Raw genomic sequence first — 47,794 nt, forward strand, 5'->3', positions numbered from 1 at the left:
CGGCGGTGGGCCCGGCCGCCGCCAGTTCCATGCGGTCGAGGCCGGTGAGGTCGGTGACCCGGTGGCGGTGGTGCTCGTCGAGGTCCCAGGCGTCCCACATGACGGGGTGGTCGGGGTGGATCTGGAGGAGGTTGGCCGCCCCGCCCGGGACGAGGGACTCCCGCCCGGCCGTCAGGTCGTACGCCGAGACGAGCAGGCCCCTGCCGTCGATCTCGACCCGCAGCCGGCCGTTGGCCAGTACGTGGCCTCCGCCGGGCCGGTCCTCCGCCGTCACCCGGTCCGCGGCGGGCGCGACGGGGGCCGCCCCGCCGGCGGGGACGCCGTCCCGGGCGTGCGGGGCGGGGTTGAAGACCAGCTCCGTGTCGCCCTCCCCGGCGAGGGCGGTCTGCGCGCGGGCGGTGATCGCGGCGAGGTCGCGGTGGACCCGGGCGTAGGTCTCGCGGGCCTCGCGGTGCACCCAGGCGATGGAGGAGCCGGGCAGGATGTCGTGGAACTGGTGCAGGAGCACCGTCTTCCACAGCTCTTCGAGTTCCTCGTACGGGTACGCGTACACGTGGCCCGGCACCCGGACCGCGGCCGTCGCCGCCCACAGCTCGGCCTCGCGCAGCAGCGACTCGGCGCGCCGGTTGCCCTGCTTGGCCGCGGCCTGGGAGGTGTACGTGCCGCGGTGCAGCTCCAGGTAGAGCTCGCCCACCCAGACGGGGGCGTCCGGGTACTCGGCGGACGCCTTCTCGAAGAAGGCGTCCGGCCGCTCGACCGCCACGCGCGGGGAGCCCTCCAGGTCGCGCAGTCGCCGGGCGCGGGCCAGCATCTCGCGGGTGGGGCCGCCCCCGCCGTCACCCCAGCCGAACGGCACCAGGGAGCGGGAACCCCGGCCCTTCTCGCGGTAGTTGCGGGCGGTGTGCGCCAACTGGGCTCCGCCGAGGTCGGAGTTGTAGGTGTCGACGGGCGGGAAGTGGGTGAAGACCCGCGTGCCGTCGATGCCCTCCCAGCGGAAGGTGTGGTGCGGGAAGGCGTTCGTCCGTGACCAGGAGAGCTTCTGGGTGAGGAACCAGTCGGCGCCGGACAGCCGCACGAGCTGCGGCAGCGCGGCGCTGTAGCCGAAGGAGTCGGGCAGCCACACCTCGCGGGTCTCGATGCCGAACTCGTCCAGGAAGAACCGCTTCCCGTACAGGAACTGACGGACCATCGCCTCGCCGCCGGTCATGTTGGTGTCGGCCTCCACCCACATCCCGCCGACCGGCACGAACCGCCCCTCCGCAACCCGCCGCCGCACCCGCTCGAAGAGGGCCGGGCGGTGCCGCTTGAGCCAGTCGAGCTGCTGGGCCTGTGACATGGCGAAGACGAGCCCCGGAGCCGGAAGGTCCGGGTCGGGGTCGGGGTCGGGGTCCGGGTCCGGGTCTGCGCCGGCGTCCGTAACCGTGTCCGTGTCCGCGTCCATGAGTGCGAGCACGTTGGCCGTGGTGCGGGCCACCTTCCGGACGGTCTCGCGCAGCGGCCACAGCCAGGCGGAGTCGATGTGGGCGTGACCGACGGCGCTGATCCGGTGGGCGGAGGCGTGCGCGGGGGCGGCGAGGACGCCGGCGAGCTCGGCGCGGGCCGCGGCCGCCGTACCGGGCACGTCGGCGAGGTCGAGGGCGTCGAGGGCCCGTTCGGCCGCACGCAGCACCCCGTGGCGCCGGGCCTCGTCCTCGGGCAGTCCGGCCAGCAGCCCCGACAGCACGTCCAGGTCCTGTACGAGCTCCCAGACCCCGGACTCGAAGACCGTGAGGTCCATCCGGCCCCGCCGGTACAGGGGCCGGTCGCTGCTGGTGCGGACGTCGCCCTCGGCGGTCGGGGCGTGGGCGGTGAGCACGGGGTTGGCGGCGGCCTCGACGTACCACTCGACCCGCTCGCCGCCCGCGGCCCGGCCGGTGACCCGCACCCAGTCGTTGAGCGCGCTGAGGCCCTTGACCTCACGGCCGTCGGACGCGTGCACCAGCCCCTCGCACTGGAAGCCGGGCATCGCGCGGTCGAAGCCCAGGTCGAGGACGGCCTCGACGGTACGTCCGGCCCACTCGTCCGGCACGGTGCCGGTGACCCGGAACCAGGTCGTGCCCCACGCCGGGCCCCAGGCCTCCCCCACGGCGCAGGGGACGTACCGGGCGGCCAGGCCCTCGGCGACCGGCACCGGCTCGCCCGGGGCGTCCCAGCGCCCGACCGACAGCGGGACGGCACGGGTGTGGACGGCGGGCCGGAGGCGCTCGGCGAGGACCCGGCGGAGGCGCTGCTCCACGATGCTGCTGTCGTCGTGCACGGCGGCGGCTCCACGGGTCGTCCGGGCGTCCTCGCCCGGGCCCGGGTGCGGCCCAGCGTACGGAGGGGACCCCGGGGAACCCCGCCCCGCCGGCAGGCGTGTCGGCCGGCCCCCGAACACGCCGGCCCACCCCCCGGCGGCGAAACGTCACTTCATGCGGTAGGTGACCTTCTCCGCGAGCTTCCCGTCCTTGAAGCAGAAGCGGTACACCTCGTCGCCGGTGCCCTGGTCCGACACGTACCAGGAGCACTTCGCACCCGCCGGCACGGCCGGGCCGTCCTCCTTCAGCGCGGAGGTCACGAAGCTCTCGCCCGAGGGGAGCGTGCCGCGCACGGTGCTCTCCGCGTCGCCGACCCGGGCGGCCTCGTACACCTTCGGGTCGATCATGTTCTCCTGTACGGCGCCGAACAGCTTGACGGCTCCGAAGGCGAGCACCGCCAGCAGCCCGATGCCGAGCACGCCGGCCACTCCGCACCCGATGAGACAGCCCTTGCGCTGCGCCACGTCCTGTTCCTTCCGGTCATTCCTTCGTACGTTCTCGGACGTTTACGACGTTCGCAGAAGGCAAAGCCGCGTGCTGTATTCCAAAGTCGCCAGTCGGTGCGACGTTCGTCGTTCCTGCTTCGAACCTGCTTCGAACCTGCTTCGCCGTTCGCGTTCCGTCGTTTGCAGCGCATGAATGGGGGCTCAGATGGGTTACGGCGCGAGGACCCGGCGGGTGCGGGCCGCGGCGACCGCCGCGGGCGCGGTGGGAGCGGTCGGGGCACTGCTCGGCGGCTGCTCGGACGGCGGCGGGAGCGGCGCGCAGGGACGGCCCGCAGGAACGTTCACCCCCCGGCCGGTCCCCTCCCCCACCACGGGCGGCTTCGGGGCCGGGCCGCCGCTGGACGCGGCCCGGGTCCCGCGCACGGCCGCGCAGGCGCGGGCGGTGGCGGGGCGGATCATCGCGGATCCGGAACTGTTCGGGCGGGAGGTCCGCCGCGACAGCCCGTACGAGAGCGACCCGGCGGCCTGGCCGGTGCTGGACGGGAGCTGCGTGTGGCGGATCCGGCCGGTGCCGCCGGACGTGCTGGCGAGCGTCACCCGCTACTACCGCATCCCGGCCGGGCCGGGCCGCGCCGGGACCCGGCTGACGGCCACGGTCACCGTGCACCGGACCCCCCGGGACTCGTCCTGGGAGATCGCCCGGGCCATGGAGGAGGTGATGCGCTGTCCCGCCCAGGAGCTGCGGGACGGTGAGCGGCTCGACTCCCTGTTCACCTCCGCGCTGCACCTGTCCGAGCAGAACAACGACTGGGCGCAGGACGCGTTCTCGGAGACCGGCGGCTTCCACGACCGGACCGGCGGCCCGTACCCGTACCTCTGGACCGAGGGGAAGTACGGGCCGGTGACCGTGGCGGTGTCGGTCCGCGGCGGGCGGGGCGTGACGCGCGAGGCGGTGGTCGGCCTGGTGGCGGAGGGGCAGACGTGGATGATGCGCCGGGCACAGCAGGCGATCGGGAGGGCCTCGTGATGGAACCGCTGCTGCCGACGGACCCCTCGCGCATCGGCGGTTACCGGCTGCTGGGCCGGCTGGGCGCGGGTGGCATGGGGGTGGTCTACCTGGGCCGCTCGGACGGCGGCGGGCTCGCCGCGGTGAAGGCGATCCGGGCGGAGTACGCGGAGGAGGCGGACTTCCGGGCCCGCTTCCGGCGGGAGGTGCGGGCCGCCCGGCGGGTGCACAGCCCGTACGTGGTGGCGCTCGCGGACGCCGAGCCGGAGGCGGAATCGCCTTGGCTGGCAACGGAGTTCGTGCCGGGCCTCTCGCTGGCGGAGGCGGTCGGAGAGTACGGTCCGCTGCCGGTGCGGGCGGTACGGGTGCTGGGGCTCGCGCTGGCCCGCGCGCTGGCCGCCGTACACCAGGCGGGCCTGGTGCACCGGGACGTGAAGCCGGCCAACGTGCTGCTGGCGGCCGGTGGGCCCCGGCTGATCGACTTCGGGATCGCGCGGGCCTCCGACACCACCGCGCTGACCTCGACGGACATGGTGGTCGGCACGCCGGGGTTCCTCTCGCCGGAGCAGGCGCAGGGGCGGCGGGCCACGGCGGCGAGCGACGTGTTCGCGCTGGGCTGTCTCCTGGTCTACGCGGCGACCGGGCGGGCGCCGTTCGGCCGGGGCCCGGTGGACGCGCTGCTGTACCGCACCGTGCACGACGAACCGGACGTGGCCTGGCGGGAGTTGGGGGACGCGGAGCTGGCCGGGCTGCTGCGCGTCTGCCTGGCGAAGGACCCGTACGACCGGCCGACACCGGACGCGCTGGCCGCTGCGCTGGCCGAGGGCGACGGCGGGGTGGGGGCGGGCTCAGGGGCCGGGGCCGGGGCCGGGGCTGGAGCGGGGGCGGGAGCGGGGGCGGGCACGGGAGCAGGAGCGGGGGCGGGTGTCCGGCCCGGCGGCGGTGGCGGGGTGACGGGCGGCGGTACGGGAGCGGGCACAGGTACGGGGGCGACGGGCGGGACGGGAGCGGGCGGCGGGACGGGAGCGGCGGGCGGGACGGGGGACGGTACGGCCACGTCCGCGGGTCGCGGCTGGCTGCCGGGTCCCGTCGTCGCCGCGGTCGCGGCGCGGGCCGCGGAGTTCCTCGCCCTGCCGGACATCGCGGCCACGGTGGCGGAGGGGCGGGCCGGTGGGCCCGGGCGCCGGCGGTTCCTGCTGGCCGGTGCCGGGGCGGCGCTCGCGGCGGGCGGCGGCACGGCCGCCTGGCTGGGCCTGCGTCCCGGCCGCGGACCCGCCGGGCCGGCGCCGCGGCGCTGGACGATCGGGGTGCACGCGGACCTCTCGGGCCCCGGTGCCGCCGTCGGGCGGGCCCAGGAGCGGGGGGTCCGGCTGGCGGTGGAGGCGTTCAACTCCCGTCGGGGGCGCCCGTTCACGCTGTCGGTGACGGTCGCCGACGACCGGGGCGAGGGCGCACGGGCGCCGGGCGCCGCCGCCGCGCTGGCCGGCGACCGCGACGTACTCGCGGTGATCGGGCCGACCGGCGACGCCTCCGCGTACACCTCACTGGACCGCTACGGCGCGGCCTCGCTCCCCCTGGTGACCGTCTCCGCGGCGGGTTCCGGCTTCGGGCTCGCCGACCGGCGCGCGCTGCTCCAGGCCTGCCCGGTCGCCGCCGCCCACGCGGAGGCGGTGAACCTGCAGTTCGTGGCCGGGGGCGCGGTCCGGCGGCTCGGCGTGCTCTGCGACCGCTCCGGCGACTCCCCCGCCTGGGAGACCGCCTTCCTCGCCGATCTGTCGGTCGGCTACTACGTGCCGGAGGCCACGGCCCACCCGCGGGTGGTGCCGCGCGGCGAGACGGACTACGCGCCGGTCGTCGGCGACCTGCTCGGCCGGAACCTCGACGGCTTCCTGTACACGGGCGCCCCGCCGGGGGCGGCCCGGGTGGCACGGCTGCTGCGCGCTGCCGGTTTCGCCGGGCCGCGGATCGCCGACTACCCCGCCATGGGGCCCGAGTTCCTCCGGCTGGCCGGCCCGGACGCGGAGGGCTGGCGGTTCTTCGCCCCGTACACCGGGCCCGAGGCGCCCGAGGCCGCACCGGTCGCGGCCGCGCACCGCCGCCGGTACGGGTCGGCGCCCGCGCACTGGACGGCCGAGGCGTACGACGTGACGCTGATGGTCGCCGACCGGCTGGCCCGCCTCGCGGCGGGCGGCGACCGGCCGGGCCGGGCCGAACTCCTGGCCGGCCTCGCGAAGGGCACGTACCGCGGGCTGCTCAAGGAGTACGCCTTCGACGGGGCCGGCCGGATCAGGGGGACGGCCTCGTTCCTGCACCGTGTCGAGGGCGGCCGGATGCGGTACGAGGGGCCCGCGCCGGCCCGACCCCGGGGGCGGCCGGCGCCGGGCGGGGCGGAGCGGCCGGCAGCGGGCGGGGCGGAGCGGCCGGCACCGGGCGGGGCGGAGCGCTCCGCGCCCCGCGGATCGGGGAGGTCCTAGAGCATGCGGCCGCTGCGGGCCGGGGACCCGTCGTCGGTGGGCGGGCACCGGCTGCTCGGGCGGCTCGGCGCCGGGGGCATGGGCACGGTGTACCTGGCCCGGTCGCCCGGCGGGGCACTGGTGGCGCTGAAGGTGATCGCCGCCGGGCACGCGGCGGATCCGGAGTTCCGGCGGCGCTTCCGGCGCGAGGTGGCCGTGGCGCGGGGGCTGCGGGGGCGCTGGCTCGTGCCGGTCGTGGCGGCCGATCCGGAGGCGCGCGAGCCCTGGCTCGCCACGGTGTACGTGCCGGGTCCGTCCCTCGCGGAGGCGGTCGCGGCGTACGGTCCGCTGCCCCCGGCCACCGTACGGGTGCTCGGCGCCCGGCTCGCGGCGGCGCTGGCGGAGGTGCACGCGGCGGGGCTGGTGCACCGGGACGTGAAGCCGGGCAACGTGCTGCTGGCCCCGGACGGGCCCCGGCTGATCGACTTCGGGGTCGCCAGGGGCTTGGACGCGACCGCGCTGACGGCCGCGGGGGCGGTGGTCGGCACACCCGGATACCTCTCCCCCGAACAGGCGCGGGCGGGCGGTCCGGCCGAAGTGGGGCCGCCGGGCGATGTGTTCGCGCTCGGGTGCCTGCTGGTCTTCGCCTCGACGGGTCGGGGGCCGTTCGGCGGTGGGAACCCGGCGGCGGTGGTGTTCCGGACGGTGCACGAGGAGCCCGAACTGGCGGGCGTACCGGCCGCGTTGGTGCCGCTGGTGCGGACGTGCCTGGCCAAGGACCCGGCACTCCGGCCGTCGGCGCGCGAGCTGTGCCGGGCGCTCGGTGGGGAGGAGGACGGGGAGGCGAGCGGGAACGGAGGCGTGGAGCGCCCGGCGATCGGGGGCCGCCCCACGGACGGGGCCCGCCCCACAGACGGGGTCTGCCCGACGGACGGCGCGCACCGGGAAGGCGGGGCGCACCCGGAGAGCGGGGCGCACCCGGCGGACGGCAGGCGCCCGGAGAACGGGGCCCACCCGGAGAGCCGGGCCCACCCGGCGCACGGCGTGCGCCCGGAGGACGGGGCCCACCCGGCGGACGGCACGCGCCCGGACAACGGGGCTCAGCCGGAGAGCGGCGCCCACCCGGAGGACGGCCCGCGCCCGGAAAGCGGGACCCACCCGGAGAACCGCCCGCACCCGGAAAGCGGGACCCACCCGGAGAACGGGGCCCATCCGGCACAGAGCACGCGCCCAGAGGATGGAGCCCACCCAGCACACGGCATGCGCGTGGAAGACGGGGCCGACCCAGCGCACGGCGTCCGCCCGCAGAGCGGGAGGCACTCAACGGACCGGGCACACCCGGAAGACGGCGCCCACACGGCGGACCGGGCACGCCCGATGGCCCGGGTGCGCCCGGTGGACGGGAAGCGTCAAGGGGACGGTCCGCACTCATCGGACGGAGCCCGCCCCGCAGACGGGGCACCCCCCGCGGACACCGCAGCCCCCGCCGGCACTGCACGCCCCACGGACACCGCACACCCGGCGGACACTCCACCCCCCGCAGATACCGCACGCCCCGCGGACACCTCAGCCCCCGCGGACACCGCAGCCCCCGCCGGCACTGCGCGCCCTACGGACACCGCATACCCGGCGGACCGTGCACGCCCCGCAGATGCCGCACGGCCCGCGGACACCGCAGCCCCCGCGGATACCTCACACCCCGCGGACGCGGCGCGCCCCACGGACGCCTCATACCCCACGGGCGCCGGTGCCGGCTGGCTGCCGGCTCCGCTGCCGCAGCTGATCGCGGAACGGGCGGCGGGTGCGCTGGCCCTGCCGGTCCCGGAGCCGACGGCCGCCGGCCGGCCGGTGCGGGGCCGGCCAACCCGGCGGCGGCTGCTGGCGGCCGGCGGGGCGTTCGCGCTGGCCGCCGCGGGGACGGGGGTGTGGCTGGCCACCCGCTCCGGCGGCACCGGGCCCGGCGGCGGGGGCCGTGCGGTGCCGCCCACCCGCACGATCGGCTTCCACGCCGACCTGAGCGGGCCGGGCGCGGAGGCCGGCCTGGCTCAGCGGCGCGGGGCTGAGCTGGCGGTGGAGGCGCACAACTCCCGTACGGACGCGGCCTTCCGCCTGCTGCTGCGGGCCGTGGACGACGCGGGCGAGCGGGCGCGGGCCGCGCGGGCGGCGGCCGAGTTCGCGGCCGACCCCTCGGTGCTGGCGGTGCTCGGCCCGAGCTGGGACGCGGCGGCGGAGGAGGTGGCGGTGCTGTACGACCGGGTCCGGCTGCCGGCGCTGCTGGTGTCGGCGGACGGGCGGGCCGCGGCGGGTACCCGGTCGGTGTTCGCGACGCGGCCGCCCGGCGGGATGCTGGCCGTGCCGCTGGCCCACTACCTGGCCGGCGCCCGGCCCACGTCCCTGACCGCCGTGGTGCGCGACGCGGCGGGCGGCACCCCGGCACGGGAGGTGGCCCGGGCGATCGACGCGGAGGAGCCGGCGAGCAGTGTGGTGATCACCCATCAGATCACGCTGAAAGACACCGACTTCACGCTCACGGCCCGTTCGGTGGTGGCGGGCGGTGCGGCCGGTGTGGTGTACGCGGGCACCTCTCCGGCCCGAGCGGCCCTGCTGGCGAGGGCGCTGGCCCGGGAGGGCTTCCGGGGCCCGCGGGTGGCCCCGCAGTACGCGATGGGGCCGGCCTTCCTGCGCGGGGCCGGGGCGGCCGGTACCGGGTGGGTGTTCGGTGCGCACTTCGCGGATCCGCTGGCGCTGCCGGGGGCGTGGGCCTTCGTACGGGCGCACCGGGCCGCGTACGGGGTGTCCCCGGGGCGCTGGGCGGTGGAGGCCTACGACGCGGTGGGCCTGCTGGCGGCCGCGCTGGCCGGGGTCGGGACGCGGACGTCCGCCGGGGTGCGCGGGGAACTGGCCGGGCGGCTGCTCCGCACGTCCCACCAGGGCGTCGCCGAGCGGCTGGAGTTCGACCCGGCCACCCGGGCCCTGCCGTACCGCCGGGGCTCCTACCTGTACCGGGCGGAGGGCGGCACGTACCGCTTCCTCGGGGCGTACGACCGGGTCCGGGCCTGACGGCGCGACACGGGGGCGGCCGGGCGCGGGGCCGGCTCCGTGTATACAGGGAGCAGGCATCGCATATCGGACGGACCGGGAGGAACCTCATGGCGGAGTTCGACGAGCCCCTGATCGTCGTCGGTGTGGACGGGTCGAGCCACTCGAAGGAGGCGCTGCGCTGGGCCGCGGGCCAGGCGAAGGCGGTCGGCGGGCGGGTGGACGCCGTGATGGCCTGGGAGTGGTCGCGGAACCCGTTCGACCTGGGCGTCCCGGCCACCGACGACGAGGACACCGAACTGCTCACGGCGGAGGAGGCCGCCCGCCGGATGCTGCTGGAGGCGGTCGGGGACGCGCTCGGCCCCGACCCGGGGGTGCCGGTCACCAAGCGCGTGGTGCAGGGACCCCCGGCGCAGGTGCTGGTGGAGGCCTCGGAGAAGGCGTCGCTGATCGCCGTCGGCACGCGCGGCTACGGCGGCTTCAAGGCGGCGGTCCTGGGCTCGGTGAGCCAGCAGGTGGTCCAGTACGCCCGCTGCACCGTCGTCGTGGTCCGCCCGGGCACGGCCGGCTGACACCGGCCGCGGCTCCGGCACGCACGCGCGCCGGGTACCGTCCTCCGGGTGAGCACCCCTCTCGTCGACGACATGCCCGACGGCCTGACCCGGCGCGCCCGCGCCTTCATCGGCAGGCACGGCGTGAGGGGCGCCGCCCGGCCGGTCGAGGACCACCGGCAGTGGTGGCTCGAACGGGACGTCCCCGCGGCGGTGGTCGACCGGATGGCCGCCTTCCAGGCCCGGTGGGGCGGCCTGCTGCTGCCGCCCGTCCCGCAGTACGACGGAGGCCCCCGCCACCTCGATCCGGACTCGCCGGAGCAGGACCCGGCCGGGTGGTGGTTCGAGGCCGGCACGCAACGGACGGCGGTCCCCTACGCGTTCCTCGTCGGCCCGTCCGGCGAGTTCGGCATCCAGGGAGACGAGTGGGCGCCCCTCCACGCCACCGTGGAGGGCTGGGTGGAGTCGCTCGCCCTGGCGCACGACGCGTCCCAGCGGGCGAAGCAGATCACCCGGCTCGTCGGCGACGACGTCGACGGCATCGACGGCATCGACGGCATCGACCTGAGCGGGCACGAGCCGGTGCGGGAGGTCCGGGGCCTGGCGGACACCTGGTGGCGGGGGCCCGACTCGCTGGTGTGCGTGTATTCGGGGGAGGCCACGGCGATGGCCTTCCCCCGCGGCCGAGTCGCGCTGGTCTGCTCCGGCCTCGCCGACCGGGGGCTGCGAGGGGGCGTGGACGGCGATGCCTGAGGCCGCGGAGCCGCGGTCTTCGAGTCGGTCGGCTACGCCGGCGAGTGCGGGGAGTGCGGTGCGGAACTGGAGTGCCTGGGCGTGCAGGCGCTGGTGGACGGCCGGTTGCGGTGGGACGTAGAGTCGCGGTGTGCCGCGTGCGGGTGCGCCGTGGCGGTGTGCGGCGGCGGGGACACGCCGGCCGCGCGCCGGGAGCAGCTGCTCGCCGCGCACGGACCGGCGAGGCTGCGGGTCGCCCTGCCGGTGGCGCGCGTCACGGTCATGCGGGTCCTGCGCGCCGAAGGGGGCCTGGACCTCCCTGGCGCGAAGGCCGCGCTGCACGACGTCCTGACCGGCGCCCACACGGGCACCCTCCCGGAAATGGAACGCCTGGCCCGCGCCCTGAGGACCGCCGGCGTCCCAGCCACCGCCGTCCGCCCCTGAGGCCGGGCTTCGGCAGCCGACCGCCCGGCAGCCGACCGCCCGGCGGCCGGCCGTCGGCGATCGTGGCGGCCTGCCCGCCGGATCCGAAGGCACCCGCCTCCCGGACTCCCCGGTCCGGCACGGCGGATGCGACGTGGATGATGGTTCGGTGACGAAGATCAGCGAGGACCACGTGAAGGTCCACTTCCGTATGGCGACGGACGGGGACGGCTGGCCGCCGGTGGCCGTCGAGAGTCTGTGGGCCGTGGACCTCGGCGACGGTACGGCGCGGCTGGACAACACGCCCTGGTTCGCACGCGGGATCGCCGACGGAGACATCGTCCGGGTTCAGCCGGATGACGACGGTGTTCTCTGGGCTGGGGACACGGTGCAGCCCTCGCAGAACTGCACCATCCGGCTCATCGTGCTGAAGGACGGCGGCTCTGCCGGCGCCCGGCAGAGCGCACTGGACGCCTTCCACCGCCTCGGCGCGACAGGCGAAGGCATCGATCAGTTCCGCATGGTGGCCCTGGATGTCCATCCTCACCACCCCGGGCGCCGCTGAGCGGAGCCGGTGGCGGTCGGCGGCGGGAGCGGGACTCCGGGCGGGCGTTGGTCCGCGGCAGTCGTCAGGCAGCGGTGTGAGGGGTGGTCAGGTCCGACGGGTCCGTGTTGGCGCCGCAGAGGACGACCGCCGTGGGGGTGGTTGTCGGGGGGAGGGCGGGGAGGGCGGCGTACGCGGTGGCAGCGGCGTGTTCCACGGCCAGACGGTGGTCCTCCCAGAGCCGGTGCCGGGCGCGGACGATGGCCTCGTCGGGGACCAGTACCGAGTCGACGTGCGGGTGCCGGGCCGCGTGGAGGGCGTCGAGGGAGACCCGCCGGGCGCCCAGGGCGTCGGCGGCCACCGAGGCCACGGGTACGTCGACCGGGCGGCCGGCCTCCAGGGCGGCGTTCAGGGCGCGGCAGTTCTCGGGTTCGACGACCACGACGCGTACGCCGTGCTCGCGGGCGGCCGTGGCGATGCCGGCGAAGAGGCCGCCGCCGCCCGCGGAGACCACGACGGTGCCGAGCCCCGGCAGCGCCTGCCGGATCTCGTCGAGGAGGGTGCCGGCACCGGCGGCGACCAGCGGGTTGTCGTACGCGTGGCTGACCAGCGCGCCGCTCAGGGCGGCGAACTCCTGGCAGGCGATGGCGGCTTCGCCGTACTCGGAGCCCTCCAGGCGGACGTCGGCGCCGTACGAGCGCAGCTTGTCGACCTTGACGCGCGGCGCGGTCTTCGGGAGGAACACCGTGGCGCGTACGCCGGCCCCGCGGGCCGCCCAGGCGCAGGCGAGGCCCGCGTTGCCGCCGGAGGCGATGGTGACGCCCGCCGCGGGGAGGGTGCCGGCCTCGCGGTGGGCGGAGATGAAGTTGTGGGCGCCGCGTGCCTTGAACGAGCCGGTGTGCTGGAGGTGTTCGAGGGCGAACCAGAGGTCCGGGCCGGCGGGGGCCAGGGCCACGGGCCGGACGTGGCCCGCGATGCGGTCGGCGGCGGAGCGGATCTCGGCGTACGACAGGGCGGTCATCGGCGGTCCTCCTGGTCGGGGGCGGCGGAGGCGGCGGGGGTGGCGGGGGCCGTGACCGTGGGGCGGGCCGCGGCGATGAGCTGGCGCAGGGCGCCGTAGTACACCTCGTGGCCGGTCAGGGCGGGCAGCATCTCGGCCGCGTGACCGGACAGGGCGGGGAAGTCGGCGGGGTCGAGGGCGGCCAGGGCCGCGCGGGAGGCCTCGGTGGCGCCCCGGGGGTCGCGGTGGTCGACGAAGGCGGCGCTGCCGAGGGTCAGCAGGTACATCCGGCGGTACGCGGTCATCGCCTCCGGCGCGGTCATTCCGGCGGCGAGGCCGTCGGCGATGGCCGGCTCGACGAGCCGGGCGAGGAGGTTGCGGCCGAGCCAGGGCCGGGCGCCGCGGAGGACCAGGAGGCCGGGGTGGGCGGTGAGGAGTGCGTACAGGCCGGTGAACCGGAGCTCCGCGGCCTCGGCCCAGGGGGTGCCGGGCGGCACGACGGGGAGGCGGGCGGCGAGGTGGTCGGTGCACAGGTCGAGGAGGCCGGCGAGGTCGGTGCAACGGCGCTGCACGGTGGCGTGCGAGACGTCGAGCCGGTCCGCGAGGGAGCGGAAGCTCAGTGCGGCGGGGCCGTCCTCGTCGAGGATCCGCAGGGCGGCTTCGGCAATGGCCCCCGGGGTGGCCCGGTCGAGTGCGTCGGAACGGCGCGGCATGAGATACACCGTAACATACGCCGTATCGCAGGCGGGGCGGGCCGCGAGCCGCACTCGCCTCCTCCGGGCGGACGGTCCCCCGGGCGGGCGGTCCCCGGGCGGACGGTCCCGGGCGGACGGTCCCCGAGGGGGGTGGTCCCCGGGCGGACGGTCCCCGAGGGGGGGGTGGTCCCCGGGCGGACGGTCCCCGAGGGGGGGTGGTCCCCGGGCGGACGGTCCCCGAGGGGGGTGGTCCCCGGGCGGACGGGCGGGGCGGGTTGCCCCGGGCGGTCGGGGGCGGGTGGTCCCGGGTGGGTCCGGGCGGCCGGCCCCCCGGGGCGGGTGATCCCCCAGGGCGGTGGTCCCCAGGCGGATGAGCGGGGCGGGTGGCCCCCTGGGCGGGTTGCCCCGGGCGGTCGGGGGTGGGTGATCCCCCAGGGCGGGTCCGGGCGGCCGGCCCCCTGGGGCGGGTGATCCCCGGGCGGACGAGCGGGGGCGGCCGGTCCCCCGGGCGGGTGATCCTCGGGCGGACGGGCGGGGGCGGATGGTCCCCGGGCGGGTCCGGGCGGGTGGTCCCCGGGCGGACGGGCGGGGGCGCGCCAGGCGAACTCCGGCGGAGTCCGGGACGCGCGAAGCCGACGTGGCGCGTCTTGAACGGCGCCGGCATGACGGGGCCTTCCGGGGCGCCGGCACGACGGGGCCGGCCGGGGCGCCAGAACGACTCGGTCTGCCGAGACGACGGGACCGGCCGGCCTGGGCCGGCGCGACGGACTGCCGGACCCGCCGGGGACCGGACCGGGCCAGCGGGGGGGGGGGAGGGAGCCCGGCCATCGGGCGCACCGCGAGCCGCTCGGCCGCTCTCTCTCCCACACACAACTCCCCCGCCCCGCGCGCCGGACGGCCGCCCCGAACGAACGCGCCGCGCCTTTCGGGGAGCCGGCCGGGCCGGCCTGCCGCGCGAGCCCTGGCGGCGTACGCGACGGGAGCAGACAGGACGACCCTCGATCGGGGCGTGGGTGACGGACCGACCAGGCGGATCCGACGGACTGCGGGGCCCGCCCACGCGCCGATCGGGCCGACGCAGCTCGGCCGTCCGACGCGCGACGAACCCCTCGGCCGCTCTCCTGGCCACACCTCCCCCGCCCCGCGCACCCGACCAGCCCGGCGCCGTCCGGTGCCGTCTCGTGCGGGGCGGCGTGTTGGGGCGGGGAGCGGGCGCGCGGTGGACGGGGGCCCAGCGGCGCCCTGCACGTGAAGGTCGGGGCTCGACCCCGTGCGGGACGGCGTAGCCGGTGTGGGGGGGCTGGCCAGGGCGGGATGGTGGGGCGGTCGGGGCGCGTCGGGCGAGCAGCGGGAGGTCCGCCGCCGACGCCGGCCCGGCCGCGCCCCGCGCGAGGAGCCCGAGCAGGGTGAGCGCGGACGCCGCGCGCAGCCGGACCGTCCGGGAGGGCCCGAGAGGGCCCGGCCCGTGCTCCGGTTGGGCGAACAGGGGACGGGTGGAGTCGGTGGGACGGGACTTCGCCAGGGCTGGCGCTCGCGGGTGTCCGGTGGGCCGCAGGGCCCGTCACGGGGGCCTGCGGTCAGGCCACTGGGGGCCGGACCGTGGCGGCCCTGGTGGGCGAAGCCTGCCCGGCGGGGCGCGGGCCCGTCACGTGCGCCTGCGGGCGGGCCGGTGGGGGCCCGGACCGTGGACCGGATGGGCTAAGGGGGGCGGGTCGTGGTCGGGGCGGGGGGCTCGTCGGGGCAGGTGACCGGACGGGCGGTGGTGGACCGGACGGGCGGATCTGCGGCCGGGGCCCGGGGGCGCGGCGTTCCGCTCACCGGCTGACGGACCGCCAGGCCGACGGAGCGGCCCGGCACCGTGCCGCCGTACGGCGGCCCCGCCGGATCCACCCGTTGGGACCCTTTCCCCAGCTCATGGGGTTGTATTTCATGATGAAAGTTGACACTTCATTACATGCGCCGCTGGACTGAGGGCACGACGGAACGTCAGCACGCCCTCACTCCAAGGAGTCATCCGTGCCGCACCGCCTGCGCGCGCTGTCCGGCGGCCTCACCGCCGCGGCCCTGCTCAGCCTTCCCCTCGGCGCCAACCCCGCCACGGCGGACGCCCCCGCCCCGGCGGACGCCCCCGCGCCCGTGACCACGATGGCCGGGAAACCGCCCATGGGCTGGAACAACTGGGCGCACTACATGTGTGACATCGACGAGGCGAAGGTCGTCGCGAACGCCGACGCCCTGGTCGCCTCGGGCCTGGCGGACAAGGGCTACGACACGGTCACCGTGGACGACTGCTGGATGGAGAAGTCCCGGGGCCCGGCCGGCGAGCTGGTGGCCGACCCGGTCAAGTTCCCCCACGGCATGGCGTGGCTGGGCGAGTACCTGCACGCCAAGGGGCTGAAGTTCGGCATCTACGAGGACACCGGCTCCCTCACCTGCGAGCGCTACCCCGGCTCCGGCCGGCCCGCGGGCGGCGGCCCCGACCACTTCACCCAGGACATGGCGCTGTTCGCCTCCTGGAAGGTGGACTACATCAAGATGGACGGCTGCAACGTGTGGGTGGCCCCCGGCCAGACCAAGGAGGCCGCCTACCGGGAGGCGTACGAGGCGGTGGCCGAGGCCATCCGCGCCACCGGGCGGCCGATGGTCCTGTCGGCCTCGGCGCCCGCGTACTTCCAGAACGGGGAATGGGGCAGCCCGGCCTGGTTCTCGGTGCTCGGCTGGGTCGGCGGCACCGGGCAGCTGTGGCGCGAGGGCCGCGACATCCAGGTGTACAAGCCGAGCGCGCCGGCCACCTCGCGCTGGAAGTCCGTGCTCGGCAACTACGGCTACAACCGCTGGCTGGCCCGCTACGCGGAGCCCGGCAACTGGAACGACCCCGACTTCCTGATCGCGGGCGCCCCCGGCCTCACCGACGAGGAGGGCCGCAGCCAGGTCGCCCTGTGGGCCATGATGGCGGCGCCGTTCATCCTCTCCTCCGAGGTCTCCGAGCTGACCCCGGCCGGCCTGGCCGCGCTGGGCAACGAGGACCTGATCGACCTGGACCAGGACCCGTTGGGCCGCCAGGCCGGCATCGTCTCCACCGACGGCGCCACGGACGTGCTCGCCCGGCCGCTGGCGGGCGGCGACCGCGCCGTGGCCGTCCTCAACCGCACCGAGTCGGCCCGCCCGGTCACGGTGGACCTCGCCGACATCGGCCTGCCGTCCTGCCGCGTCACCGCCCGGGACCTGTGGACCGGCACCACCTCCACCGCCCGCACCCGGCTGACCGCCACCGTGCCCGCCCACGGCACCGCCGTCTGGCGGCTCACCCCCCGCGGCTGCGACCCGGCCGTCCCGACCGGCCAGATCACCGGCAACGCGATGGCCTGCGCCGACGGCGACCACACCACGGGCGCCGGCACCGTCGCCCTCGCCCCCTGCACGGGCGGCGCCGACCAGCGCTGGGCCCTGCTCCCCGACAACACCCTGCGCCTCGGTGCCCGGTGCCTGACGGCCGCCGACGGCACCACCGTGGCCCTGGCCGCCTGCGCCCCCGGCTCCACCCCGGGCCAGCGGTGGCAGGCGCGCCCCGACGGCACCGTCACGGACGGCGCGTCCGGTGCCTGCCTGGACGCCCCCACCGGCACCGAGACGGGCCCGCTGCGCCTGCGCCCCTGCGGCCACCACCTCGTCAACCAGGCCTGGGCCCTGCCCGTCTGACCCGGAGGAAGCCCCATGAGGCTGACGCGCACCACCCTGGCCGCGGCCCTGCTCTGCCTGCTCGGCAGCGCCTCGGCACCCGCGACGGGCGCCCCCGCGGCGCCCGCGGCCCCCGCGGCCCCCGCCGCACCTGCCGCCCCCGCACCCCTCCCGGCCGCACGGCCCGCCCTGCCGGACGCCGCGCGGCCCGCCGTACGCAGCGCCGCACGGCCCGCCGTACGCAGCGCCGCACGGCCCGCCGTACCGGACGCCCCGGCGGCCACCACCCGGGCCCGCGCCGCCTTCTTCGACGACACCGCGGCCGAGGAGGCCCTGCTGCGGCTGCTGCCCGAACACGCGGGCCAGATCACCCTGTTCCCGGCCGCCCGCAGCGCCGACGGCAAGGACGGCTTCACCGTGTCCGGGCGGGCCGGCCGCATCACGGTCCGGGCCACCAGCCCGGCCACCATGCTCACCGGCGTCGGCTGGTACCTCCAGCACGTCGCCAAGGTCGACATCGGCTGGCCGGGCGACAGCCTCGGCCGGCTCCCGGAGCGGCTGCCGGCCGTCCCGGCCGCCGTGACCCGGACCGCCCTGGTGCCCCACCGCTACGCCCTCAACGACACCGACGACGGGTACTCGGGCGCGTACCGGACCTTCGCCGACCACCAGCGCCAGATCGACCTGCTCGCCCTGCACGGGATCAACGAGGTGTTCGTGCAGGTCGGCGCCGAGTACCCGTACTACAAGGCGCTCCAGCGGTACGGGTACACCGCCGAGGAGCTGCGCGCCTGGATCCCCGGCCCCGCGCACCAGGGCTGGTGGCTGCTGCAGAACCTGAGCGCCTTCGGCGGCCCGGTCACCGAGCGGCTGCTGACCGAACGGGCCGAACTGGGCCGCCGGATCACCGACCGGCTCCGCTCCCTGGGCATGACCCCGGTGCTGCCGGGCTACTTCGGGACGGTCCCGCCCGGCTTCGCCGCCCGCAACCCCGGCGCCAAGGTGGTCCCGCAGGGCGACTGGTCCGGCTTCGACCGGCCGGACTGGCTCGACCCGTCGGGCCCGGTCTTCGCCGAACTGGCCACCGACTACTACGCCGAGCAGCGTGCCGCGTTCGGGGACTCCACGATGTACCGGATGAGCCCGCTGCACGAGGGCGGCTCCGTCGGCGGCGTCGACGTCAAGGCCGGCGCCGCGGCCGTGCAGGCCGCCCTGCACGCCGCGCACCCGGGCGCCCTCTGGGCGGTGCTGGGCTGGCAGGACGATCCCACCAAGGACCTGCTGGCCGGGGTCGACACGTCCCGGCTGCTGATCATCGACGGGCTGTCCGACCGCTACAACAAACTGGACCGCGAGACCCGCTGGGAGAACACCCCCTACGCGCTCGGCACGATCCCCAACTTCGGCGGCCACACCACCATCGGCGCCAACACCGGCGTCTGGCTGACCCGGTTCCGGGAGTGGCGGGAGAAGGCGGGGAGCCGGCTGAGCGGCATCGCCTACCTGCCGGAGGCCACCGGCACCGATCCCGCGGCGTACGACCTCTTCACCGACCTGGCCTGGGAGCCGGGGCCGCTGGACCACGAGCGGTGGTTCGCCGACTACGCCCGGCGCCGCTACGGCGGGGAGGACGCGCAGGCCGCGGCCGCCTGGGAAGCGCTGCGCAAGGGCCCGTACGACATGGCCTCCGGCTACTGGTCGGAGCCCCAGGACAGCCTGTTCACCGCCCGGCCGAGCCTGACGGTGAGCAGTTCCGGCTGGGGCAGCCCGCGGGCCATGCGCTATCCCGCCGCCTCCGTGGAGACCGCGCTCAAGGCGCTGCTGGCGGTGGACCCGAAGCTGCGCGGCTCCTCCGCGTACCACTACGACCTGGTGGACGTGGCGCGGCAGGCGCTGGCCAACCGGTCCCGCGTGCTGCTGCCGCAGATCAAGGCGGCGTACGAGGGGAAGAACCCGGCCCGGTTCCGCGAACTGGTCGGACAGTGGCAGGAGCACGAGCGGATGCTGGCCGCGGTGACCGGCTCCGACCGCAACTTCCTGCTGGGCCCCCGGCTGGCGGCGGCCCGCTCGTGGGGGACGGACCAGGCCGAGAAGGACCGTTACGAGTACGACGTACGCTCCCTGCTCACCACCTGGGGCCCCCACGCGACCAGCGAGGCGGGCTTCCTGCACGACTACGCCAACCGCGAGTGGGCGGGCATGCTGGAGGAGTTCTACGCGGCCCGCTGGAAGGCGTACTTCACGTCGCTGGAGGAGGCACTGGTGTCCGGAGAAGCACCCGAGACCATCGACTGGTTCGCCTTCGAGGACGCGTGGGCGCGCAAGACCACCGCGCACCCCACCGAGCCGAGCGGTGACGCGCACGCCCTGGCCACCGCGATCGCGGAAGCGCTGAACTGACCCGTGGAGGAAAACGGAACCGGGGGCGCCGGGGCGGGCGGCGGACGCGGCCGGCCCGGCCCTCCGCCGTCGCCCGGCCCCGACCCGTCGCCCGGCCCCGACCCGTCACGCGGCCCGGGCCCGTCGCCCCGTGTGCCGCCGTCCGCCGGCCCCCCGCCGTCGGCCGGTCTGCTGGGCGCGGCCGCCGGTCTGGTCGCCGGGGTGTCGGCGCTGGCCGCGGCGGAGCTGGTCTCGGCGTGGGTGCGCCCGCAGTCGGGGCCGGTGACGGCGGTCGGGGGCGCGGTGGTCGACCTCGTGCCCCCGCCGGTCAGGGAGTGGGCCATCCAGGTCTTCGGCACCTCGGACAAGCTGGTGCTGCGGCTCGGCATCCTGCTCCTGCTCGCGCTGTTCGCCGCCGGGGCGGGCGTGGTCGGGGTCCGCGCCGGGCCGCTCTACGGTGCCGTGCTGGCCCTGGCCTTCGGGCTGGTGGGCGCGGTCGCGGCGGCCGGCCGGCCCGACGCCTCGCCGCGGGACGCGCTGCCCTCCGCCGTGGCGGGGGCCGTCGCGGCCGCGGTGCTGTACCTGCTGACGGCCGCGGTGCGCCGGCCGGGGCCGCCGGGCGGGCGCGGGTACGACCGGCGCCGGTTCCTGACGGTGGTCCTGGCGGCCGCCGGCGGTTCCGCGGTCGCCTACCTCGCGGGGCGCCTGTCCGGTGCCTCGGGTGCCGCGGACGCCGCCGCCGACCGCGCCGCCCTGGAGCTGCCGGCGCCGGCCTCCCCCGCGCGGCCGCTGCCGCCCGGGGTCCAGCTGCCGGTGCCCGGGCTCGGCCCCTTCCTCACCCCGAACGCGTCCTTCTACCGGATCGACACGGCCCTGGTGGTGCCCCGGCTCAGCGCGGACCGCTGGACGCTGCGGATCCACGGCGAGGGGGTGACGCGTCCGCTCACGCTGCGGTACGCCGACCTGCTCGCCCGGGAGCTGGTCGAGCGGGACATCACCCTGGCGTGCGTCTCCAACGAGGTGGGCGGCGACCTGGTGGGCAACGCCCGCTGGCTCGGCGTGCGACTGGCGGACGTGCTCCGGGAGGCCGGGGTGCGGGCGCCCTCGCGGGGCGGCCCGGCGGACCAGCTGGTGGCCCGCTCGGTGGACGGCATGACCATCGGGACGCCGGTGGAGACGGTGCTGGACGGCCGGGACGCGCTGCTGGCGATCGGCATGAACGGCGAACCGCTGCCGTTCGCCCACGGCTTCCCGGTGCGGATGGTCGTCCCCGGTCTCTACGGGTACGTGTCGGCCTGCAAGTGGCTGGCGGAGCTGCGGCTCACCACGTTCGCCGCGTACGACGCCTACTGGGTGCGCCGCGCCTGGGCCGCGCGGGCGCCGGTGAAGACCCAGTCCCGGATCGACGTGCCGCGCGGAAGCGCCGCGCTGCGCGCCGGGACCGTGGCGGTGGCCGGGGTGGCGTGGGCCCAGCACCGGGGCATCTCGGCCGTACAGGTACGGGTGGACGGCGGCCCCTGGCAGCAGGCGGTGCTGGCCGCCGAGGACACCGTGGACACCTGGCGGCAGTGGGTGTGGCGGTGGCCCGCCACGCCGGGCCGGCACGTGCTGGAGGTGCGGGCCGTGGACGGCACCGGCGCCGTGCAGACCGGCGAGGAGCAGGGCGTGCTGCCGGACGGGGCGACCGGGTGGCACCGGGTGCGGGTGGAGGTGGCGGGGGCGGACTGAGCGGGGGAACGGGCGGCTGAACGGGCGGCGAGAGGTCCGGGACGGGTGGAGGCGGGGCCGGGCCGGGCGGGCGGGGCATCACTCGGCCGATCCTGGGTAGGCGCGGTGCCTTGTCGAGAATCGAAGGATTCCCATGACCAGGACCACGACCAGGACCAGGACGCCCACCGGGACCGCCCCGCACACGGGGAGCGCGCCACGGGCCGGGGCCGCCCCGCTCGACGGGGCCGCCCCGCGCACCGCGGCCGCGGGTCCGCCCGGGCTTCCCCCACTGCCGGACATGCCCGACCCGCGGACCGTCGGCTGCGCCGAGGCACGCGCCGTCTCCGCGCTGCTCTTCGCCCGCATGCGGCGGGCCGAGGAGGGCACGGCCGAGTACTCCCGGCTCCGCAACACCCTGGTGGAGCTCAACCTCAGCCTCGTCAAGCACGCCGCGCAGCGCTTCCGCAACGCCCGGGAGCCGCTGGACGACATCATCCAGGTGGGCACCATCGGCCTGATCAAGGCCATCAACCGCTTCGACCCGGACCGGGGCGTGGAGTTCGCCTCGTTCGCCATGCCGACGATCATCGGCGAGATCAAGCGGTTCTTCCGGGACACCAGTTGGTCCGTACGGGTCCCCCGCCGCCTCCAGGAGCTGCGCCTGGACCTCGCGAAGACGGGCGACGACCTGGTCCAGGAGCTGGACCGCGAGCCGACCGTGACCGACCTGGCCGGGGCGCTCGGGATCACGGAGGAGGAGGTGGTGGAGGGGCAGGGCGCCTCGAACGGCTTCACCGCCCGCTCCCTCGACATCGCGTTCGACTACGCCGAGAACGGCAACCAGCTCACCCGTGCCCTCGGCGGCGACGACCCGCAGTTCGAGCGGATCGAACTGCTGGAGGCGCTCAAACCGCTGGTCGGCGAGCTGTCCGAGCGGGACCGGCTGATCCTGTCCCTGCGGTACGTCGAGGAGCTCACCCAGTCCGAGATCGGCGAGCGGGTTGGCGTGTCCCAGATGCAGGTGTCCCGGCTGCTGAGCCGGATCCTGCGCACCCTGCGCGCGGGCCTGCTGCCCGAGGCGCCGCCGCTGCGGCGGGGGGTCCGCCGGCCGCAGGCCTAGGGACCGCGGTGCGCCCGGGAACCGCTGTGTGACGGGCTCCCGTCGTGTGACCGGCCGGGGCACTGCCGTGCAGCACTGCCGTGCGTCAGCCCGCCACGTCCTGGTCCGCGGCCGTCAGCCGCACGGTGCTGTCCAGGAGCAGGGCGTGGACCAGGGCGCCCGGGAGGTTGCCGCGCAGTTCGCGCAGCTCGACGTCGTACTCCTGGGCGAACAGCCCCGGCGGGCCGTACGCGGAGCGGGTGCGCTCGAACCAGCGGGCGGCCGCGGCGGGCCGGTTCTCGGCCAGGCAGGCCGTGGTCATCAGGAACCCGCAGGCCAGGGAGGCTCCTTCGGGCCGTCCGGGCCCCGCGCCGTCGGTCCGGAAGCGGTGGACGAAGCCGTCGCGGGCCAGGTCGTGCTGGACCGCCTGCCGGGTCACCGAGAGGGCCGGCTCGGCGGGCGGCAGGCCACCGCGGGCCAGCGGCCGCAGCAGGGCGGCGTCGACGCCCGGGTCCTGGCGGCTGCGCTGCCAGCGGCCCGACCAGTGCAGGCAGGTGCGTTCGGTCTCGTGCAGGATCGTGTCGGCCAGTTCGGACCAGGCGAAGGCCACGTTGCGGGGCGCGATGTCCCGGGCCGCGGCCCGCAGGCCGCTGACGGCGGCCAGCCGGGAGTGCGTCCACCAGGCGGGGTGCAGGTCCCACAGGCCCCCGTCGGGCCGCTGCCAGTTGCCCTCCAGGGCGCTGACGGCGACCTCGGCGGCCCGTTCACCGTCACCGTCGAGGCGGTCGCGGCGGGCCGCGGCGGCCAGCAGTTCGAGCACCTCGCCGAAGGTGTCCAGCTGGAACCTGCCGTCCGGCCGGCCGCCGGTCAGGAAACCGGCGGGGCCGGCGTCGGCGCCCTCGGCGAGCGGCAGTTCGTGCTCGCGGGGCACGGGGCGGCCGTCGACCCGGTAGGCCGCGTGGAGGTCGGGACCGTACTCGAGGACCCGGGCGGCGACGACGCGGACGGCGTCGTCGAGGAGGCGGTGCGGGCCGTGGGCGGCGACGGCGGTGCCGGCGATGCACTGGTCACGGACCCACGCGTAGCGGTGGTCGTGGCCGCCTCCGGCGGCGGCGTGCTCGGGCAGCGGGTTGGCCGCGGCGGCCACCATCGCGCCGGTGCGCGCGGTCAGGCCGGTGAGCACGGCGTACGCGTGCCGGGCGTCGCTGCGGGCCGTGAGGTCGGCGCAGTCGGGCACGGCGGCGGCCCAGAAGCGTTCCGTCTCCCGCCACAGCCGCGCGGCCTCGTCCCCCCGGCCGTTGAGCACGCTGCCGCCGCGCGCGTCGGCGATCTCCAGCACCAGGTCGCGGGTGCCGCCCGGGGGCAGGGCGATCAGTGCGGTGACGGAGTCCGGGACTCCCGGCCGGGTGGCGTCCGCGTTCTCGGGCACGCCCCGGAGCCGGAAGCTCAGGGGACCGCTGCGGCCCACCCAGTGGCCGCGGTCCCGGTGCAGACCGGTCATGGGGTGGGCGCCGAAGCGGGCCCGGATCGAGAGCTCGACGCGGACCACGGCCGGGCCGTTCACGGCGTGGATGCGGCGCAGCAGGACCGCCCGGTGCGGGTCGCCAGGCGCGGCGAGCGCGTCCCGGCACTCGACGACGCCGCCGGCACCGGTCCAGCGGGTGGTGCGGATCAGCGTGCCCTCCTCGTACCAGCCGCACGGCAGGGACCGCACGCCCTCCGGCGACACCGCGAAGTGGCCGCTGCCGCCGGTCAGCTCGGAGAAGACGGCGCCGCTGTGCCAGCGGGGGGCGCACATCCAGACGATGTCGCCGCAGGGGGCGGTCAGGGCGCCGCGCTCGCCGTCGGCGAGCAGCGCGTAGTCGCGCAGGGGGCGCGGGGTGTGGCCGTGCGGGCTCATGACCTGCGGCTACCCGGTCAGGAGGCGCGGAACCGGTGTGCGGGCGTTTACCTGGGCCTGCCGCGGACAGGCGCGGGAGCGTACGGGCGGTGTCGGTCCGGAGGTGAGCCATGGCGGAGGAGCGGCCCGGGAAGGGCGGCGGCCCGGAGCGTGACGAGACCCCGGACGAGCGGGCGGACCGGCGGTGGAACGAGACGCTCCAAGAGGTCCGGGTGGCACAGACGGGCGCCCAGATCCTGTTCGGCTTCCTGTTGAGCGTGGTGTTCACGCCGCGCTACGCCGAGCTGGGGACGTTCGACAAGACGCTGTACGTGGTCACGGTCGCCCTGGGCGCGCTGGCCACGGGGACGATGATCGCGCCGGTGGCCTACCACCGGCTGCTGGCCGGCCACCACCTCAAGCCCCACCTGGTGCGGGACGCGGGGCGGCTGGTGTCGGTGGGGATCGTGCTGCTGGCACTGACCGTCAACCTGTCGGTGCTGCTGCTCCTGCACGTGGCGACCTCGCACTGGATCGCCTGGGTGATCACGGGGATCGTCACGGCCTGGTTCGTCGTCTGCTGGCTGGTGATGCCCGGTCTGCTGCTGGCCCGCAAGGACGGGGAGCGGACGGCGCGGCGGGAGGACGCGGACGGCGGCGACGGCGGGTAGGTCCGTCGCGGCGGTGGCGGGGCGGGCGACGGCAAGGGGGCGGGGGCGGCGGGGCAGGGCGGGGCGGGGGGTCGGCGGGGTACGCGGATCGCACGGCGACGCACGCTGTGCAATTTCACATCTATGCATGACCTGTCACATGTGAAATATTACCTGCGCTCGGGTCGGCCCCGGCCGGCCCGTTCCCCGTCTCCGGGACCAACTCCCGAAAGGACCCCCTACGTTGCGCAGACTGATCGCGGCAGGGGCGGCGATATCCCTGGCGCTGCTCGCCGCTCCCGCGCTGGCCGCCCCGCCGCCGGCCGCCCCGCTCCCGGCCACCGGCACTCCCCCGGCCGAGGGCCCGGGCCGGGCCGACGCCCCGCCGCCCGCCCCGCTGGAGCTCCAGCGGCAGGCCCTGCGCCGGCAGGCGCTGGAGCGCGTGGCGGCCGGGTCCCTGAAGGCCGGCGCCGACGGGCGCCTCCCCCAGACGGTCAAGGTCGGCAAGCGGTACGTCGAACTGGCGCAGCAGCGCAAGGACAAGGTCTTCGTGATCCTGGCCGAGTTCGGCGACCAGGTGGACACCACCACCGAGTTCGAGGGCAAGCCGCGCTTCGGCGGCGAGCCCGGCCCCCGGCACAACGCCATCGAGAAGCCGGCGAAGGCCGACAACCACACCGTGTGGCGCAAGGACTTCGACCGGGCCTACTACCAGCGGCAGTTCTTCTCGGCCGAGCCGGGCGCGGTGAGCCTGCGCAACTACTACCGGCTCCAGTCCTCCGGCCGCTACGACATGGACGGCCACGTCACCGACTGGGTCCGGCTGCCGTGGAACGAGGCCCGCTACGGCACCGACAACTGCTCCGAGCCCGGCCAGTGCCGCACCAACTGGGACATGATCCGGGACGCCACCAACGCCTGGTACCACTCCGAGCGGGCCAAGGGCCGTACGCCCGCCGAGATCAGGGCCGCGCTGGCCGAGTACGACGTGTGGGACCGCTACGACGCCGACCGGGACGGGAACTTCGACGAGCCCGACGGCTACCTCGACCACCTGGTCGTCGTCCACGCGGGCAAGGACCAGACCTGGGGCGGCGGCCGGCAGGGCAAGGACGCCGTGTGGGCGCACCGCTGGTTCGCGTACTGGAACCAGGCCGGCCAGGCCGGACCGGAGGGCAACAAGGCCGGCGGCACGCCCGTCGGCGACTCGGGCCTCTGGGCGGGCGACTACCTCACCGGCGGCGAGAACAGCGGAGCGGGCCTGTTCGCCCACGAGTTCGGCCACGACCTGGGCCTGCCGGACCTGTACAGCTCCGACGGCGACAACAGCGTCAACTACTGGTCGCTGATGTCCGCGGGCTCCTACCTCGGGCGCGGGCGCAACACCACCGGTGACGTCCCGGGCGACCTGGACGCCTGGAGCAAGCTGCAGCTCGGCTGGCTGGACTACACGGAGGCCGACGCGGGCCGCCGGGCGCGCGCCGTGCTCGGCGTCTCCGGCTACCACACCGAGGACCCGCAGGCCCTGCTGGTGCACCTCCCGCCGTCGGTGACCAGGACCGACCTCACCGACCCGTTCGAGGGCGGCAGCGCGTGGTGGAGCGGCACGGGTGACTTCATGGACAACACCCTCTCCCGGAGCATCGCCGTCCCCGCCGAGGGCGCCCGGCTCGACGCCCGCGTCTGGTACGACATCGAGCAGGACTACGACTTCCTGACCGTCGAGGCCTCCACGGACGGCGGCGGCACCTGGGCCGCGCTGCCCGGCACGGCCGGCGGCGCGCCCGTACCGGCCCGCGGGATCTCCGGCACCTCCGGCGGCTGGACCGAACTGTCCGTGCCGCTCGACCGGTTCGCGGGAACCACCGTGCAGCTGCGGCTGCGGGTGACCTCCGACAGCAACACCCACGGCAAGGGCGTCGCCCTCGACGCCGTGACCGTCACCTCGGCCGGCCGTGAGCTGCTGCGCGACGGCGCGGAGCAGGGCGCGAACGGCTGGACCGCGGTCAAGTGGTCGCGCACGCAGGGCCGTACGGGCATCGCCGAGCACCCCCGCGCGTACGTCGTGGAGAACCGCCGGTACACCGGGTACGGCGCGTACCTGAAGACCGGCCCGTACAACTTCGGCTGGGGCTCCGACCCGGTCCGCAAGGACACGGTGGAGTTCTACCCGTACCAGTTGGGCGTGCTGATCTGGCTGTGGGACACCGCGTACAGCGACAACACCACGAAGGCGCACCCGGGTTCGGGGCTGATCCTGCCGGTCGACGCCCGGCCGGAGGCGCTGCGGTACACGGACGGCACCCCGCTGAACGCGCGGGCTCAGACGTTCGACGCGCCGTTCTCGCTGCGCCCGAGCGCGGAGCTGGTGCTGCACCGCAACGGCGTGCCGGTGATCGTCCCGGAGCGTGCGGGCGTGCCGGTCTTCGACGACCGGACGGGCGTGTACTGGAGCCCGGACCTGCCGCAGGTCGGCGTGAAGGTCCCGGACACCGGCACCCGCATCACGGTCCTCAAGGAGGCGCAGAACGGCTTCCGGACCACGGTCCAGGTCAGCCCGTCCCCCTGATCCGGACCCGCGAGGCCGGTCCGTCCTCCTGACGGGACGGACGGACCCCGCCCGGCCCCGAGGAGGGGGCCGGGCGGGGTTTCCGGCGTTCACGGCCGGCTGCCGGCCGTACGGACGGGAGCCGGCCGTGCGGTCAGGTGCGCAGCAGCCGGTCGAAGAAGGACCGGTACTGCCGCAGGGCCAGCCGGAGGTCCTCGGTGGCCACCTCTCCGCCGGCCTGCCACTGGCCTTCCAGCTGCTGCTTGCGGTCCGCGAAGGTGCCGGCGAGGCTCTGCATCACCGTGGCGACGAGGCCGTCCGCCTCGCGCACGGAGGCGCGGGGGTCGTCGACGAAGCCGCCCTGGATCCTGCTCCACTCCTCGCGCCACTCACTGGCCTTCCCGGACGCGAGGAGCGGCTCGCCCTCGGGCTCCCCGCCCGCCGCGCCGTTCCCCGACGCGCGGTCCGCGGCGCCGCCGGTGCCGGCTTCGGCCACGGCGTCGCTCTCCCCGGCGGTGCGTCCCGTCGTGCGGGCGGGGCCGCCGTCGGGGGACGCCGTACCGGGGTCACCGGACTCGCCCGGGTCCCCGGCGCGCTCGGCGCCGGCCAGTTCGGCGTCGCCCGCCCGGTCGGCCCCGGCGAGTTCCGGGTCGCCCGCCCGGTCGGCGCGGGCCAGTTCCGCATCACCGGCGCGGTCGGCGTCGTCGAGTGCCGAGTCGCCGGGGTCCGCCAGGTCGTTCTCCCGCCGTTCGGCGAGGCTCCGGCCGTCGGACGGTCCGGTGCCCTCGGTGGCCTCGCCCGGGTAGAGGGGCTGCCGATCGCCCCGGCCGGCGTCCTGTCCCGCGTCCCGGTCCGGACCGTCCCGGTCCGGGCCCAGGAGGTCCTCGGTGGCCGGGGTCTGCCGCGTCTCGTCGTGTGCCATGTCACTCACCTCGCCGTGCACCGCCGCCCGCGGTGCCGCTGTCCAGCAGGTCGTCGAAGAGGGCCCGGTAGTGGACCATCGCGCCGCGCAGTTCCTCGGTGGTGACGCGGCCGTCACCGTTGCGTTCGTTCACCTCGTGGGCGCGCCGGTAGTGCTCGAGGGTGCTGCCGTGTTCGACCGACAGGTCCTGGAGCTGCTGCCGGTAGCCGTCGGTGGGGTAGCCGCGCTCGTCCATGAGGCGGGTGACCAGCGTGTCGGCCTGGGCCACCGCGCTCTCGGGGTGGTCGACGAAACGCTGCTGCACGCCGCTCCACTCGTCGGCGTACCGGCGCCGCACCTCGGTGGGGAGTTCGCGCAGCTCCAGGTCGTCATGACGCCTCTCGCGCCCGCGCAGCTCCTTTTCGGCGGCCATTCTGCCGCCCTGCTCCGCGACGGCGCGGTCGTACTCCGGGCCGAAGTCCCGCTGCAGCCGGCGACGGCGGGAGAACATCCACAGCGCCGCCAGCACGAGGACCAGGACGACGGCGCAGGCGACGATGATGGCGATGAGTGAGCCGGTCGACATCGGTGCCTCCAGGGGCGTCGGGTCAGCTGTGCAGGCGCTGCTGCCCAGCGACCCGGCCGCCAAACCGGTGCGTTACGTGCCCGGGCGCAGCCGCACCGGCAGGGCCCGGACGCTGTTGCCGACGAAGCTGGCGTGGCGCGCCGCCTCCGCCTCGGGGACCGCGAGGTCGAGGTCGGGGAAGCGGGTGAACAGCGCCCGCAGGGCGATCACGGCCTCCATCCGGGCCAGGGGTGCGCCCAGGCAGTAGTGCGGGCCGTGGCCGAGGGAGATGTGCCGGGTCCCGGTGGTGCGGGTGATGTCGAAGCGGTCGGCGTCGGGGCCGTGGGCGGACCGGTCGCGCCCGGCGGCCGAGTACCCGGCGAGGACGGGGGTGCCCCGCGGGATCACGGTGCCGCCGATCGGAAGGTCCCTCACCGGGTAGCGGAAGGGGAAGTAGCTGACCGGGCTGTCCCAGCGCAGGGTCTCCTCGACGACGTCGGCCCAGTCGGCCTTGCCCTCCTGGACGAGGGCGAGCTGGTCGCGGTGGGTGCAGAGGGCGCGGACGGCGTTGGTGATCAGGTTGAGGGTGGTCTCGTGCCCGGCGATGATCATCAGCAGCAGGGTGCCGATCAGCTCGTGGGCGCCGAGCCGGTCCCCGTCCTCCTCCCGGGCCAGGATCAGGGCGCTGGTGAGGTCCTCGCCGGGCGCCTCGGTACGGGCCTGGGCGACGGCGCCGAGCAGGGCGACCAGCTCCCGGTTGGCGGCGAGGACGTCGGCGGGGGCGATGTCGGTCGAGACGATCCGGTCGGAGAGGTGGTGCAGCCGGTCGTGGTGCTCGGCGTCGACGCCGAGCAGGTCGCCGATCACGCCCATGGGCAGCGGCATGGCGAAGTGGCGGCGCAGGTCGGCGGTGCCGTCGCCGTCGGCCGCGGCGCGGTCGAGGCCGTCGAGCAGCCGGCCGGCCAGCTCCTCGACGCGGGGACGCAGCTCCTCGACGCGGCGGGCGGTGAAGGCCTTGCTGACCAGGGAGCGCAGGCGCCGGTGGTCGGCGTCGTCGGCGGTGGTCATGCCCTGGACGGTGGCGAAGGTCTTCAGCGGCCAGCCGTCGGGTATCTCCCCGGCCTGGAGGGCGGCGAAGTGCCGGGCGTTCTTGGCGACGTCGGGGTGGGCCAGGAACTCCTTGAGCGCCTCGTGCCCGAGCACCGCCATGCCCTCGACGCCGCCGGGGAGCAGGACGGAGGCGACCGGCCCCTCGGCGAGCAGACGCGCGTTGTCGGCGTGCGGGCAGCCGCCGGCGGGGTCCAAGCGGTGCGGAGTGGTCAACGGTTCTCCTCGGGTTCCGGCTGGGCCGACGCCTGGTCAACTATGCTGGCGGACAGGTTAGTTGACGGGGTCGCTTCCGGCTCCAGGCCCTGGGCCAGCGCGGCGGCGAGGGCGGCGACCTGCCCGGGGGAGGTCGCACCGGTGACCCGCACGACGGTCTCCCCGGCCCGCAATTCGACGGCGGTGTCGTCCCCCTGCCCCGGGGAGGCACACCAACGGCGCACGGTCTCGATGGCGGACGGCAGCGCGAGCACCCCGGTGACGGCGAGGGTGAGGACGTCGAGCCCGGTCCCGAGTTGCCCTTCTGCGGCTGCTTCCGCGGGCACCCAGCCGGCGCGGCCCGCGGCCCGGAAGCCGGGGTCCCGGCCGAGGAACTGCCGCAGGGCATCCGGAGCCTGTCCGCCGCCGGGCAGGGTCACGTGGACGACGTGTGCCAAGGGGACCTCCAGTGGGCCTTGTTGGCGACGAGCGGGATACGGGCGCCGTCGTTGCGGACCTGGCGGATGGGTACGGGCTCCACGGCGGCCCGGCAGTGGTCGCGCACGGCGAGGAAGAGGGCGTCGGCGTCGATGAGCGGCCCTCCGCCGGGGATGCCGTCGCGGAGTGCTTCGAGGAGGCGACCGGTGAACGTGGTGTGCCGGGCTCCGACGGGGGCGAGGGAGGGCTCGGTGGCCCCGGAGGAGGCCATCACGTACGTACCGTCGATGGCCACGGCGGAGCCGTAGTCGCCGCCGGACAGCTGCTCCAGTGCGGACCCGCTGTAGCAGCTGTCGATCACCACCAGCCGGGTGAGCGGGCCGACGTCGACGAGGTGGGTGCGGAGTTGGTCGAACTCCCAGTAGCTGTAGGGACGTTGTTCGCGGGATCCGGCCAGGGACAACAGCATCCGCCCGTGGGTGGGGTGGGCGCGGCCGTGCCCGGCGTAGTAGACGAGCAGCGCCCCGCCTGCGGGGGCGATCCCCTCGGCCAACTCCTCCAGTGCGTCGTGGATCTCGGTGTGGGTCCGGGGGTCGCGCAGCACGCGGAGGTGCCCCGGTGGGATGCCGAACTCCGCCGAGGTCAGCAGCTCGGCGAGGTCGTCCAGGTTGTTTCCGACCCCGGGCACGTCCGGCAGGTGGTCGTACGCCCCGACCCCGACGAGCAGCGCCCCGCCGGCCTGCCAGCAGGGGGCCGGCTCGGGTGCCGGAGCTGGCGGAGCAGCGGCCGGACGCCGGGGACCGTAGGGCAACACGGCCCAGCGGCCGTCGTCGTCGAGCCGGTCCACCCGGGCGTCGAGCCATTCGTCGAGGGCCGAGGGGTCGCTTCCAGCCTCCTCCGCGTACCGCGCGACGAGCCAGAGGTACCGCAGCTGTTCGGGGGCGGGCAGCGGCCCGTCCTGCAGGTGCAGCGCATCCAGACCGTTACGCCACATCAGCTTTGGCCCCGGTGGGTCCAGACTCACTCCGGGGCCCCGGGCGGCGCGCATCGCCAGGTCCCACACGACACCGCCGTCCGGTGGGAGCGGGAGCTCTGCGAGCAGCGAGAGGGCGGCACACTGGTCACGTGGTCGCCAGTCGTTGGGATCGTCGTCCCTCCAGAGGCTCTCCAGGAGGTGGACCCAGCCGGAGGCGTGCCCTTCTCGGGCACGCGCGCCGTGCCAGAGGTCGTGCGCCGCGATCACACGCTGGTACAAGGGGCGAAATCGGCGCAGCACGGAGACGCTCAGCGCGCCGGTCCCGCGGTCGCCGCCCTTCAGAGCGACCATCCCGATGACCCCGCCGCCGATCTCCTGCACGAGCGGCGACCCCGCGAGCCCGGGAAACACGAACTCGGGTTTCCGGACCCATCTCGGGACTCCAACGGTGGACGCCAAGGAATACATGTGGGGTGACAGTTGGGGCTGCTCGCCGACGCTCGGGGCGGGGTGGTATCCGAGCATCACGGCGGCGAGCGGTTTTCCGACTACGTGATCCTCCAGCCACACGCAGTCGTGTTCCACGGACGGGTCGAGCAGCTCGAGGAGGGCCATCTCCCGTTCCCAGCCGATGCTCGGTCCCATGCGCCGCAGGAGGCGAACGGGAAGCACGGCACCGTCGAGGAGTGCCGGCGACCGCACGGCGAGCGCGGGCTCCTCGCGTCGGTCGAGGACGGCGCCGACGACGCGGTCCGAAGTGAGCAGCACGCCGGGAGCGATGAAGAAGGCGGTGCCCACCAGCTCGCGTTGGCCGTCGAGGAGCTGCACCGTGGAGCGGGCCACGAGGGCCAACTGGTCGTGCATGGCGTCCATCGCGTCCCCCCGCCCCCGGACGCACGCGGTCCAGGGTCCGCACGGACCGAGGCTAGTTCACGTACGCCCCCTTGAGCCACGCCTCGGTGTCGATCACAATCACGCGGCATGCCGCACAGCCAGTGGATGCGTTACTTCTCGCCGACGTTCCAGCACCGACGGCTCGGGCTGGTGTGTCTGGGGGTGGGGCTGCAGTCGGGGAACCTGCCGACCGTGGGGCCGCGGCGGCTGGACCACCACGTCGCCGTGGTCGTCACGCGGGGACGGGGGTGGTTCAGTCATGGCGGGCGGCCGCCGCAGGCCGTCAGTGCGCCGGTGCTGCTGTGGCTGGTGCCGGGGGTGGAGCACCACTACGCGCCGGAGCCCGGGACCGGGTGGGACGAGTGCTTCGTGGACTTCACGGGGCCCGGTGTGGAGGCGTACGCGGACCTGGGCTATGTCACACCGCAATGTCCCGTGGTACCGCTCCGCGAGACCGCCGAGGTGCAGCACATCGTGGACGGCATCGTGCGGGCTGCCCGCCGGGACAGCCCCCTGCTGCACGTGGAGGCCGCGGCCGCGGTGCACGCGCTGCTGGTGGCCCTGCGGTACGCCCGGCTGGAGGTGACCCGGCAGGGCGAGGCCGTGATGGAGGCCCTCGCCCGGGACGCGCTGCTGCCGATCTCCGTGGCCGAGCACGCGGCCCGGCTCGGCATGCCGCTGGCCGAACTGCGGGGTGTGGTGCGGCGGATCACCGGGGAGGGCGTCAAGGAGTACCTCCTGGGGATCCGGCTGGACCGGGCCAAGGAGCTGCTCGTCCGTACCGACCTGCCGGTCGCCGGGGTCGCCCGGCGGGTCGGGTACGAGGACGCGTCGTACTTCAGCCGGCTGTTCAGCCGCCGGGTGGGTGTGGCGCCGGTCCGGTTCCGGGACCAGCGCCAGGGCCGCTAGGTTGTCACGGCAGGTAGCCCACGTTCAGTTCGGCGGCCGAGGTCCACGGGTTGCCGCCGACCTCCCGGGTGGCCTTCAGGCGTACGTAGCGGGCCGTGCGCGGCGCGAGGGTCACGGTCTGCCGGTCGGCGGTGTCCGGGAAGGTGCCGGCGGCGGCCGCCGGGCCCCAGGTGACGCCGTCCGCGGAGGTGAAGACCTGGTAGTCGGCGATGCGTCCGTTGCTCTGCGTCTGCCGCGGCAGGCAGTACAGGGCCGAGACGTTGTACGCGGCGCCGAGGTCGAGCGTGATCTCGTGCGGCATCGGTGCGGTGGACTGGTACCACTGGGTGTGCCAGATGGTGGCCGGGTCGCCGTCCAGCACGTTCGAGGCCCGGCCGTTCTCGCCGGCGGTCTCCTCGCTGTCCACGGCCGCGACCCTCATCTGCGCCTGCGGGACGAGCCGTTCGCCGCCCCCTCCGGTGCCGAGGTCGTCCACGGTGAGGTCGTCGAGGATCAGGTCGGCCTCGTTGTGGGAGCCCTCCCCGGTGACCTTCCGTACGCCGATCCAGGCGCCGGCACCGGCGGTGAAGGTGGTGCTGAACGCCGTCGGCGTGCGGGCCTGGCCGAGTGCGGTGGCCGTCTCGGTGCTCCCGGTGCCGGTGACGAACTGGTAGTCGCCGGCGAAGCCGTTCTCGTACAGGAAGCCGACCCGGTACGTGTGGCCTTCGGTGAGCGGCAGGGTCTGCGGGAGGGTGCGGTAGACGAGGCCCTGGCGCTCCTCGTGGGACTTGAGGGAGTTCTGCCCGTTGATGACGTCGTCGACGAGCTTGCCGTTCCATCCGGCCTGCGTGAACGGGGCGTTGCGCTGGGCGATGTGGGTGCGGGGGTCGGTGGCGGAGCCGCCGGCGCCGCCGAAGGCGAAGGGTCCCCAGCCGGCGTCGACGTTCTCGAAGTCCTCGGCGTAGGTGTGGCCGCCGAGCGGGGTGCGGGCGGAGGGGACCACCCGTACGTCGTCCAGGTACACGGTGCCGGTGCCGGTGCCGGCCGTTGCGGTGAGCTGGAGGGTGGCGGCGGACTGGCCGGCCGGCACGTCGAAGAGCACCTTCATGCGCTGCATCTTCGTGCCGTTCTTCTCGCTGCCGCCGAGGGTGTTGGTCAGCGGGGACGAGTCGGCGGTGACGGCGGCGGGGGTGCCGCCGGCCGGGGTGACGGTGAGGGTGGTGGTGCGGCCGGCGGGGGTGGAGACCCAGACGGAGGCGGCGTGGGTGCCGGGGGTGAGGCCGGTCAGGGTCTGGGACACCCTGGGCGAGGTGCCGGGGGCGAGGACGAGTTCGTTCTGGCCGAGGGCGTTGCGGGCGACGGAGGCGCCGGTGCCGGTGACGGTCCAGGCGGTGAGGTCGCCGGCGTGGAAGCCGGGGTCCTTGAGCGGGGTGCCCTCGCCCCACTTGGGGTCGGCCGGTGCGGGGGCGGCCCCGTTGTGGAGGACGTACGCGGTCTTGGCGGTGGCGTCGAGCGTGATCTGGCCCTGGCTGACGGGCGGGTCGGAGACGTACTGCCGGCCGGTGTCGGTGAGCCGGTAGAGCCTGGGTGCGGTCCAGCCGGCGGGCAGGGTCCAGGTGGTGCTGCCGCCCTTGGCGTTCCAGTGGTAGAGCTTGCCGTCGCGCGGCAGCAGGTAGGTGTCTCCGTTGAGGACGAGCCGGCCGCCGGTGGTGATCCTGCGGGTGTTGCCCGAGGTGGTGGCCTTCGTGCCGTCGGCGAGGGTGACCGTGCCGCCCGACCAGCCGGTGACCGGGGAGCCCTGGAGGTACTTGGTGGGGAGGTTGACGCCGAAGGTGGTGTTCAGGAAGGCGGTGAAGTCCTTCTTGCCCTGCCAGCCCTCGTACGCGGTGACCTCGGCGCCGCCGAGGAGCGGGTGGCCGGCGATCCAGTCGTCCTTGACGTGGTTGCCGATGAAGCGGGCGATGGTGGAGTTGATGCCCTTGAGGTCGGTGCCGCCGTAGTTGACGTCGGCGGCCCAGTGGTGCCAGAGGGACTGTTCGGTCAGGGTGTTGGGGAACTCGGTGGCCAGTTGGAGGCCGAGGCCGCCGATCTCCCGCTGGAGCCTGCGGGAGACGTAGCCGTCGCCGTACCAGACGTCGACGTAGAGGAAGTCGAGGCCGGGCACGGCGTTCTTGAGGTCGGCGAGCCGCTGGAGGCGCTGCCCGGACTGGCCGTCGCGGCGGGTGTCGACGTAGTACGACTGGTCGAGCCAGTCCCAGCCGGGTCCGCCGGAGTGGCGGGCTGGGTCGAAGGTGGCGGAGACCGGGTATTCCTCGGTGGCGTTGACGTGGACGCCGAAGTCCGCGTTCCAGGCGTGGCCGGCGGTGGTCAGCGCGCGCAGTCCGGCGGCTCCGCCGAGCTTGGCGCCGACGTTCTTGTAGTCCATGTGGGCGGAGTCGTGGCCCTCGGAGGCGTACCCCTTGAGCAGGACGAACTGGCCGAGGCCGTCGGTGGCGAGGGCGACCCGCTTGGTCTCGTCCAGGGTCTGGGCGAAGGGGTGGGTGGCCTGGGAGGCGAAGTTGAAGGGGATGCGCTGGACGACGCGGTCGGCGGTGTGCTGCCAGCCGGTGGGCGGGGTCCAGATGTCGCGGTAGGCGACGGCCGCGTCCTGCCAGTCCACGGCGGAGTCGCCGTTGCGGTCCGCGGTGATCGCGACCCGGGCGTACGGGAGGGGCTCGGTGTCGGTGTCGGCGGCGCCCTCGGCGCGGTACAGCCAGTCGCCGCTCCAGAGGCCGGCCCGCCGGTGGGTGCCCTTGTCGACGACGCGCTTGGCGATCCGGCCGTTGTCGCGGGCGGTGCCGCCGGAGGGTTTGTCGTAGAGGGAGTTGGAGTCGACGGCGGCGGCGAGTCCCGAGGTGTTGAGCAGCCCGTACATGACCGTGGTGGGGGCGGCGTCGACGGGGGTGTTCGCGGTGACGGAGGTGAAGGTGTCGCCGCTGCCGGTGGTGGCGGTGTGCATCCGCGCGGTGGCCAGGGCGGCCCCGGGCTGGTCGCTGCGGACGCTGACGAGGGTGTGGTCGGGGACGGCGAAGGTGCGGACCCGCAGGGCGGCGGTGTCCTCGATGGCGGTGACCCTGAACTCGACGACGGATCCGGTCACCTGGAGGCGGGAGCGGATGGTGACGCCGGAGAAGGCCATCGTGTAGTCGACGGCGGCGGCGGACACGGTCGAGGTGACGGCGGGGGTGTGGGCGGTGCCGTTGACCTGGATGGTGCTGAGGGCGTCCGGGTTGCCGTCGAGGGTGCGGCCGGTGGCGCGGTGGGTGTAGCCGATGACGCGGGGGAAGTTGGGGTCGACGCGGACCGTGAGGTCCGCGGAGCCGATCGTCACGGGGGTGGCGGCCCGGGCGGGGAGGACCGCGAGCAGCGCGGCCACCAGGCCGCCCGCCGCGGCGGCCGCCGCGGTGCGTAGGGGGGTTCGCATCGGTCCAGCTTGCGGACGGTGCGGCGGGGGGCCTATGGACAAACCGGGGGGTGATGTTGGACTTCCGCGGTACGGGCTCCCCCGGCGGCTACTTCGTGGCGCGGGTCAGCCCCTGGGCGGCCGCGCCGCGGGAGAGGACGGCCTCGGTGACCCCGGCGTCGACGCGTGCGTACTCGGCGTGCTTGCGTGCGGCGCGGGAGCCGGGTGCGGGGTCGCAGGAGGCGCACTCCACGCGGAAGGGCGGCTCCGTGTCGGAGTACTGGGTGAGGTATTCGGCCCTGGTGACCTCGAAGCGGCCGGGGTGGGCGGTGGAGGGGGTGAAGGTGAAGCGGGGTACGGAGGACCAGTTGCCGCGCTTCATCTCCGGCGGGGCGAAGCTGGCGACCTGGTCGCCCATGCCGTAGACGACCCAGGTGCCGTTGACCTTCTCGTAAGGCTGCGGCACGTGGTTGTGCGTGCCGAGGATCAGGTCGACGTCGGGGAGGCCGCCGGTGCGGGCGGCGGTGAGGGCGCGGGCGAGGTCGCGCTGCTGTGCGTCGGGGGCGGTCTGCCATTCGGTGCCCCAGTGGACGCTGAGGACGACCACGGCGGCGCCGGCCCGCCGGGCGGCGCGGGCGTCGGCGAGGATCCGGTCGCGGTCGAGGAGGTTCACGGCCCAGGGCCGGCCCTCGGGGAGGGGGATGCCGTTGGTTCCGTACGTGTACGACAGGTGGGCGACGGTCGCGCCGCCGGCGGTGAGCAGGGCCGGGGTGCGGGACTCGGCCTCGGTCCGGGCGGATCCGGTGTGCCGGATGCCGGCCCGGTCGAGGTGGTCGAGGGTGCGGGCGAGGCCCGCGTACCCGGCGTCCAGGGTGTGGTTGGAGGCGGTCGAGCAGCCGTCGTACCCGGTGTCCCTGAGGGCGTCGGCGAGCTGGTGGGGTGCCTTGAAGAGCGGGTAGCCGGTGTAGGGCCCGCCGGGCTCTCCGTACGGTATCTCGTGGTGGCAGAGGGCGAGGTCGGCGGCGGAGACCACGGGTTTGATGCCGGCGAGTATGGCGCGGAAGTCGTGGCCGTTCCCGCCGGCGTCCGCCCGTGCCCGCTGGATGATCGAGGGGTACGGGATCACGTCGCCGGTGGCGACGAGGGTGAAGGGGCGGTGCCCGGCCCCGGGAGCGGGAGCGGCGGCGGGGGTGCGCGGGGCGGGCCGGCCGGGGCCGAGCCGCTGGCCGGTGCGGTCGGGTGCGGCGGGGTGTCCGCCGAGCAGCTGGGCGGCGAGGAACGTGCCGCCGGCGGCGAGCGCCAGGCCGGCCACCACCCCCGCGAGCAGCCGCGGCCGTCCGCCGCGCCCGCGCTCCGGCCCCTCTGTCATCCCTCGGCCCCTTCCCGCTCCCCCGTGGTCGTGCGGACCACTGTCGCACGGACGTTCGCCGTGCGCCGGGGGTTACGGGCGGGCCGGCGCGTCAGCCGGGCATCTCGGGGAGCAGGCCGAGCTGGTCGAGGAACTCCAACTGGTCGAAGTAGAGCCGGTAGTTGACGATCTTCCCGTCGGCGGCGGTGGCGAAGTCGGCGCCCCGGATGCGTACCTCCTTGTGGGTGGCGGGCAGCAGCTCGCCGGAGGGCAGTTCCAGCGGCCCGGTGTTCCGGCCGCGGTAGAAGCCCTCGTCGGCGGCGGTGTCGCCGACCTCGTGCGAATACAGGTACTCGAAAGTCCCGTCCGGCATGGCGTCCATCATCTGCCGGAAGTACTCGACGATCTCGTCGCGGCCACGCAGCTCCCCCATGTCCGGGGTGACGGCGACCGCGTCCTCCGCGAAGCATTCGGCGAGGGCCTTGATGTCCCGCGTCGTCGTGAACGCCTCGGTGAGCCGGTCCATGAGTTCCCGCGCCTCTCCCATGATCCACCTCCTGCGAGTACCACGGGTCCTCCTCATTTTCCCACCGTCCGGTCCGCCGCGCGGGTCGGGCGGCGGCGGGGGATCCTGGAGCTGCGGGGGTTCCTGGAGCCGACGCCCCCCGGGAGGCGCCCATGGATCCGGTGGCCGCGCTGCGGCGGATCGCGTTCCTGCTGGAGCGCGCCCAGGCGCCCACGTACCGGGTACGGGCCTTCCGCACCGCCGCCGACCAGGTGGCCGCCCTGCCCGCGGGCGAGGCGGAGCGGCGGGTCGCGGACGGCACGCTGGAGCAGGTGAAGGGCATCGGCCCGAAAACGGCCGGGGTGGTCCGCGAGGCGCTGGGCGGCGAGGTGCCGGCGTACCTGCGGCAGCTGGAGGCGGAGACCGAGGAGCGGCTGGCCGGCGAGGCCGCGGGGCGGGGGCTGGGCAACGGCGGCGAGGGGGCGCTGGCGCTGCGCCGGGCCCTGCGGGGCGACTGCCACCTGCACTCGGACTGGTCCGACGGCGGGTCCCCGATCGAGGAGATGGGGCGTACGGCCGCGGCGCTCGGGCACGAGTGGGCGGTGCTGACGGACCACTCGCCGCGCCTGACGGTGGCGCGCGGGCTGTCACCGGAGCGGCTGCGGGAGCAACTGGACGTGGTGGCCGGGCTGAACGAGCAGTGGGCGCCGTTCCGGCTGCTGACCGGCATCGAGTGCGACATCCTCGACGACGGCTCCCTCGACCAGGAGCCGGAGCTGCTGGAACGGCTGGACGTGGTGGTGGTGTCGGTGCACTCGAAGCTGCGGATGGAGAAGCGGGCGATGACCCGGCGGATGGTGGCGGCGGTGCGGGACCCGCACGCGGACGTGCTGGGTCACTGCACCGGGCGGCTGGTGACGGGCCGGGGGCGGCCCGAGTCGGAGTTCGACGCGGCCGAGGTCTTCGCCGCCTGTGCCGAGGCGGGTACGGCGGTGGAGGTCAACTCCCGCCCGGAGCGCCTGGACCCGCCGCGGCGGCTGCTGCGGCAGGCCGTGGACGCGGGGGTGCTGTTCGCCGTCGACACCGACGCGCACGCGCCCGGTCAGCTGGACTGGCAGATCTACGGGTGCGAGCGCGCCGTGGAGTGCGGCGTGCCGGAGGAGCGGGTGGTCAACACCTGGCCGGCGGACCGCCTGCTGGCGTGGACGCGCGGGGAGGGGTCGTGAACGACGTGCCGGTGGGAGCGCAGGGTGCGGGCCGGGGCGGCGGGCGGGACGCCGAGGGGCCGCCGCCTGAGTCCGGGGCGGGCATCGACTGGTCGGGCACCCGGGGCGCCCGGGCCTTCGCCGCGGTGGAGGCGGCCACGGACTGGCTGCTCGGCTACCCCTTCGTCTTCCGGGCCCTGGCCCCGCGGGTGGGCGGCGACCGGCTGCTCGTCGACTACGGCTGCGGGCCCGGCCGGGTGGCCGACCTGGCGGCGCGCGCCCTGGGCGCCCGGGTCGTGGGCGTGGACACCTCCCCGCAGATGCTGGCGCTGGCCCGGGACGGCGCGCCGGCCGTGGCGGAGTTCCTGCCGGTCGAGGACGGCCGGGTCACGGGGCTGCCGGACGCGTGCGCCGACGCGGTGATGTGCAACCACGTACTGGCCTCGCTGCCCTCCGAGGAGGCGGTACTGGCGGTGTTCACGGAGATCCGGCGGCTGCTGCGGCGGGGCGCGCCGGTGGTGCTGCTGTCGACGGACCCGGCCTGTGCGGGGATCGAGTACGCCTCGCTGCAGGTCGGCCGGCCCGGTGCCGCGTACGGGCCGGGCGACGGGATGCCCCTGTGGCTGCGGCTCGGCGACGGGTCCTGGCAGGAGGTGCGCAACCACGCCTGGCCGCCGGGAGCCGTGGCCGGGCTGCTGGAACGGGCCGGTTTCGCGGCGGTCGCGCAGCACCGGCCGACGGTGGCGGAGGCCCTGGAGGTGGCGGATCCCGCGCACGTGCGGAGCCGGGACTGGGCGGCCGAGCGGGCCCGCCCGCCGCTGGTGGTCACCACCGCGCTCGCGGTCTGAGCGGGGCGGCCCCGGCGCCCGGGGCGGCGTCGGCGGTCCGGGGGGCGTCGGCGGTCCGGGGGGGGGCGACGGCGGTCCGGGGGAGCGACGGCGGTCCGGGGGAGCGACGGTCTGGGGGGCGACGGGGGGGCGACCCCGTCGGCGGCCGGTCCACGCCCGGCGTCGGCGGTCCGGGCGGGTGGCGGGGGGCGACCCCGCCGGAGGCCTGTCCACGCCCGGCGCCGGCCGGTCAACCCCCCTCTTCCGGCGGGGCGTCGGGCGCTGGTGCGCGCTCCGGGCGGCTTCCTATGCTGCCGGGGCGCCGCCGATCCGGCGCCCCGAGAGCTCCTTCCGCGCCCGTCACCCCGGAGGTTCCGTTGGCCGTCCCGTCCCGCCGTGTCCCGCGCACGGCCGCCCTGATCGTCGCCCTGGCCGCCGCGACGGCCGTGGTCACCGGCCCGGCGGCGGTCGCCGCCCCGGCCGCCGGCCCCGCCGCGGCGGTCACCGCGGCCACGGCCGTCACCGTCGGCAACCCCGGCACCCAGACGAGCCTCCAGTACGACTCCGTCAGCCTGCAGATGACGGCCGGCGGCGGCACCCCCGGATACAAGTGGTCGGCCGTGAACCTGCCGACGGGCCTGACGATCAACGTGTCGACCGGCCTGATCTCGGGCGTGGCCCGCGGCGCCGGGACGCGGACGGTCACGGTCACCGCCACCGACGCGGCCGGCGCGACCGGCAGCGCCACCTTCAGCTGGCGGGTCATCAGGGACGCCTGCCCGCGCTGCTGAGCGGGGGCAGGACGGGAGGGGCGGGGCCGCGCGCAGGGGCGCGGGCCCCCCCCCCCCGCCCCCCCGGGGGGGGGGGGCGGGGGGCCCGGCCCCGCCCCCCCCCCCCTCCGGCACACCGGGGGTACGGGGCCGCGGCTCCGTCAACCGCACCGCCCCCGCGTCGTCATCCGTGACCGTCCTGGCCGTCCCCGTCGGGAGAGGGCAGGAATCCGATGCACTCGACGTCGATCTGGTCGGCGATCTCGCACAGGGCACCGGCCAGGGCCAGGACGGTGCCGGGTTCGAGGTCCGTCTCGTCCTCCCCGACCGTCTCCACCCAGCCGGCGCCGAGGCGGCGGAGCAGGGCGGTGACCTCGCCCGCGGGGATGAGGAGGCCCCCGTCGGGCTCGGAGACCAGCGGCACGGATGCGTTGTCCATACGCACCGGCTACCCGGCCCGGCCGCACGTACACGCCCCCCTCGGCCCGCCGCCCGGGCTGCCGCGCCGCGGCCGCCGGGGCTATGATCACCGCGCCCGGCGGGCCCGGGCGATCGCGGACCGGGGGGAAACATGGGGCGGACGAGCGGTGTGCCGGCGCCGGACGGGCGGCGGGGCTGCCGGGGCCGGCCGGCTGTGCCGAGGAGCCGGTCGCGGACCACCTGCGGGTGCGGACGGACACGGGGCCGCTGCGGGAGCGCTTCGCGCTGCTGGGCGAGCTGTCCGACGCGCACTGGCTGGGGTACGACGTCGACGGCGCCGGGAAGCGGGAGACCGTACCCGGTCCCGACTCGCGGATCAGGATGGTCGGAGTGGCCCGGCCGGCCGCGGACGCGCTGCGGGCCGCGCTCGATTCGCGGCCGAACGGCGAGAGGTTCGAGGAGGCGGCGCCGCTCGGCACCGTACCGGCCCCGCTGGCCCCGCACCTGCCCGAGCGGACCGGCTGGCAGGAGAACACGGCGTACGACCTGCTGGTCCTGGGCGGGGGCGAGGACGGGGCGGCGGTCAACGACCGGGCCGACGGCCGGTTCCTGCTGCACGAGGGGCGCGGCCTGGTCTGGTTCGACGCGGTGTTCCTGTACGCCTGACGCCCGGCCCCGGCGGGCGCGGCCCTCGGCGGGCTCGGGCGGCGGGCGCGGCCCCCGGCGGCGCGGCCGGCGGCACCGGCCCCTCGAGCTCTCCCGCCTCCACGCCCTTCGGGCTGCCGGCCCTCCCGCCTCCGGCCCCTCAGGCTCCGGCGAGCACCGCCACCGCGTTGTGGCCGCCGAAGCCGAAGGAGGTGCTCACGGCCACCGGCCCGGCGCACGGCCGCGGGGCGCCGGTGACCACGTCGAGGTCGATGCCCGGGTCGGGGTCGGTGAGTCCGGCCGTCGGGGGCACGGTCCGCTCGGTCAGGGCCAGGACGGTGAGGGCGGCCTCGATGACCCCCGCTGCGCCGAGGGTGTGGCCCAGGGCGCCCTTGGCCGAGGTGACCGGCGGCCGGTGGGGCAGGACCCGGCGCAGTACGGCGCCCTCCACCACGTCGTTGAGGCGGGTGGCCGTGCCGTGCGCGTTGACGTGCCCGATGTCTCCGGGGGCGGTGTCGGCGTCGGCGAGCGCGGCGCGCACGGCGCGTTCGGCTCCGCGGCCCTCGGGGTCGGGGGCGACCAGGTGGTGGGCGTCCGTGGTGGCGGCGTAGCCGATCAGCCGGGCCAGCGGGCGGGCGCCCCGCGCGGCGGCGTGCTCGGGCCGCTCCAGCACCAGCGCGCCGGCGCCCTCGGCGATGACGAAGCCGTCGCGTGCGGTGTCGAAGGGCCGTGAGGCGGTGCCGGAGAGGGCGCCGAGCTGGGTGAAGCCGGTGACGTAGAGGCGGTTGACGGCGGCCTCCGCCCCGACGACCAGGGCGAGGTCGCACTGGCCGGTGGCGAGCAGGTCGCGGGCGATGCCGAGGGCGGTGGTGCCGGCGGCGCAGGCGGTGGAGGTGGCGAGGGCGGGGCCGGTCACGCCGTACCGGAGGGCGATGTTGGCGCACACCATGTTGATCAGGTGTCCGGTGAGGAAGTACGGGGAGACGAACGCGGGGCCCTGGCCGGCGATCCGGGCCTGGGCCTGGTCCAGGGTCTGCGTGCCGCCCGCGGCACCGCTGGTGACGACGGCGACCCGGCTGCCGTCCCAGCCGGCCGGGTCGAGCCCGGCGCGGGCGAGTGCCTGGTCGGCCGCGACGAGGCCGAAGCGGTCGACGGGGTCCAGCCGGACCGTGCCGCGCCGGCGCAGCATCGGGTGGTCCAGGGGCGGGACCCGGCAGCTCAGGGAGACGGAGAGGCCGGCCAGGGCGGGGTCGGGGGCGGCGGTGGGGAGGCCGGCGCGCACGCCGGCCCAGGTGCTGGCGGTGTCGGGGCCGGCGGGGGTGACCAGGCCGAGGCCGGTGACGACGGGGTCACGGCGGGCCGCGCGGCGGCCGGTGGGCGCGGGGTGGGCGGGCGCCGGACGGACGGGCACCTGGCGGACGGGCGCCGGGCGGGTCAACGCTCCGCCCGGCGGGCCTCGACGATCGCGGCCGGCTCGGCGAGGGTGGTGGCGCGGAGGCCGGCCTCCGCGACCTTGACGCCGAGCAGGACGTCGGAGGCGGGGGCGGGCGGGGGGACGGCGGCGGGCGGGGGAACGGGGGCGACGGTCATGTCGGCTGGCCTCAAGGGGGATTCACGCTCGGGACGCGTGGGGTTGAACGGGGGAACGGAGTAACGGTTCCCGGAGCCGGGGCGTACTCGTGTTCAAAGAACTATCACGGCCGTTTGACTACTCAAAGCCCTTGCGTTCCATGCGAGTTGACTCACCATCAAGAATGCGGAAGAGGATCATTCGTGTCCGAAAGCATTGACGAAATGATCGAGGCGACGGCCGCGGAATTCCGGTTCGGACGGCGGCTGCTCGGCGAGGCCGGGGAGGCCGCCTGGTGACGGCTCCTCGACCGGTTCCGCCTCGACGTGCTGGGCGTGGAGAACATCCCGGCGGAGGAGCCGGCCGTGCCGGCCTCGAACCACTCGGGCGCCCAGGGACTCGACGCGTTCGTCCTCCACAAGGCCCTGACCAGGTCGCTGCACCGGCAGCTGCACGCGCTGGCGGCCGCCCTCCGTGTTCCGGCTGCCGGTGCTCGGCGGGTGGGCGGAGAAGCGGGGTGCCGCGGCATCGGCCCGAGCGCGGGTCCTGAACTCCGACGCGGGCGGCCTGGTGGGGGTGTTCCCGGAGGGCACGGCCGGCCTGGAGAAACCTTTCCACCAGCGTTACCGGCTCCGGGAGTTCAGCGCCCGATTCGCCGTGGCCGTGGTGCGCTCGGGCGCGCAGGTGGTTCCCTTGTCCGTCATCGGCGCCGGGAACTCCTGCCCGAAGCCGGGTGAAGTGCCGTTCCTGGAAAGGCTTTTGGGACCGCCCCACTTCCCGCCGACGCCGGCCCTTCCCCCGCCCGCCACATGGCTGATCACGATCGGCGAGCCGATTCCCGCGCCGGAGTGCCCCGCCGGGTTACGCGAGCGGTCGACAGTGGCCCGTCGGCTGTGCACCCAAGTCCGTTCCACGGTGCGGGAGATGGTGGACCGGGACCGGGAGCTGCGGGACGGCCTGGTCCGGTGGCCCCCGGCCCCCCACGTCGGCTCAGCCGCCCTCCGTGAGGACCTGCGCGTGGGGCCGGACCAGCGTGGTGCCCCCCCGGGCCGGCCCCGCGCCGTACGCGCTGAGCGCCACCCCGCGCCCCGGGCACGAGGGTGCCCGCGGCGGCGGCCGGGGCCGGCAGGACGGGGACCGAGGCCGCCGCCGTGTTCCCGCAGCGCTCGATGTGCGACAGCACCCGCCCGGCGGGCAGGGCGAGTTCGGCCGCGAGACCGTCGAGGATGCGCTGGGGGCCTGGTGCGCCACGAGGGCGTCCAGCCCGGCCGCGTCCCAGCCGGGGGCGGCCGGGGCCCGGTCACCGAGTCGGCCGTGCCGACGACCGTCTGGGCGGACCGCCGGGCCGTCCGTCCGGAGGTACGGGGAGGACTCACCGCCCTCCGACGCGGGGCGGCGTCGGGCGGGGGCCACGCCGCCGGGGGATCTCCCCGCAGGTCCGCCGGGGCGCCGTCGCTGCCGAGGTCGAACGGTCCGAGGGCGCGGGGTCGCGTGCGCCTCCGGCCCCCAGCACGACCGCGCCGGTGCCGGTGCCGGTGCCGGTGCCGTGCCGGTGCCGTCCCGGTGCCGTCCCGGTGCCGGTGCCGGTGCCGTCCCGGTGCCGAAGATGGCCCGCATCAGCCCATCCTCCGGGTCCGTGAACGCGCCGGACACGTCGGAGGCGCCCTCCCGCTGCCGCCGGGCCAACACTGCCGCCCCTCAGCCGGGCCGCACGCACCCCGGGGCCCACCCGGTCCGCGCCATTCGGCGCCGGGGGGACGGACAGGAGATGCCCCACCCCAGGGCTCCGCCCCGGACCGCGGGCGGCCGGGGCTGCGTCCCGCGCCGCGCCGCGCGGCTGACGCGATCACACTCCCCTGCCACCGGGCCACCACGGCGGGCCCCACGGGCCCCACCCCGGCCCCCCGGTCAGCTGCACCCGACGGCCAGGGACGGAAGACGCCCCACCCCACCCTTCTCCCGTTCACCGGAGCTCCGCCCCGGACCCCCGGCCGACGAGACCGCGCCCCGCGCCGCGCCGGACCGACGACGCGCTCGCCCTCCCGCTGCCGTGGGGACACGCCGGGCCCCCACGTGGCCTCACCCGGGCCCACCACGGGCCGCTGTCCGGGGGCCCGGGCGCAGGAGATACCCCACCCCAGGGCTCCGCCCCGGACCCCGGCGGACGGGGCTGCGCTCCGGACGAGGCGTCGGCGGCGGGCTCGCGGGCCGGAGCCGCGCGACCACGGGGACCCGGGCCGCAACGGCCGGCGGGCACGTGCCCGGCCCTGGGCCGGTGGCGGTGGGGGGCCGGGGGCCGGGCCGCTCCTGCCGGCTCGCGGGTGGATCCGTACCGGCACACCCCCCGCGCCGCAGCCCCACCGAAGCGACCGCCGGGGGCCGGGCCCTTCCTGCCGGCTCGCGGGTGGATCCGTACCGGCACACCCCCCGCGCCGCAGCCCCGCCGAAGGACTGCCGGGGTCATCGGGCAGGCGGTCCGGCATCATCGGTAGGAGGGGGGTGGGAGTGGTGATGCGGCTGTCGTTCCTCGAGCCCCTGTACGTGGAGTCCGGGCCCTTCGCCTCGGTGTACCTGGACACCTCGCGGGACGTCGAGCACCCCGACCGGGCGCTCGCGCGCCGCTGGCACCGGCTGCGTGCGGACCTCGCCCGGCAGGGCGCGGACGCGGCGCTGCTCGGCGCGCTGGAGGACGCGGTGGGCTCGGACGCCGGGGTGCCGGGGAGCCACGGCCAGGCGGTCTTCGCCGCCGGCGGCGCCCTGGTCCTGGACGGCGAGCTGCCCCGGCCGCCCGCCCGCGACTCGGCGGTGTACGGCCCGCTGCCCGACGCCATGCCACTGGTGGCCCAGCACCTGCCGGAGATCCCGTACCTGGCGGTGGTGGTCCACTACGGCGGGCCCCCGACGGCCACCGCGCACGGCTGGGTGACCATGGAGGCCGAGGCCGGCAGCTGGCCCGCCTCCTCCGTCGAGCCCGGCCCGCGGCTGCACCACCACGTGCGGGTGTCGGACTGGCACCACAGCTCCGTGCGCCTGGGCCACGCCCTGGACGACCGGGCCCGCCGGGCCCACGCGGACCTGGTCGTGGTCGCCGGGGACGAGTGGGCGGGCAACGTCCTGGTCCGCCGGCTGCCGCACGCCCTCCGCGACAAGGTCGTACGGGCCCGCGGCCCCACCCCCACCGACACCGGGCGCGCCCTGTTGGAGCCACAGCTCCGCACCCTGCTCCAGGGCCGGCTGGCCGGCCACGACCGGGACCTGGTGAACGTCTTCATCGGGCGCCGCGCCCTCGGCGGCCCGGCCACGGAGGGCCTCGCCGACACCGTGGCCGCCCTCCAGCGCGGCCAGGTGGAGGCCCTGCTGCTGAACCGCCCGCCGCCGCCCTCGCTCCGCCTGTGGACCGGCCCGCGCGCGACCGAGGTCGCGCTCGCGGAGGCCGACCTGCACGCCTTCGGCGTCCGGGCGCCGCACGAGGAACCGGCCGACGAGGCGCTCGTACGCGCCCTGGTCGGGACGCGCGCCGAGCTCACCGTCGTCCCGGAGGCCGTGCTCCCCCTCGACGGCGGCGTCGGCGCCCTGCTCCGGTACTCCGACTCAGGGCGTATCTGGTACGACGGCCCCGCCTCCCTGACCCGGCGGGGCTAGGGGATGTCTTGTCGGTCAGGCCGGATCGGCGAGCGGCGTCCGGGGCCGTGCATCGCACGGCGGACGAAGGGGTCCACGTAGTGGCGGGGCACCCCCAGTGGTAGCGGGGGGGACGTCGGCGATCGAGGACAACGCGGCGAGGCGCGGCACCGGGCGCCGGGAGCCCGGCATGACCGGCAAGACGCCCCCTAGATGTGTTGTCCGGGCAGGTTGGTGCCGCGGCTGGCGGGTGTTTGGCCGCCGATCCCGGTATGGGGTCGGTGGTAGTTGTACCAGTGCAGCCAGTCG

The 47,794-nt window shown here is 76.2% G+C and carries 37 protein-coding genes (1 of these 37 only partly in view); 19 read left to right on the top strand and 18 right to left on the bottom strand.

Going from position 1 to position 47,794, the window contains the following annotated elements:
- Together ACIQUQ_RS19715 and ACIQUQ_RS19720 are read right to left on the bottom strand one after the other, a co-directional pair.
- Positions 1-2,296, bottom strand: partial view of an alpha-mannosidase gene (locus ACIQUQ_RS19715; protein WP_403977341.1) — the 5' portion only. It extends 809 nt beyond the left edge of the window; only the first 2,296 of its 3,105 coding nucleotides appear in the window; it begins with the start codon at positions 2,294-2,296; the stop codon falls past the left edge of the window.
- Between the two features lie 147 nt (positions 2,297-2,443).
- Entirely contained in the window at positions 2,444-2,800 is a 357-nt protein-coding gene (locus ACIQUQ_RS19720) for a hypothetical protein (RefSeq protein ID WP_403977343.1), read from the bottom strand.
- Positions 2,801-2,987: 187 nt separating this feature from the next.
- On the opposite strand from ACIQUQ_RS19720, the gene ACIQUQ_RS19725 reads away from it, so the two are divergent.
- From ACIQUQ_RS19725 to ACIQUQ_RS19755, 7 genes are all read left to right on the top strand, one after another.
- Positions 2,988-3,809: a hypothetical protein gene (locus ACIQUQ_RS19725; protein ID WP_403977345.1), complete on the top strand. Its 822-nt coding sequence runs from the start codon at positions 2,988-2,990 to the stop codon at positions 3,807-3,809.
- Entirely contained in the window at positions 3,809-6,262 is a 2,454-nt protein-coding gene (locus ACIQUQ_RS19730) for a bifunctional serine/threonine-protein kinase/ABC transporter substrate-binding protein (protein ID WP_403977424.1), read from the top strand. The genes ACIQUQ_RS19725 and ACIQUQ_RS19730 overlap by 1 nt, the downstream gene beginning before the upstream one ends.
- Before the next feature lie 3 nt (positions 6,263-6,265).
- Positions 6,266-9,301 (top strand): ABC transporter substrate-binding protein, encoded by a 3,036-nt coding sequence (locus ACIQUQ_RS19735; protein WP_403977347.1) that lies wholly within the window; start codon positions 6,266-6,268, stop codon positions 9,299-9,301.
- Between the two features lie 89 nt (positions 9,302-9,390).
- Positions 9,391-9,852, top strand: coding sequence for a universal stress protein (locus tag ACIQUQ_RS19740; protein ID WP_403977349.1), 462 nt, complete (start codon positions 9,391-9,393; stop codon positions 9,850-9,852).
- Between the two features lie 48 nt (positions 9,853-9,900).
- Complete coding sequence (locus ACIQUQ_RS19745) at positions 9,901-10,584, top strand: hypothetical protein (RefSeq protein ID WP_403977351.1); 684 nt, start codon at positions 9,901-9,903, stop codon at positions 10,582-10,584.
- An 81-nt stretch (positions 10,585-10,665) separates the two neighbouring features.
- Positions 10,666-11,007, top strand: coding sequence for a hypothetical protein (locus tag ACIQUQ_RS19750; RefSeq protein WP_403977353.1), 342 nt, complete (start codon positions 10,666-10,668; stop codon positions 11,005-11,007).
- Between the two features lie 148 nt (positions 11,008-11,155).
- Positions 11,156-11,551, top strand: a complete 396-nt coding sequence (locus ACIQUQ_RS19755) for a DUF4265 domain-containing protein (RefSeq protein WP_403977355.1) — start codon at positions 11,156-11,158, stop codon at positions 11,549-11,551.
- Between the two features lie 64 nt (positions 11,552-11,615).
- Here the strand turns inward: ACIQUQ_RS19755 and ACIQUQ_RS19760 are convergent, their stop codons facing one another.
- Together ACIQUQ_RS19760 and ACIQUQ_RS19765 are read right to left on the bottom strand one after the other, a co-directional pair.
- Positions 11,616-12,551, bottom strand: coding sequence for a serine/threonine dehydratase (locus ACIQUQ_RS19760; RefSeq protein WP_403977357.1), 936 nt, complete (start codon positions 12,549-12,551; stop codon positions 11,616-11,618).
- Positions 12,548-13,243, bottom strand: coding sequence for a TetR/AcrR family transcriptional regulator (locus ACIQUQ_RS19765; protein WP_403977359.1), 696 nt, complete (start codon positions 13,241-13,243; stop codon positions 12,548-12,550). Before ACIQUQ_RS19765 ends, ACIQUQ_RS19760 begins: the two co-directional genes overlap by 4 nt.
- A gap of 1,998 nt (positions 13,244-15,241) precedes the next feature.
- Here ACIQUQ_RS19765 and ACIQUQ_RS19770 point away from each other — a divergent pair.
- The 4 genes from ACIQUQ_RS19770 (at position 15,242) to ACIQUQ_RS19785 (ending at position 22,112) form a co-directional block, all read left to right on the top strand.
- Positions 15,242-16,924, top strand: a complete 1,683-nt coding sequence (locus tag ACIQUQ_RS19770) for a ricin-type beta-trefoil lectin domain protein (protein ID WP_403977360.1) — start codon at positions 15,242-15,244, stop codon at positions 16,922-16,924.
- A 15-nt stretch (positions 16,925-16,939) separates the two neighbouring features.
- Complete coding sequence (locus tag ACIQUQ_RS19775) at positions 16,940-19,303, top strand: alpha-N-acetylglucosaminidase (RefSeq protein ID WP_403977362.1); 2,364 nt, start codon at positions 16,940-16,942, stop codon at positions 19,301-19,303.
- A 132-nt stretch (positions 19,304-19,435) separates the two neighbouring features.
- Entirely contained in the window at positions 19,436-21,010 is a 1,575-nt protein-coding gene (locus ACIQUQ_RS19780) for a molybdopterin-dependent oxidoreductase (RefSeq protein WP_403977364.1), read from the top strand.
- Between the two features lie 133 nt (positions 21,011-21,143).
- A complete protein-coding gene (locus tag ACIQUQ_RS19785) occupies positions 21,144-22,112 on the top strand; it encodes a SigB/SigF/SigG family RNA polymerase sigma factor (protein ID WP_403977366.1) in 969 nt (322 codons plus the stop codon).
- A gap of 85 nt (positions 22,113-22,197) precedes the next feature.
- Here ACIQUQ_RS19785 and ACIQUQ_RS19790 read toward each other — a convergent pair whose 3' ends face one another.
- Entirely contained in the window at positions 22,198-23,991 is a 1,794-nt protein-coding gene (locus ACIQUQ_RS19790; protein ID WP_403977368.1) for a glycoside hydrolase family 15 protein, read from the bottom strand.
- A gap of 110 nt (positions 23,992-24,101) precedes the next feature.
- Between ACIQUQ_RS19790 and ACIQUQ_RS19795 the strand changes: the two genes are divergently transcribed.
- Complete coding sequence (locus ACIQUQ_RS19795) at positions 24,102-24,641, top strand: DUF6328 family protein (protein ID WP_403977370.1); 540 nt, start codon at positions 24,102-24,104, stop codon at positions 24,639-24,641.
- A gap of 223 nt (positions 24,642-24,864) precedes the next feature.
- Positions 24,865-27,189 carry an immune inhibitor A domain-containing protein gene (locus ACIQUQ_RS19800; RefSeq protein ID WP_403977372.1) on the top strand — a complete coding sequence of 775 codons (2,325 nt, stop codon included), beginning with the start codon at positions 24,865-24,867 and terminating at the stop codon, positions 27,187-27,189.
- 133 nt (positions 27,190-27,322) lie between these two features.
- Here ACIQUQ_RS19800 and ACIQUQ_RS19805 read toward each other — a convergent pair whose 3' ends face one another.
- The 5 genes from ACIQUQ_RS19805 to ACIQUQ_RS19825 all read right to left on the bottom strand — a co-directional run bounded on the left by ACIQUQ_RS19805 (position 27,323) and on the right by ACIQUQ_RS19825 (position 32,223).
- Complete coding sequence (locus ACIQUQ_RS19805; protein WP_403977374.1) at positions 27,323-28,090, bottom strand: hypothetical protein; 768 nt, start codon at positions 28,088-28,090, stop codon at positions 27,323-27,325.
- A 1-nt stretch (position 28,091) separates the two neighbouring features.
- Entirely contained in the window at positions 28,092-28,655 is a 564-nt protein-coding gene (locus tag ACIQUQ_RS19810) for a hypothetical protein (protein ID WP_403977376.1), read from the bottom strand.
- Positions 28,656-28,727: 72 nt separating this feature from the next.
- The gene (locus ACIQUQ_RS19815; RefSeq protein WP_403977378.1) at positions 28,728-29,957 is read right to left on the bottom strand and encodes a cytochrome P450; all 1,230 of its coding nucleotides are present in this window, start codon (positions 29,955-29,957) and stop codon (positions 28,728-28,730) included.
- On the bottom strand, positions 29,954-30,394 hold the full coding sequence (locus tag ACIQUQ_RS19820) for a hypothetical protein (protein WP_403977380.1): 441 nt from the start codon (positions 30,392-30,394) through the stop codon (positions 29,954-29,956). The genes ACIQUQ_RS19815 and ACIQUQ_RS19820 overlap by 4 nt, the downstream gene beginning before the upstream one ends.
- Positions 30,373-32,223, bottom strand: a complete 1,851-nt coding sequence (locus tag ACIQUQ_RS19825; RefSeq protein ID WP_403977382.1) for a caspase domain-containing protein — start codon at positions 32,221-32,223, stop codon at positions 30,373-30,375. The genes ACIQUQ_RS19820 and ACIQUQ_RS19825 overlap by 22 nt, the downstream gene beginning before the upstream one ends.
- Positions 32,224-32,331: 108 nt before the next feature.
- Between ACIQUQ_RS19825 and ACIQUQ_RS19830 the strand changes: the two genes are divergently transcribed.
- A complete protein-coding gene (locus tag ACIQUQ_RS19830) occupies positions 32,332-33,153 on the top strand; it encodes a helix-turn-helix domain-containing protein (RefSeq protein ID WP_403977384.1) in 822 nt (273 codons plus the stop codon).
- A 4-nt stretch (positions 33,154-33,157) separates the two neighbouring features.
- On the opposite strand, the gene ACIQUQ_RS19835 is transcribed toward ACIQUQ_RS19830, so the two are convergent.
- The 3 genes from ACIQUQ_RS19835 to ACIQUQ_RS19845 all read right to left on the bottom strand — a co-directional run bounded on the left by ACIQUQ_RS19835 (position 33,158) and on the right by ACIQUQ_RS19845 (position 38,469).
- Positions 33,158-36,595: an endo-alpha-N-acetylgalactosaminidase family protein gene (locus ACIQUQ_RS19835; protein ID WP_403977386.1), complete on the bottom strand. Its 3,438-nt coding sequence runs from the start codon at positions 36,593-36,595 to the stop codon at positions 33,158-33,160.
- Between the two features lie 88 nt (positions 36,596-36,683).
- Positions 36,684-37,943 (bottom strand): CapA family protein, encoded by a 1,260-nt coding sequence (locus ACIQUQ_RS19840; RefSeq protein ID WP_403977388.1) that lies wholly within the window; start codon positions 37,941-37,943, stop codon positions 36,684-36,686.
- A gap of 91 nt (positions 37,944-38,034) precedes the next feature.
- Positions 38,035-38,469 carry an ester cyclase gene (locus tag ACIQUQ_RS19845; RefSeq protein WP_403977390.1) on the bottom strand — a complete coding sequence of 145 codons (435 nt, stop codon included), beginning with the start codon at positions 38,467-38,469 and terminating at the stop codon, positions 38,035-38,037.
- A gap of 131 nt (positions 38,470-38,600) precedes the next feature.
- On the opposite strand from ACIQUQ_RS19845, the gene ACIQUQ_RS19850 reads away from it, so the two are divergent.
- The 3 genes from ACIQUQ_RS19850 (at position 38,601) to ACIQUQ_RS19860 (ending at position 41,250) form a co-directional block, all read left to right on the top strand.
- Positions 38,601-39,653, top strand: coding sequence for a PHP domain-containing protein (locus ACIQUQ_RS19850; protein WP_403977392.1), 1,053 nt, complete (start codon positions 38,601-38,603; stop codon positions 39,651-39,653).
- The gene (locus ACIQUQ_RS19855; RefSeq protein ID WP_403977394.1) at positions 39,650-40,480 is read left to right on the top strand and encodes a class I SAM-dependent methyltransferase; all 831 of its coding nucleotides are present in this window, start codon (positions 39,650-39,652) and stop codon (positions 40,478-40,480) included. The genes ACIQUQ_RS19850 and ACIQUQ_RS19855 overlap by 4 nt, the downstream gene beginning before the upstream one ends.
- Positions 40,481-40,836: 356 nt before the next feature.
- Complete coding sequence (locus ACIQUQ_RS19860) at positions 40,837-41,250, top strand: Ig domain-containing protein (RefSeq protein ID WP_403977396.1); 414 nt, start codon at positions 40,837-40,839, stop codon at positions 41,248-41,250.
- Positions 41,251-41,413: 163 nt separating this feature from the next.
- On the opposite strand, the gene ACIQUQ_RS19865 is transcribed toward ACIQUQ_RS19860, so the two are convergent.
- On the bottom strand, positions 41,414-41,668 hold the full coding sequence (locus ACIQUQ_RS19865; protein ID WP_403977398.1) for a DUF6213 family protein: 255 nt from the start codon (positions 41,666-41,668) through the stop codon (positions 41,414-41,416).
- Positions 41,669-41,895: 227 nt separating this feature from the next.
- Between ACIQUQ_RS19865 and ACIQUQ_RS19870 the strand changes: the two genes are divergently transcribed.
- Positions 41,896-42,315 carry a hypothetical protein gene (locus tag ACIQUQ_RS19870; RefSeq protein ID WP_403977400.1) on the top strand — a complete coding sequence of 140 codons (420 nt, stop codon included), beginning with the start codon at positions 41,896-41,898 and terminating at the stop codon, positions 42,313-42,315.
- Positions 42,316-42,454: 139 nt separating this feature from the next.
- On the opposite strand, the gene ACIQUQ_RS19875 is transcribed toward ACIQUQ_RS19870, so the two are convergent.
- From ACIQUQ_RS19875 to ACIQUQ_RS19885, 3 genes are all read right to left on the bottom strand, one after another.
- Positions 42,455-43,705: a beta-ketoacyl-[acyl-carrier-protein] synthase family protein gene (locus ACIQUQ_RS19875; RefSeq protein WP_403977402.1), complete on the bottom strand. Its 1,251-nt coding sequence runs from the start codon at positions 43,703-43,705 to the stop codon at positions 42,455-42,457.
- 23 nt (positions 43,706-43,728) lie between these two features.
- On the bottom strand, positions 43,729-43,884 hold the full coding sequence (locus tag ACIQUQ_RS19880) for a hypothetical protein (protein WP_403977404.1): 156 nt from the start codon (positions 43,882-43,884) through the stop codon (positions 43,729-43,731).
- A gap of 797 nt (positions 43,885-44,681) precedes the next feature.
- Complete coding sequence (locus ACIQUQ_RS19885; protein WP_403977426.1) at positions 44,682-45,143, bottom strand: 3-oxoacyl-[acyl-carrier-protein] synthase III C-terminal domain-containing protein; 462 nt, start codon at positions 45,141-45,143, stop codon at positions 44,682-44,684.
- Between the two features lie 1,220 nt (positions 45,144-46,363).
- Between ACIQUQ_RS19885 and ACIQUQ_RS19890 the strand changes: the two genes are divergently transcribed.
- Positions 46,364-47,506 carry a hypothetical protein gene (locus ACIQUQ_RS19890; RefSeq protein ID WP_403977406.1) on the top strand — a complete coding sequence of 381 codons (1,143 nt, stop codon included), beginning with the start codon at positions 46,364-46,366 and terminating at the stop codon, positions 47,504-47,506.
- Positions 47,507-47,694: 188 nt separating this feature from the next.
- Here the strand turns inward: ACIQUQ_RS19890 and ACIQUQ_RS19895 are convergent.
- A partial coding sequence (locus ACIQUQ_RS19895; RefSeq protein WP_403977428.1) for an integrase core domain-containing protein occupies positions 47,695-47,794 on the bottom strand: 100 nt, incomplete at its 5' end.

The sequence above is a fragment of the Streptomyces sp. NPDC101118 genome (genome assembly GCF_044759445.1).
In the GTDB taxonomy this organism is placed as follows: domain Bacteria; phylum Actinomycetota; class Actinomycetes; order Streptomycetales; family Streptomycetaceae; genus Streptomyces.

Excerpts from the sequence above, each read along its gene's own strand:
- ACIQUQ_RS19725 (WP_403977345.1), top strand. The coding sequence starts at position 2,988 with ATGGGTTACGGCGCGAGGACCCGGCGGGTGCGGGCCGCGGCGACCGCC.
- ACIQUQ_RS19880 (WP_403977404.1), bottom strand. The coding sequence starts at position 43,884 with ATGACCGTCGCCCCCGTTCCCCCGCCCGCCGCCGTCCCCCCGCCCGCC.
- ACIQUQ_RS19795 (WP_403977370.1), top strand. The coding sequence starts at position 24,102 with ATGGCGGAGGAGCGGCCCGGGAAGGGCGGCGGCCCGGAGCGTGACGAG.
- ACIQUQ_RS19735 (WP_403977347.1), top strand. The coding sequence starts at position 6,266 with ATGCGGCCGCTGCGGGCCGGGGACCCGTCGTCGGTGGGCGGGCACCGG.
- ACIQUQ_RS19810 (WP_403977376.1), bottom strand. The coding sequence starts at position 28,655 with ATGTCGACCGGCTCACTCATCGCCATCATCGTCGCCTGCGCCGTCGTC.
- ACIQUQ_RS19825 (WP_403977382.1), bottom strand. The coding sequence starts at position 32,223 with ATGGACGCCATGCACGACCAGTTGGCCCTCGTGGCCCGCTCCACGGTG.
- ACIQUQ_RS19790 (WP_403977368.1), bottom strand. The coding sequence starts at position 23,991 with ATGAGCCCGCACGGCCACACCCCGCGCCCCCTGCGCGACTACGCGCTG.
- ACIQUQ_RS19835 (WP_403977386.1), bottom strand. The coding sequence starts at position 36,595 with ATGCGAACCCCCCTACGCACCGCGGCGGCCGCCGCGGCGGGCGGCCTG.
- ACIQUQ_RS19845 (WP_403977390.1), bottom strand. The coding sequence starts at position 38,469 with ATGGGAGAGGCGCGGGAACTCATGGACCGGCTCACCGAGGCGTTCACG.
- ACIQUQ_RS19785 (WP_403977366.1), top strand. The coding sequence starts at position 21,144 with ATGACCAGGACCACGACCAGGACCAGGACGCCCACCGGGACCGCCCCG.
- ACIQUQ_RS19805 (WP_403977374.1), bottom strand. The coding sequence starts at position 28,090 with ATGGCACACGACGAGACGCGGCAGACCCCGGCCACCGAGGACCTCCTG.
- ACIQUQ_RS19740 (WP_403977349.1), top strand. The coding sequence starts at position 9,391 with ATGGCGGAGTTCGACGAGCCCCTGATCGTCGTCGGTGTGGACGGGTCG.
- ACIQUQ_RS19775 (WP_403977362.1), top strand. The coding sequence starts at position 16,940 with ATGAGGCTGACGCGCACCACCCTGGCCGCGGCCCTGCTCTGCCTGCTC.
- ACIQUQ_RS19760 (WP_403977357.1), bottom strand. The coding sequence starts at position 12,551 with ATGACCGCCCTGTCGTACGCCGAGATCCGCTCCGCCGCCGACCGCATC.
- ACIQUQ_RS19830 (WP_403977384.1), top strand. The coding sequence starts at position 32,332 with ATGCCGCACAGCCAGTGGATGCGTTACTTCTCGCCGACGTTCCAGCAC.
- ACIQUQ_RS19840 (WP_403977388.1), bottom strand. The coding sequence starts at position 37,943 with ATGACAGAGGGGCCGGAGCGCGGGCGCGGCGGACGGCCGCGGCTGCTC.
- ACIQUQ_RS19865 (WP_403977398.1), bottom strand. The coding sequence starts at position 41,668 with ATGGACAACGCATCCGTGCCGCTGGTCTCCGAGCCCGACGGGGGCCTC.
- ACIQUQ_RS19765 (WP_403977359.1), bottom strand. The coding sequence starts at position 13,243 with ATGCCGCGCCGTTCCGACGCACTCGACCGGGCCACCCCGGGGGCCATT.
- ACIQUQ_RS19730 (WP_403977424.1), top strand. The coding sequence starts at position 3,809 with ATGGAACCGCTGCTGCCGACGGACCCCTCGCGCATCGGCGGTTACCGG.
- ACIQUQ_RS19850 (WP_403977392.1), top strand. The coding sequence starts at position 38,601 with ATGGATCCGGTGGCCGCGCTGCGGCGGATCGCGTTCCTGCTGGAGCGC.